53 protein-coding genes and 4 pseudogenes (1 of these 57 cut by a window edge) are annotated in these 57,436 nt (G+C 61.4%); 43 read left to right on the top strand and 14 right to left on the bottom strand.

What is annotated here, in order from left to right:
• The 9 genes and pseudogenes from NKI25_RS27960 to NKI25_RS28000 all read left to right on the top strand — a co-directional run.
• Positions 1-736: pseudogene (locus NKI25_RS27960) on the top strand (hypothetical protein); the annotation flags it as partial.
• Positions 737-777: 41 nt separating this feature from the next.
• Positions 778-1,053: pseudogene (locus NKI25_RS27965) on the top strand (chromate transporter); the annotation flags it as partial.
• Positions 1,054-1,158: 105 nt separating this feature from the next.
• Positions 1,159-2,376: an MFS transporter gene (locus NKI25_RS27970; protein ID WP_031256274.1), complete on the top strand. Its 1,218-nt coding sequence runs from the start codon at positions 1,159-1,161 to the stop codon at positions 2,374-2,376.
• 195 nt (positions 2,377-2,571) lie between these two features.
• Positions 2,572-3,915, top strand: coding sequence for a hemolysin family protein (locus NKI25_RS27975; protein ID WP_031256272.1), 1,344 nt, complete (start codon positions 2,572-2,574; stop codon positions 3,913-3,915).
• A 353-nt stretch (positions 3,916-4,268) separates the two neighbouring features.
• Entirely contained in the window at positions 4,269-5,621 is a 1,353-nt protein-coding gene (locus tag NKI25_RS27980) for an IS5 family transposase (protein WP_352999966.1), read from the top strand.
• A 1,031-nt stretch (positions 5,622-6,652) separates the two neighbouring features.
• Positions 6,653-7,174 (top strand): hypothetical protein, encoded by a 522-nt coding sequence (locus NKI25_RS27985; RefSeq protein ID WP_156942688.1) that lies wholly within the window; start codon positions 6,653-6,655, stop codon positions 7,172-7,174.
• A 90-nt stretch (positions 7,175-7,264) separates the two neighbouring features.
• Positions 7,265-7,396, top strand: a complete 132-nt coding sequence (locus NKI25_RS27990; RefSeq protein WP_023802379.1) for a hypothetical protein — start codon at positions 7,265-7,267, stop codon at positions 7,394-7,396.
• Positions 7,397-7,541: 145 nt separating this feature from the next.
• Positions 7,542-8,186 (top strand): DUF1007 family protein, encoded by a 645-nt coding sequence (locus NKI25_RS27995; protein ID WP_031256269.1) that lies wholly within the window; start codon positions 7,542-7,544, stop codon positions 8,184-8,186.
• A 21-nt stretch (positions 8,187-8,207) separates the two neighbouring features.
• Complete coding sequence (locus tag NKI25_RS28000) at positions 8,208-8,921, top strand: nickel/cobalt transporter (RefSeq protein ID WP_023802377.1); 714 nt, start codon at positions 8,208-8,210, stop codon at positions 8,919-8,921.
• An 80-nt stretch (positions 8,922-9,001) separates the two neighbouring features.
• Here the strand turns inward: NKI25_RS28000 and NKI25_RS28005 are convergent, their stop codons facing one another.
• From NKI25_RS28005 to NKI25_RS28015, 3 genes are read right to left on the bottom strand one after another with little or no spacing between them, the layout of a single operon-like run.
• Positions 9,002-9,790: a hypothetical protein gene (locus tag NKI25_RS28005; protein WP_023802376.1), complete on the bottom strand. Its 789-nt coding sequence runs from the start codon at positions 9,788-9,790 to the stop codon at positions 9,002-9,004.
• 11 nt (positions 9,791-9,801) lie between these two features.
• A complete protein-coding gene (locus tag NKI25_RS28010) occupies positions 9,802-10,539 on the bottom strand; it encodes a HupE/UreJ family protein (protein ID WP_352999968.1) in 738 nt (245 codons plus the stop codon).
• 48 nt (positions 10,540-10,587) lie between these two features.
• A complete protein-coding gene (locus NKI25_RS28015; RefSeq protein WP_023802374.1) occupies positions 10,588-10,929 on the bottom strand; it encodes a hypothetical protein in 342 nt (113 codons plus the stop codon).
• Between the two features lie 150 nt (positions 10,930-11,079).
• Here NKI25_RS28015 and NKI25_RS28020 point away from each other — a divergent pair, with 150 nt between their 5' ends.
• Genes NKI25_RS28020 through NKI25_RS28035 form a run of 4 tightly spaced genes read left to right on the top strand, consistent with a single transcriptional unit; the run spans position 11,080 to position 14,321 of the window.
• Positions 11,080-11,361 (top strand): metal-sensing transcriptional repressor, encoded by a 282-nt coding sequence (locus NKI25_RS28020; RefSeq protein WP_352999970.1) that lies wholly within the window; start codon positions 11,080-11,082, stop codon positions 11,359-11,361.
• Positions 11,362-11,372: 11 nt separating this feature from the next.
• Positions 11,373-12,704 carry a cation diffusion facilitator family transporter gene (locus NKI25_RS28025; protein ID WP_352999972.1) on the top strand — a complete coding sequence of 444 codons (1,332 nt, stop codon included), beginning with the start codon at positions 11,373-11,375 and terminating at the stop codon, positions 12,702-12,704.
• A gap of 42 nt (positions 12,705-12,746) precedes the next feature.
• Positions 12,747-14,069: an MFS transporter gene (locus NKI25_RS28030; protein WP_352999974.1), complete on the top strand. Its 1,323-nt coding sequence runs from the start codon at positions 12,747-12,749 to the stop codon at positions 14,067-14,069.
• A gap of 9 nt (positions 14,070-14,078) precedes the next feature.
• Entirely contained in the window at positions 14,079-14,321 is a 243-nt protein-coding gene (locus NKI25_RS28035) for a hypothetical protein (RefSeq protein WP_352999976.1), read from the top strand.
• A 225-nt stretch (positions 14,322-14,546) separates the two neighbouring features.
• Here NKI25_RS28035 and ftrA read toward each other — a convergent pair whose 3' ends face one another.
• Positions 14,547-15,527 carry a transcriptional regulator FtrA gene (ftrA, locus tag NKI25_RS28040; RefSeq protein WP_036270211.1) on the bottom strand — a complete coding sequence of 327 codons (981 nt, stop codon included), beginning with the start codon at positions 15,525-15,527 and terminating at the stop codon, positions 14,547-14,549.
• Between the two features lie 127 nt (positions 15,528-15,654).
• On the opposite strand from ftrA, the gene NKI25_RS28045 reads away from it, so the two are divergent.
• From NKI25_RS28045 to NKI25_RS28085, 9 genes are all read left to right on the top strand, one after another.
• Positions 15,655-16,599, top strand: coding sequence for a PDR/VanB family oxidoreductase (locus NKI25_RS28045; RefSeq protein ID WP_352999978.1), 945 nt, complete (start codon positions 15,655-15,657; stop codon positions 16,597-16,599).
• Positions 16,600-16,713: 114 nt separating this feature from the next.
• Entirely contained in the window at positions 16,714-18,219 is a 1,506-nt protein-coding gene (locus NKI25_RS28050) for a PepSY-associated transmembrane domain-containing protein (protein WP_023802366.1), read from the top strand.
• A 31-nt stretch (positions 18,220-18,250) separates the two neighbouring features.
• A complete protein-coding gene (locus NKI25_RS28055) occupies positions 18,251-18,595 on the top strand; it encodes a DUF3088 domain-containing protein (protein ID WP_023802365.1) in 345 nt (114 codons plus the stop codon).
• 173 nt (positions 18,596-18,768) lie between these two features.
• The gene (locus NKI25_RS28060; protein WP_441295558.1) at positions 18,769-18,987 is read left to right on the top strand and encodes a YqaA family protein; all 219 of its coding nucleotides are present in this window, start codon (positions 18,769-18,771) and stop codon (positions 18,985-18,987) included.
• A gap of 99 nt (positions 18,988-19,086) precedes the next feature.
• Positions 19,087-20,649: an ABC transporter substrate-binding protein gene (locus NKI25_RS28065; RefSeq protein ID WP_352999980.1), complete on the top strand. Its 1,563-nt coding sequence runs from the start codon at positions 19,087-19,089 to the stop codon at positions 20,647-20,649.
• Between the two features lie 25 nt (positions 20,650-20,674).
• Positions 20,675-21,616: an ABC transporter permease gene (locus NKI25_RS28070; protein WP_031256253.1), complete on the top strand. Its 942-nt coding sequence runs from the start codon at positions 20,675-20,677 to the stop codon at positions 21,614-21,616.
• Between the two features lie 10 nt (positions 21,617-21,626).
• A complete protein-coding gene (locus tag NKI25_RS28075; protein WP_352999982.1) occupies positions 21,627-22,529 on the top strand; it encodes an ABC transporter permease in 903 nt (300 codons plus the stop codon).
• Positions 22,526-23,539, top strand: a complete 1,014-nt coding sequence (locus NKI25_RS28080) for an ABC transporter ATP-binding protein (RefSeq protein ID WP_352999985.1) — start codon at positions 22,526-22,528, stop codon at positions 23,537-23,539. Before NKI25_RS28075 ends, NKI25_RS28080 begins: the two co-directional genes overlap by 4 nt.
• A complete protein-coding gene (locus NKI25_RS28085; RefSeq protein ID WP_023802359.1) occupies positions 23,532-24,515 on the top strand; it encodes an ABC transporter ATP-binding protein in 984 nt (327 codons plus the stop codon). Before NKI25_RS28080 ends, NKI25_RS28085 begins: the two co-directional genes overlap by 8 nt.
• A 212-nt stretch (positions 24,516-24,727) precedes the next feature.
• Here NKI25_RS28085 and NKI25_RS28090 read toward each other — a convergent pair whose 3' ends face one another.
• The 3 genes from NKI25_RS28090 to NKI25_RS28100 form a co-directional block, all read right to left on the bottom strand.
• Positions 24,728-25,231: a hypothetical protein gene (locus NKI25_RS28090; protein ID WP_023802358.1), complete on the bottom strand. Its 504-nt coding sequence runs from the start codon at positions 25,229-25,231 to the stop codon at positions 24,728-24,730.
• Between the two features lie 344 nt (positions 25,232-25,575).
• On the bottom strand, positions 25,576-26,985 hold the full coding sequence (gene chrA, locus NKI25_RS28095) for a chromate efflux transporter (RefSeq protein ID WP_352999987.1): 1,410 nt from the start codon (positions 26,983-26,985) through the stop codon (positions 25,576-25,578).
• 9 nt (positions 26,986-26,994) lie between these two features.
• The gene (locus tag NKI25_RS28100; protein WP_023802356.1) at positions 26,995-27,975 is read right to left on the bottom strand and encodes a chromate resistance protein ChrB domain-containing protein; all 981 of its coding nucleotides are present in this window, start codon (positions 27,973-27,975) and stop codon (positions 26,995-26,997) included.
• A gap of 188 nt (positions 27,976-28,163) precedes the next feature.
• On the opposite strand from NKI25_RS28100, the gene NKI25_RS28105 reads away from it, so the two are divergent.
• The 15 genes and pseudogenes from NKI25_RS28105 (at position 28,164) to NKI25_RS28170 (ending at position 41,567) form a co-directional block, all read left to right on the top strand.
• Positions 28,164-28,556: a hypothetical protein gene (locus NKI25_RS28105; RefSeq protein ID WP_352999989.1), complete on the top strand. Its 393-nt coding sequence runs from the start codon at positions 28,164-28,166 to the stop codon at positions 28,554-28,556.
• A gap of 194 nt (positions 28,557-28,750) precedes the next feature.
• Positions 28,751-29,569: a DUF1259 domain-containing protein gene (locus tag NKI25_RS28110; RefSeq protein WP_023802354.1), complete on the top strand. Its 819-nt coding sequence runs from the start codon at positions 28,751-28,753 to the stop codon at positions 29,567-29,569.
• 633 nt (positions 29,570-30,202) lie between these two features.
• Entirely contained in the window at positions 30,203-30,676 is a 474-nt protein-coding gene (locus NKI25_RS28115) for a chromate resistance protein ChrB domain-containing protein (RefSeq protein WP_023802352.1), read from the top strand.
• A gap of 3 nt (positions 30,677-30,679) precedes the next feature.
• Positions 30,680-31,087, top strand: a complete 408-nt coding sequence (locus NKI25_RS28120; RefSeq protein ID WP_352999991.1) for a hypothetical protein — start codon at positions 30,680-30,682, stop codon at positions 31,085-31,087.
• A gap of 54 nt (positions 31,088-31,141) precedes the next feature.
• Positions 31,142-32,035: a DUF1259 domain-containing protein gene (locus tag NKI25_RS28125; protein WP_023802350.1), complete on the top strand. Its 894-nt coding sequence runs from the start codon at positions 31,142-31,144 to the stop codon at positions 32,033-32,035.
• Positions 32,036-32,194: 159 nt separating this feature from the next.
• Positions 32,195-32,875, top strand: a complete 681-nt coding sequence (locus NKI25_RS28130) for an ABC transporter ATP-binding protein (RefSeq protein ID WP_352999993.1) — start codon at positions 32,195-32,197, stop codon at positions 32,873-32,875.
• Positions 32,862-34,259 (top strand): ABC transporter permease subunit, encoded by a 1,398-nt coding sequence (locus tag NKI25_RS28135; RefSeq protein ID WP_352999994.1) that lies wholly within the window; start codon positions 32,862-32,864, stop codon positions 34,257-34,259. Before NKI25_RS28130 ends, NKI25_RS28135 begins: the two co-directional genes overlap by 14 nt.
• A 34-nt stretch (positions 34,260-34,293) precedes the next feature.
• Positions 34,294-34,968: a LamG domain-containing protein gene (locus tag NKI25_RS28140; protein WP_245277795.1), complete on the top strand. Its 675-nt coding sequence runs from the start codon at positions 34,294-34,296 to the stop codon at positions 34,966-34,968.
• A gap of 217 nt (positions 34,969-35,185) precedes the next feature.
• On the top strand, positions 35,186-35,929 hold the full coding sequence (locus tag NKI25_RS28145; protein ID WP_245277794.1) for a sulfite exporter TauE/SafE family protein: 744 nt from the start codon (positions 35,186-35,188) through the stop codon (positions 35,927-35,929).
• Between the two features lie 174 nt (positions 35,930-36,103).
• Positions 36,104-37,135: a sulfate ABC transporter substrate-binding protein gene (locus NKI25_RS28150; RefSeq protein WP_352610368.1), complete on the top strand. Its 1,032-nt coding sequence runs from the start codon at positions 36,104-36,106 to the stop codon at positions 37,133-37,135.
• 86 nt (positions 37,136-37,221) lie between these two features.
• Positions 37,222-38,046: a sulfate ABC transporter permease subunit CysT gene (gene cysT / locus NKI25_RS28155; protein ID WP_023802342.1), complete on the top strand. Its 825-nt coding sequence runs from the start codon at positions 37,222-37,224 to the stop codon at positions 38,044-38,046.
• Positions 38,036-39,151 carry a sulfate ABC transporter permease gene (locus NKI25_RS28160; RefSeq protein WP_352999996.1) on the top strand — a complete coding sequence of 372 codons (1,116 nt, stop codon included), beginning with the start codon at positions 38,036-38,038 and terminating at the stop codon, positions 39,149-39,151. Before cysT ends, NKI25_RS28160 begins: the two co-directional genes overlap by 11 nt.
• On the top strand, positions 39,148-40,296 hold the full coding sequence (locus NKI25_RS28165; RefSeq protein WP_023802340.1) for a sulfate/molybdate ABC transporter ATP-binding protein: 1,149 nt from the start codon (positions 39,148-39,150) through the stop codon (positions 40,294-40,296). Before NKI25_RS28160 ends, NKI25_RS28165 begins: the two co-directional genes overlap by 4 nt.
• 16 nt (positions 40,297-40,312) lie before the next feature.
• Positions 40,313-40,437 (top strand): annotated as a pseudogene (locus NKI25_RS36565) (sulfate ABC transporter ATP-binding protein); the annotation flags it as partial.
• 350 nt (positions 40,438-40,787) lie between these two features.
• Positions 40,788-41,567 (top strand): phosphodiester glycosidase family protein, encoded by a 780-nt coding sequence (locus tag NKI25_RS28170; protein WP_502897454.1) that lies wholly within the window; start codon positions 40,788-40,790, stop codon positions 41,565-41,567.
• 139 nt (positions 41,568-41,706) lie between these two features.
• On the opposite strand, the gene NKI25_RS28175 is transcribed toward NKI25_RS28170, so the two are convergent.
• Together NKI25_RS28175 and NKI25_RS28180 are read right to left on the bottom strand one after the other, a co-directional pair.
• The gene (locus tag NKI25_RS28175; protein WP_353000000.1) at positions 41,707-42,534 is read right to left on the bottom strand and encodes a DUF3800 domain-containing protein; all 828 of its coding nucleotides are present in this window, start codon (positions 42,532-42,534) and stop codon (positions 41,707-41,709) included.
• Between the two features lie 75 nt (positions 42,535-42,609).
• Positions 42,610-43,707 carry an RHE_PE00001 family protein gene (locus tag NKI25_RS28180; RefSeq protein ID WP_353000002.1) on the bottom strand — a complete coding sequence of 366 codons (1,098 nt, stop codon included), beginning with the start codon at positions 43,705-43,707 and terminating at the stop codon, positions 42,610-42,612.
• 70 nt (positions 43,708-43,777) lie between these two features.
• On the opposite strand from NKI25_RS28180, the gene NKI25_RS28185 reads away from it, so the two are divergent.
• The 4 genes from NKI25_RS28185 to NKI25_RS28200 all read left to right on the top strand — a co-directional run bounded on the left by NKI25_RS28185 (position 43,778) and on the right by NKI25_RS28200 (position 49,862).
• Positions 43,778-45,430 (top strand): TnsB C-terminal domain-containing protein, encoded by a 1,653-nt coding sequence (locus tag NKI25_RS28185; RefSeq protein WP_502897453.1) that lies wholly within the window; start codon positions 43,778-43,780, stop codon positions 45,428-45,430.
• A 7-nt stretch (positions 45,431-45,437) separates the two neighbouring features.
• Positions 45,438-46,316, top strand: a complete 879-nt coding sequence (locus NKI25_RS28190; RefSeq protein WP_352623865.1) for a TniB family NTP-binding protein — start codon at positions 45,438-45,440, stop codon at positions 46,314-46,316.
• 5 nt (positions 46,317-46,321) lie between these two features.
• Complete coding sequence (locus NKI25_RS28195; protein WP_023722827.1) at positions 46,322-47,389, top strand: TniQ family protein; 1,068 nt, start codon at positions 46,322-46,324, stop codon at positions 47,387-47,389.
• 154 nt (positions 47,390-47,543) lie between these two features.
• On the top strand, positions 47,544-49,862 hold the full coding sequence (locus NKI25_RS28200; protein WP_353000004.1) for a TOTE conflict system archaeo-eukaryotic primase domain-containing protein: 2,319 nt from the start codon (positions 47,544-47,546) through the stop codon (positions 49,860-49,862).
• A gap of 82 nt (positions 49,863-49,944) precedes the next feature.
• Here the strand turns inward: NKI25_RS28200 and NKI25_RS28205 are convergent, their stop codons facing one another.
• From NKI25_RS28205 to NKI25_RS28215, 3 genes are read right to left on the bottom strand one after another with little or no spacing between them, the layout of a single operon-like run.
• Complete coding sequence (locus NKI25_RS28205; RefSeq protein WP_353000006.1) at positions 49,945-51,762, bottom strand: SWIM zinc finger family protein; 1,818 nt, start codon at positions 51,760-51,762, stop codon at positions 49,945-49,947.
• On the bottom strand, positions 51,759-52,460 hold the full coding sequence (scpB, locus tag NKI25_RS28210) for an SMC-Scp complex subunit ScpB (protein WP_051409785.1): 702 nt from the start codon (positions 52,458-52,460) through the stop codon (positions 51,759-51,761). Before scpB ends, NKI25_RS28205 begins: the two co-directional genes overlap by 4 nt.
• 2 nt (positions 52,461-52,462) lie before the next feature.
• Positions 52,463-53,416, bottom strand: a complete 954-nt coding sequence (locus NKI25_RS28215) for a DUF1403 family protein (protein WP_353000007.1) — start codon at positions 53,414-53,416, stop codon at positions 52,463-52,465.
• 126 nt (positions 53,417-53,542) lie between these two features.
• Between NKI25_RS28215 and NKI25_RS28220 the strand changes: the two genes are divergently transcribed.
• Positions 53,543-54,643, top strand: coding sequence for a tyrosine-type recombinase/integrase (locus tag NKI25_RS28220; protein ID WP_353000009.1), 1,101 nt, complete (start codon positions 53,543-53,545; stop codon positions 54,641-54,643).
• A 447-nt stretch (positions 54,644-55,090) separates the two neighbouring features.
• Positions 55,091-56,019 (top strand): annotated as a pseudogene (locus NKI25_RS28225) (recombinase family protein).
• Positions 56,020-56,057: 38 nt separating this feature from the next.
• On the opposite strand, the gene NKI25_RS28230 reads toward NKI25_RS28225, so the two are convergent.
• Positions 56,058-56,336, bottom strand: coding sequence for a hypothetical protein (locus tag NKI25_RS28230; protein ID WP_353000011.1), 279 nt, complete (start codon positions 56,334-56,336; stop codon positions 56,058-56,060).
• Positions 56,333-57,436: the 3' portion of a plasmid replication protein RepC gene (gene repC / locus NKI25_RS28235; protein WP_352820622.1), read on the bottom strand. 246 nt of this gene lie beyond the right edge of the window; only the last 1,104 of its 1,350 coding nucleotides appear in the window; its start codon lies beyond the right edge, outside the window — the gene reads right to left on this strand; the stop codon is at positions 56,333-56,335. Before repC ends, NKI25_RS28230 begins: the two co-directional genes overlap by 4 nt.

Here is a 57,436-nt window from a genome sequence, read left to right on the forward strand (position 1 = left end):
CTCATGGCTGTTCGACACCCTGGATCGGACGATGCGGATGGAGCAGACCACCTTCGAGAATAGCGACGGTGACGCAATCGTCTTCCACGATGTGCGCTTTCCGTTGGCATCCGGGATCACCCAGAAAGAAATTATCGCCCAGCTGAAGACAGTCCCGGCTCTGCGCCAGGAGAACGCGAAATTCTGGAACTGGCTTGGCGACACTCCGAAGGGAAGGCTCAAGGCCGGCAGATCTGGGAACCTCGCATGGGACATTACGATGGAGGACGGCGCACGGGTTCTCGGAAATGTTGAAATGAAAGGTCGCACCTTGCATCTGTCGACGAATTCCGCCGCCCGAGCCGCAAAAGGAACGACGCTGATGCAGGGGGCGCTGAACGATCTGGTTGGAAGGCCGCTCACCGAAATCCGTACCGTCGAGCAAATGATGGCCGAAAGGCCCGTCCGTGACAAGGATACGGCTGGTCCGGAGCTGCCACCCGAGATCGCCACAAAAGTCGTTCATGAGTTTTTGGAAAAGCAGTACCGCGAAACCCTCGATCAGCCCGTCGGAATGCTGGGTAATATTTCCCCGCGCGAGGCCATCAAAACCGCCAAGGGTCGCGAGAAGGCCGCCGAATGGCTCAAATATCTTGAAAACCGTTCTTCAAGCCAGCCTGACCCCAACGATCCCATGGCGACCTATGATTTCCGGTGGATCTGGGCCGAACTCGGTATCAAAAATCTTCGCCGATAATCGCTACCGTATATCTGTGTCCCTATAATGTACTGGAGCCAGCAGCGCTGTCTGCCATCACAGCAGCAGTGGTCGGTGTGGTCTTGAACCTGGCCGTGTGGTTCGCGCTTCACGTGCTGTTCCGCGAACTGGGTGAGGTCAGCTGGCTGGGCATGACGCTGGATGTTCCCGTGTTCAACTCCGTCAATATTCCGTCCTTGGTTCTGACGCTCGGTGCGCTGGTCGCGGTGTTCCGTTTCAAGATCGGCATGATCCAGGTGCTCGCAGCCTGTTCGGTCCTCGGCGTGCTTTATGGTGTCGTGACGGGGTCAGTCTGATCTGCTCGATCGGCGCAACCATTCTCTGGTCAGGAGGCATCCTTGACGGCTCAAAGGTCGACGAATGCTGTGCGCGATCCGGTGGCGAAACAGAGATTTGCGCTCATTCCTTCCGGTGCCGGGCCGGCAGCCACTTATCTACTGGCTTCGAGAGGATTACGGGCGTTCGGCGATGGACTCGTCAGTCTCCTGCTTCCAGCCTATCTGGCCGCGCTCGGCTTCAATCCTTTCGAGATTGGTATCCTCACCACGGCGACGCTGGCGGGTTCAGCGGCGCTCACGCTGTCTGTCGGGTTCGTCGCGCACCATTTTTCCCACCGCTCTCTGCTGATCGCAGCTGCCGTCCTGATGATCGCCACGGGGATCGCCTTTGCGCTGGTCAACGATTTCTGGCCACTGCTCCTTATCGCATTCGTCGGAACGTTGAACCCATCATCCGGCGACGTAAGTGTGTTTCTGCCGCTGGAGCATGCGGAACTTGCCCATAACGTCACCGATCACGACCGCACCGCCCTCTTTGCCCGCTACAGCGTGGTCGGTTCACTTGTTGGCGCTGTCGGCGCTCTGGCGGCCGGAGCCCCCGACTTGCTTCGACTGCTTGTCGGACTGGAGATCAGGCAAGCGCTTCAGCTCGCCTTCCTCCTCTATGCAGCCTTGGGGTTGGGATCGCTGCTTCTTTATCGGCGGCTGCCGAATGAACCGCTCGATCCTGGGGCGACACCGGCTGAGCCATTGCGCAAGTCGCGAGCAATCGTCCTGACGCTCGCTGCCCTTTTCAGTCTCGACGCCTTTGCGGGTGGCTTCGTGGTCCAGTCATTGTTGGCTCTTTGGCTTTATCAACAATTTAGCCTATCGCTCGCCGCCACTGGCGCGATCTTCTTCTTCACAGGTGTCCTCTCGGCAGCGTCTTATCTGGTGGCGGTGCAAATCGCCAAACGGATCGGGCTGGTGAACACCATGGTGTTCACGCATCTGCCGTCCAGTCTTTGCCTTGTGCTCATCCCTTTCATGCCGACCCTTGGTCCGGTCATCGTGCTCCTGCTGATCCGGAGCGCCTTGTCGCAGATGGATGTGCCGACCCGCACCTCCTACGTCATGGCGGTGGTGACGCCTGATGAACGGGCTGCAGCAGCGAGTGTTACCGCCGTCCCGCGCAGCCTCGCGGCAGCCGCCAGCCCGATGCTTGCCGGCTCGCTGCTGGCTGTTTCCGGCTTCGGTTGGCCGCTACTCATCGCCGGCGCCTTGAAGATTGTCTACGACATCCTCTTACTTGCAATGTTCCGCAAGGTTCGTCCGCCAGAGGAAAGACGGGACGGTCTATAGCAGCCGCTCTGTTCGCGCGATCTCCCGATCGTTCCGTTGAGAGGTTATGACCGATCGGTATCAAAGGCGGGAGGCAGAGTAATAACTCGCCCCGCGACGCGCGAGCAAGCTACACGTCCGTAGCATCGCAAAGGTGCCGTGCTATAGGTGAATTCCCATCAATAACTAGTGGCGATTGCCGCCCAAAAGGAGACCATGCCTAGTTCCGATGGCAGTATGTACGATCTGTTCGGGATACTCGCCGTACTTGTTCTCGTTGCCGCGAACGGCTTTTTCGTCGCGGCGGAATTTTCTCTCGTTGCCGTCCGACGCAGCCGGGTGGTCGAACTGGTCAATGCCGGCAGGACCAATGCCAATGCCTTGAAGCGGGCGGTGGACAATCTCGACGCCAACCTAGCCGCGACGCAGCTCGGCATCACAATATCATCGCTTGCGCTCGGATGGATCGGCGAACCGGCGCTTGCCCATCTGATCGAGCCGCTGCTGAACGCACTGCCCGGGTCGCTCGCCACGGCCGGCTCTCATGCGATTGCGGTCGCGATCTCCTTCATCATCATCACCGCGCTGCATATCGTGCTTGGCGAACTCGCGCCGAAAAGCCTTGCCCTGCAGCGCAGCGAGAGCACGGCGCTCTGGGTCGTGCGCCCGCTCGGGCTCTTCCTGTTTCTGCTGCGGCCGGCGATCATCTCGCTCAACGGCCTCGGCAATCTGGTGCTGCGCCTCTGCGGGCTGCGCCCCGGTACGGGAGAAGAATCCCTGCACTCGCCGGAGGAGCTCAAGCTGCTCATCGCCGCGAGCCAGGAGGCGGGGCTGCTCCACCAAACCCAACAGGAGGTCGTCGAGCGTGTCTTCAGCATTGGCGATCGGCGCATCGCCGATATCATGACGCCACGCCGCGACGTCGACTGGATCGACACCGACGATAGCCCGGACGAGATCCTGCGCACCATTCGCGCATGCCACCATGAACAGCTCCTGGTCGGCCGCGGCGGCATCGACGAGCCGCTGGGCATGATTTTGAAGAAGGACCTTCTCGATCAGGCACTGGACGGGAAGGCTCTCGATCCGATGGCGGTCATCCGCGAACCGGTGGTCGTTCACGAAGGAACGACGATCTTCCGCGTGCTCGACCGGTTCAAGAAGGCGCCGGTGCGTCTGGCGATCGTCATCGACGAATACGGCAGCCTGGAAGGGATCGTCACGCAGACCGATCTGCTCGAAGCGATCGCCGGTGACCTGCCGGATGCGGATGACGACGAACCGTATGTCATCGAGCGCGAGGATGGCTCACTGCTGATCGACGGGCTGATGCCGGCTCACGACGCTTTCGCGCGCCTTGGCTTCCGGTCAGGCTCGGCGGAAGGTGATTTTCACACAATCGCCGGCTTCGCGCTGTCCCGGCTTGGACACCTTCCAGAGGCCGGCGAGCATTTCGACTATGAAGTCTGGCGGTTCGAGATCGTCGATATGGACGGAAAGCGGATCGACAAGCTGCTCGCTCGCCGGGTGTCGCTTGAATCTACACCTGCAACCATTTGAGACCGAACACGCCAGGAACCAGAATACCGGTGGGCCATACAAGGACAGAGGCGATACTGGCCATTTGAAACGTCAGCGCGGGCATCTCGCAGATGCCCGCCGCCCGCGGCCCGGATGCGCGCAATGGACCTAAGAAGCGCCCTAAGAAGCGCCCGAAGATACGCCCGCAACGCCCCACAACTCGATAGTCGTCCGTGAAGAACTCGGAATGCTTTGATTCCGTTTAACAATTTCCCCTGATTTCGGTTTTCAGATTGCCGAATTTCGTGGCTTTGGGCTGCGGTTTCCGGCAAATTGGATGCGCTTGTTCTGCGTGATTCGAGGCGATGACGAAGCAGCGAGGGAAGCGAGCGATGCGACCGAAGGAACGGCGCGAGAGCGGCGAGACGGACCTGTTGCGATCCCGGCTCGACCACATCCTCAATATGGATCATGCGCTGGTGAAGCTGGCCAAGACGATCGACTGGCGTTTCCTCGAAGAACGGCTGGGCGAGGTCTATGACGACGATCCTGGCCGGCCGCCTTTGCCGACCCGGCTGATGGCGGGATTGGCCATCCTCAAGTCGATGCACAACCTGTCCGACGAAAGCCTGTGCGAACGCTGGCTGGAAAACCCCTATTACCAGCTGTTCTGCGGCGAGGAGTTCTTCCAGCACCGCTTGCCTTTCGACCGCACGTCATTGACGCGCTGGCGCCTGCGCATGGGCGAAGAGCGGCTCACGGCTCTGCTCCAGGAGAGCCTTGCGGCGGCGACCAGGTTGGGGGCGGCCAAGCCGTCGGACTTCCGCGCGGTAATCGTCGACACCACCGTGCAGGAAAAGGCCATCACCTTCCCGACCGACGCCAAGCTGATGCGCGCCCGCGAGCGGCTGGTCAAGCTGGCCAAGAGGCATGGCATTGCCTTGCGCCAATCCTATGCGCGGGTCGGCAAGATCGCGCTGATCAAGCATCAGCGCTATGCCCATGCCAAGCAGTTCAAGCGGGCCAACCGGCAGCTCAAGCGGCTGCGCACCATGTTGGGCGCGGTGATCCGCGACATCACCCGCAAGCTCGCCACGCGGCCAGAGCTGATGCAGGCCTTCGCTCTGCCGCTGTCGCTTGCCCGGCGCGTCAGGGACCAGCGCCAGCGCGAGCGGGGCAAGAAGGTGTATTCCCTGCACGCTCCGGAGGTCGAGTGCATTGGCAAGGGCAAGGCCTACAAGCCCTACGAATTCGGCGTCAAGGTCTCCGTCGCCACCCCGCTGCAGCGCAGCCGTGGCGGCCAGTTCGTCGCCCATGTCAAGGCGCTGCCCGGCAATCCGTATGACGGCCACACGCTGGCCACCATTCTTCCGGCGATCGAGACTTCGATCGGCGTCAGCCTCGGCAAGATCGTCGCCGATGCCGGCTATCGCGGCCACAACGCGCCAAAGGACAAGATGTTCAAGGTCCATGTCGCCGGCTACAAGCGCGGCCTCACCAAGGCCGTCAAACGGGCGCTGCGACGCCGGGCCGCCGTCGAACCCGTCATCGGCCATCTCAAGAACGACCACCGGATGGGCCGCAACTTCCTGGCCTTCTCCGAGGGCGATGCCAACAACGCCGTGCTTGCCGCCGTCGGCTACAACTTCAGTCTCCTGCTCAACTGGCTGAGGCTTTTGTGTGCCTTCTTCCTGGTGCTGCTCACGTCCGCTGCAGTGCCACCACTCCGGCCGCGATCAGCCTGACGCCATATCAGCTCTGACATGGCGGGTGAGAAATGCTTCCCGCTTCGCCTCCGATCCCGAAATCAACCTTCTTCACAGACGACTCGATAAGGTGAGGGATGACACAACACAGCTCCCTAAACCGCTTGATCGGTCGGTTTCTCACTGCTCAAAGCGCGTACAAGCAGTGCCCGTCAAATCTAGGCGCAGGCCAACCTGATAGTTCTTCTTTATTGCGGTGCAACTGGTCGTGATCACCTCAGAATGGCGGCAGCGCCTCTGGCCTCCTGCTATTCCCCATCTGAACGCGGACTCCAGCCGGGACAGCCGGTATGTGCCTCAAACGCTTTGGTGGCCGCGATTGAAGCCGGAACGTGGTTGAGGTCGGGATTTTTCAACAAATAGACGCGGTAAATGTCCGGTAGATCGCGCTTGTTGACCGCTGGCAATTCGCAACGGGTCTGCGTGGCGTAAAGTTGGGACCACACCGCTGCCAGGAACCCAACGCAAAAGTCAGCAGATGGGTCATTGCACATCGAGCCCACCACCTCCGCGCTATAGATTGGACCGCCCGTGTCAGCCGTGGCCGGACTCGCAGCAACTAATGCCGAAAACCCCGAAGCTACAATAGCGGGTGCGCGCATAGCCCACCTCCAGTTTTGGCAGAGCATAAGAGGGACAGCCGTTCGCACGCAAGCTTCACCAGGTAGAAGTTTTCCCGCAACACCTCCTTGACTGGATGCTGCGCTCCGATACTCGCGCTCCCTCGCTTTTCTCGCGGACTTCGTTGAGGGTCGGTGCGCGAAAATGCCAACCCAAGGAGTGCAATTTTCGTCAACCAGGTGCTGGAGCAGGTCGGCAGCCATCCGGGAGCGGGAGCAGAGCCGCAGCTCGGTGAACGAGCTGTAGCATCCTGACGAATTCATCGAGATTAAGCAGTTCGCGCGATGGCACATCTCCTCGATCGCCCGCCCGTCCACTTGACGAGCTTGCTTGAGGCTCCATTTCGGATCAATCAGCTACCTCGCTCCGTAGCCCGAGGTGTGATCGACATGCCGAAAACCCTCTTGGCCCTGCTACTCACAAGTGTGCATATGACATCGCCAGTGCACGCCGACAATGTCGATCTGGCGTTGGAGGCTTTTCACGGGACTTGTCTTGCCCATGGACCTGACTTCGAACGAACCGTCGCCGCAGCCGGGAAGCTTGGATGGACTCCGCGCCCTGGCGATGATTTCGCATCGGTGGGTAGTGTAAACGCTATCCAGGGATGGGTAGCGTCCGGCAACGACATGCCGGCCAAAACCATGATTGCGGTGGCAAAAGCCACGTTGAACGGCAAGGCCGTGCAGATATGCTCGATCACGCTGTTCGACATCGACAGCGCGGCATTTGAAGCGCGTTTCTTCGCACGAACCGACGCCGTGAAGATCGGCGAGGAGAGAAATCCAACGCAAGTTTCCAAACTTTTCATATTGATTGCTGGTAATCGCAAGCAGCTCGTCCATTTGACGCGGCCGAGGTCCCGGATCACATCGAACATGATCATTGCAAGCTCCATAGCCGATGACTAATCAGCGTGAACAGGCGGCCGAGAGAAGTGATACGCTTGAAACGAACTCGCCTCAGGAAACCGTTCCTCGGCATCGAGCCGGAGCAAGAAATTGAGCGATCGGCAAAAGGTCATCTGGATGATAGTGCTGGCGATCCTCGCCGGCGCCGCGGTAATCCTCGTCGATCACTGGATAAAGGGCGACTTTGCGGTTGCTTCCTTGTATGAAGCGACACACCCCTGATCGATCGAATCTAACGACCGCGGTCCTGATGGCTTTTTGCCCGCTGCCATCATTTGGTCCTCATACGTTGCCGTCCAATTTCGGCCTGCTTGCAGTGGCAGGTCTCCTGCCTGACCCGGAACGACGAGCGAAGTGTGAACGAAAAATGCGACTGGCAGGCATAGTATTGGGCGCGGCTCTGCTGCTCGCGTCAATGGCACCGGCAGGCGCCCATCCGCATGTTTTCGCCGAGGCGAGGCTGGATCTGACTGTCGGTCCTGACCGGACCATCAAATCGCTTCGACATCTCTGGCGTTTCGACGATCTCTTTTCCAGCACGGTACTGATGGAATTCGACAAGAATTCCGATCTCGCCCTTGACGCCAAGGAGCTCGATGAGGTGGCTCTCACCATCCATGCGTCTCTGGCCGAGTACAACTATTTCCAGCTTGTGACCTTGAACGGGAAGGACGTGGAAATGGCGCCGCCGCCAAGGCTTGTCATCAACTATGAAAACGATCAGCTCGTCGTCCTGTTCGAGACGCAGCCGAAAGACACATTGGCCCTTTCAGGAAAAGTCGGCATCGGCGTCTACGACCCGACCTTCTACACGGCGATTGATTTTACCGACGACGACAAGATCGCAGTCGCCGGCCTGCCGCAGGGATGCGCTCGCTCGGTCGTGCGTCCCGACCCGGAGACCGCGATCGCACAGAACCAGACAAAGCTGACAGACGCGTTCTTCAGTGATCCGACCGGGACCGATCTCGGCAAGATTTTCGCGACACGCCTCGAATTGACGTGCGGCTGAAGCGGAGTCGGTTCGAACGCAATGTTCCAAGTCCTTGTTGAATTCCAGCGCCCGATTTACCTGGCTCTGGCCGAGCAGATCAAACTGCTTTCGGCCGGGGGCGGCTGGCTGGCATTCACGGCCTTCCTGCCGATGGGCGTCCTATTCGGCGCGGCACACGCCCTGACGCCGGGCCATAGCAAGGCGGTGCTGGCGACCTATCTGGCAGGATCGGATTCCAGCGTCCGGCGTGGCCTTCTGGTGTCACTGACACTCTCCTTCACGCATGTGACCATCGCTGTCCTTATCGCGGCTCTCTCGTTGCCCCTGGTATCCATTGCGTTGGGCAGCGTGGGCCGTGCTCCGCTGCTGGAAGATGTCAGCCGTGGCCTGCTCGGGCTGATCGGTGTCTGGATGCTTTGGCGCGCCCTAAGCCATGGCCGTCACCACAAGCATGAAGGCGAGGCCGTGGGTGTCATGGCCGGCCTGATCCCATGTCCGCTCACACTTTTCGCGATGACCTTTGCGATATCCAGAGGCGTTCCAGTCGCCGGCATCCTCTTTGCCATTACCATGATGGTCGGGGTAGCACTGACACTGTCTTGCGTCGCGGTGCTGTCGATCCTGTTTCGCGAACGTCTGGTGCATTTTTTCGACAGCCGGCCACGCCTGTTCGATATCATTTCCCGAACCATCGAGGGCGTTGCAGGGCTGGTGCTTGCCGGCGTTGCCGTTTGGCAGATCGCATTGGCCTGAAATGCCATTCGCTCCACGATGGAGCAAACGGATGAGGGACGTCCGGCGTCGCTAGCGGCGCCGGACCAACTCGTAGCCCGCTAGATCATTCGCTTGATGTCAATGTAGTCGCCTTCGGTCTGGATCGTCAGTGTCACGTCGCTGTCGCCGCGATTGCGCCAGAACCAGCCATGGTTTCCGTCAAAAGCGGCTTCAAGAATACCTTCGCCGGAAGGAACGCTGCGGCCCTTTTCGTAGCTGACATTCTGGCCGCCACCGTCGCCATGCGTGTCGAAATTGACGACGCCCCCGTCGACGGTCCAGGCAAAGTTCGCCTTGGCGCCCTGCCGCATCACAAGCTTGACTTCGATGCCCTGGCCGGGTGTCAGCGTGAAGGACATTTCATCTCGCCGCCCGGTGCTCTGGGCCGGCGCTACCGCAGGGGTTTCGGCGACCTGCGGCGCGGTCTCCGGCACGGCCTGAACTGGCTGCGCAGGAATGATTTCCCCGGCCGTCACATCGTTCTGGGCAACGGGCTCCGCCGCTTGCGACGGCAGAGCTGGTTGCCCCACTGTCATCGTGACGAGGAGATTTTCGATCCGTTCCATACGAGCCAAAAGGTCGGCGGATACGGTATTTTGCGGGGGCCATGGCGCTGTTGCACCCGTTGTCTCGTCTGCAGCCGCCTCGGCCGCCAATTGCGTTTTGATTTCGCCCATCTCGGTAAGGCCGAGAAGCCGCCCGGCGCCGGTCGGGTCGATGGCATATTCCGATGGCATGACGACTGTGACCAGGAGGGTCAGTGCGGTCAGGGCAGCAATCAGGGTGGAGCGTTTGAGTTGTGCCGACGTCGGCAAGTCGGCACGGCTTGGCAGATCGGTGTTGTACATGATTTCGTTCCTTAAGCTGCGACGAACAAGCCGGTGAGCTGATACCCGATCAGCAGAAAACCGGCAGCCATCATGACGACGTTTGCGGTGTAGGCGTAACGCCAGAAGCTTCGCCTCCGGCGCCAGTAACCCATGACAATCAGGATCGCGCCAAGAGCCAGCAACTGGCCAATCTCGACGCCGACATTGAAGGCGAGGAGGTTGGGCACCAGACCGTCCGGCGAGATGTTGTATTCGATGATCTTGGTCGACAGGCCAAAGCCGTGAAAGAAGCCGAAGACGAGAGTCGCGCCCTGGGTGTTAGGCTGGAAGCCGAGCCACCTTTGGAAGGCGCCCATATTGTCGAGCGCTTTGTAGACGACCGAAACGCCGATAATCGCGTCGATGATGTAGCTGTTAATCCCGACGTTGAAATAGACGCCGAGCAGCATGGTTGTGGAATGGCCGAGCGCGAACAGGCTGACATAGATGCCGATGTGCTTCATCCGGTAGAGGAAGAAGATCACGCCGAACAGGAACAGGATGTGGTCATATCCCGTCACCATGTGCTTGGCGCCGAGATAGATGAAAGGCAGCAGATTGATGCCTGTGATCTCTTGAATGTAGCCCTTGTCGCCCTCGGCGACGCCGTGGGCGAAGGCTGCTCCTGCCAGGAGCGGCAGAGTCGGGAGAGCGACCAGCAGGAGAAGAGCGGGCCGCCAGCACGCATCGGGCGAGCGTGGCGGACCCTGGTAGAAGGGTTCTTGCATGGGAATTCCAGTCTTCGTCGTTGAGGGTGGCCGCGCGAGCGGCCGCGATCAGGCGGCGAGGAACGGTCTCGGCGGGCGGTCAAGCCGAAATGTCGCCTCCAGATCGGCGAAGCACGGCGGGTAAATCAGCCAGTCCTTACCGACCGGCGGAACGATCGGTACCAAGGGCACAAGCGCGCTCGCCGTGTCGTGCGAATGGTCGGCTGCATTGTGCCCGTGAAGAGAGCCGGATCCTCTCTCATCGGCAGCGCCCTCGTGATCATGGGCATAGCCATGATCTTCGGTCGGCCCAGTCTGTGCGACCTGGCGCTCGATTGCGACGGCGGCACGGGCGACCGGATCGTGCGAGGCCGAATATCCGAAAGGGCGCAGCAGCGTGCCAAGCATCATAGCGAACGCGACGACGAGACATAACCCCTTGCTGTGAGCCCGATTCTGCATAAGCAGCGATTATTCTCTAAAATCTTAACGAAGTGTGTTCGATGGAATCGGTACCGGTTCGAGGCTTGTATATCCCCTCCAGGAGGATAGTATCAAGACATGAACGATCAACCTCACGTCCACGCAACTCACCCAGACATCATCAAGCGCCTCAAGCGGGCCGACGGGCACCTCAAGGGCGTCATCGAAATGATCGAGGCAGGCAGGCCCTGCCTCGACATCGCCCAGCAACTCCACGCGGTCGAGAAAGCCATCTGCCAGGCCAAGAAAACCTTGATCCAGGACCATCTCAACCATTGCCTTGAAGAGGTTGTCGGGCCGCTGGCGCGGGAGCAACGCCGCTCGATCGACGAGTTCAAGGACATCACCAAATACCTGTGAGAAATATCACGATGGACAAGATACGAGTCTGGTTCGGCTTCGGCCCGATGACGCAGGGCTTCGGCGGCCATGGGCACGATCATGGCGATGGTGGTGGCCATGGCCACACCCACGGCGTCATCGACCCGACGATCGCGACGACGACGCGAGGCATCTGGGCGATCAAATGGTCTTTCGTCGTTCTGGCAATAACCGCAGCGCTCCAGCTCGTGATCGTGTTCCTTTCCGGAAGCGTGGCGCTGCTGGCCGATACGATCCACAATGTCGGCGACGCGGTCACCGCCATTCCGCTGTGGATCGCCTTCGTGCTGGCCCGCCGCAAACCGAGCAAGACGTTCACCTATGGCCTGGGTCGCGTCGAGGATCTTGCTGGCATAGTGATCGTTCTCATCATCCTCTTCAGCGCCATCGTCGCCGGCTACGAGGCGATCGACAGGTTGATCAATCCGCAACCCATTGCATTTCTCGGCTGGGTTGCGGCCGCGGGCATTATCGGTTTTATAGGAAACGAAGCCGTCGCGGTGTTCCGCATCCGTGTCGGCCGGGAGATAAATAGTGCAGCGTTGATCGCCGACGGCTATCATGCCCGCACCGATGGCTTCACGAGCCTTGCCGTGGTCCTCGGTGCCATCGGCGTCTGGCTGGGTTTTCCGCTGGCCGATCCGATCGTCGGGCTGCTCATCACGATCGCGATTTTCGGCATCGTCTGGCAGTCGGCCCGCTCGGTGCTGACCAGGATGCTGGATGGCGTGGAGCCGGGGGTGATCGAGGAAGTCCGTCATGCCGCCGAGCATGTTCCCGGCGTGACGATCGCCAATGTCAGAGCGCGGTGGATCGGCCATCAGCTCCACGCGGATGTCGGGGCTACGGTCAACGACGAGATGACCGTCGCTGACGCCAACGGCATTGCCAGCACGCTCAGGCAGGTACTGTACGCGCATCTGCCGGCACTCCGCACCGTCAACATCACGTTCGAACCTGCCGATGGGGGGAGCACACCGGCGGCGCCAGCACACAGGCATCACCACGCTCCGGAGCCTTTCAAGGTTGCGTGCGATCTGGCTACGGGAGCGTTGGAGATCGTCGATACGCCCGGCGGGGAACGGATGCGGCTTACCGTCGATCGGCACGCCGATGATCTGACAGCCACGGTGATTATCGACCGGCCCGGCGGCCCGGAGACGCTGCCTCTGCAGCCTGTCGCCGGCAACCATCATCGTCTTGAGAGTACCGTCGCTCCCGCCGAACCTCACGAGTTCGATGCGAGGCTGGTCCTGAGCTCGAAGGATCGGCGGCAGGAACTGCCGTTCAAGATGGTCGAGCCTGAAGGCCACCATCACTGAGATAGCAACCTGCTTCAGCGCGCTGCAAGAAGACAAACATATATGCTTCAAGTCCTCGCTAACCGTACCTACCGACATCTGTTCCTCGCGCAGGTCATTGCTCTTGTCGGCACAGGCCTTGCCACGGTTGCGCTTGGCCTGCTGGCCTTCGACCTGGCCGGGCCAAATGCCGGCGCTGTGCTTGGAACGGCGCTGGCCATCAAGATGATCGCCTATGTCGGCGTCTCGCCGATAGCCGCCGCCTTCGCCGAACGCCTGCCACGACGTACGATGCTCGTCTCGCTTGACCTCGTCCGGGCTGCGGTTGCGCTGCTTCTGCCTTTCGTTACCGAGATATGGCAGATTTACGCTCTGATTTTTGTCCTTCAGTCGGCATCTGCCGGATTTACCCCGACGTTCCAGGCGACGATTCCGGACGTGCTGCCGGAAGAAAAGGACTATACGCGGGCGCTGTCGCTTTCGCGGCTGGCCTACGATCTGGAAAGCGTCGTTAGTCCAATGCTGGCCGCAGCGTTGCTGTCGGTCATCAGCTTCCACAGCCTGTTCGCCGGCACTGTCGTCGGCTTCCTCGCCTCGGCGGCGCTGGTCGTTTCCGTGATCCTGCCAAGCCCGCAGCCGTCAGAACCTTGCGGCATCTACGAGCGTACGACCCGGGGCATCCGCATCTATCTGGCAACCCCGCGTTTGCGCGGGCTGCTGGCGCTCAACCTTGCGGTTGCTGCCGCAAGCGCCATGGTGATCGTCAACACTGTCGTTCTCGTCCAGGCGGAATTCGGCCTTTCGGCGCGTCAGACGGCACTGGCGCTCGCCGCATTCGGCGGCGGATCGATGGTCGCCGCACTCGCGCTGCCGAGGCTGCTCGAAAATGTGCCGGACCGGCTTGCCATGCTCTGCGGCGCCGCGATTCTGGTCGCCGGAATGCTGGCCGGTTCCTTGGTGAGCAGCTACCAGCTGCTGCTGTCGCTGTGGTTCGTGCTTGGGCTCGGCTATTCGCTGGCGCAGACGCCGTCGGGCAGGCTGATCCGCCGTTCTGCCAATCCTGTCGACCGGCCGGCCCTGTTCGCAGCGCAATTCGCGCTTTCGCACGCCTGCTGGCTGATCACCTATCCGATCGCCGGACGGGTCGGGGCGGCGATGGGTCTGCCCTTCACCTTCGTCCTGCTTGGCATCATTGGCGTCGGCGCCCTTGCAGCGTCGATGCTGTTGTGGCCGAAGCATGACCCCGACGTGCTTGCGCACACGCATACCGGTCTGGCCGATGGCGACCGCCACGTTGCAGACGCCGTGTGGTCGGAAACGGGCTTCGAACATTCGCATGGCTACGTCGTCGACGATCGGCATCCAAAATGGCCAAAAGCAGGTTAGGCCCTCCCAATGCTCGGCGACTTCGCCATTTTTGGCGGTCTGTTTCTGACCGCCTTCGCCGCGGCGATCATGCTGCCGATGCAGTCGGAAGCGGCTGTGGCGGGACTGTTGCTGACGACCACCTATGCTCCGCTCCTGCTGATCCTGACTGCAACCGCAGGCAACGTTCTGGAGTCGGTCGTCAATCCCCATGCGCGATTCAATCACGCCGATCGTGGCTGCTGCTGGTCTTTCCGGCTCAATTCGCTATGATCGCGTTCCAGGCGACGATGACCAGGACAAGTCCCGCCAGAATTTGAATAGCCCTTGTGGTCGCATCCACGACGCCTGGCCGCGTTTCCAGGACGAAACGTGCCGAACGCCGCTGAATGTGCATCGAGACATGTAAGCGAATCTGCGAGGTAATTATGGGCATCACACCCATTGCCTAGCTTTCTTCCAAAACTCCATTCCACGCGGCTCCAACGCGACTAACTCTCACTCTGTGCGTACAGCTTGAAATCGCCGCCTGTAGTCGGCCGGGCTGGTGCCAAGCTTTGCTTTAAAATGATTGCGTAGAGTGGCCGCTGCGCCGAAACCCACCATGAATGCGACTTCGTCTACCGATAAGTCGGTTTCTTCCAGTAGTTGCTTGGCCCGCCGTATCCGTTCCAGCAGTAGCCATTCTCCCGCTGGCGCTCCCATCGCGCCAACAAAGTGGCGTTGAAAAGTGCGGCTACCCATCGCCACTTGCGCAGCCATGTTTTCTATGGACCATTCTGCATCCAATGCGCCTCTGATTGCGTCGATCAGTGGCGCCAAGGTCGAGCTTGGTCGCTTCGAGATAGGTTCTTCAATATATTGAGCTTGGCCGCCTTCTCGATGAGGAGGCATCACCAGCCGACGCGCTACATGGTTTGCCGCACGGGGTCCCAAATCACGCCGGATCAGATGAAGGCATAGGTCGATCCCAGCGGCGCTACCAGCTGACGTCAGCACATTGCCTGCATCGATGTAGAGTACATCTGCCTCCACCTTAATCTGCGGATATCTGGCAGCTAAAGTTTCAGCATGCCGCCAATGTGTTGTGGCACGCTTTCCGTCGAGCAATCCGGCGGCCGCCAATACAAAAGCGCCTGTGCAGATTGATAGTATCCGTGCGCCTCGCTCGTTCGCATTTTTCAACGCAGCGCACAATTCTGAGGGCACGGGATCATCAATCCCACGCCAGCCAGGAACGATAATCGTTCGGGCATTTGCGAGTAGCTCCACTCCGCCGTCGGCGGAAACGTGGATGCCTGCAGGACCTCGAATACGACCGGGTTCTCCCGCACAGATGGCAAAACGGTACCAGCTGTCGCCCATCTCTGGCCGCGGAAGGCCAAAAACCTCCACCGCGCAGCCATATTCAAAAAGGCTCAGGCCATCATAAACGACGACTGCAACTAGCCCTGCACCCTCCGTGGATCCTGATTTCATTTTTGTCATGATCCGGACGCAAATAGGCATTCATGCCGCTGGCGCGGGACACTGACACATTTACCTTGCTGCCATCAAGGCTTTGAAGTACCGGGCCCGTCCCGGCCTCGCCATCGGAGTGGAGTCGGTGAAAGTAACGGTCACTCGAAAACTGGAGATCGCAGCAGACATCTGCGAGTTCCACCTGACACTTCCGGGCAATCAATCGTTGCCGCCCTTTGCTCCTGGCGCGCATATCGATGTGCATCTTGGCGCGCTGGTTCGGCAGTATTCATTGTGCAACGACCCCATCGAAAGAGATCGGTATGTGCTTGGTGTGCTCAAGGAGCCGTCCTCAAGGGGAGGAGCAAAGACAATGCACGCTCTTTCAGAGGGCGATGAACTTGAGGTAAGCGAGCCTAAGAATAATTTTTCTCTAGATTGCAGCGCACGGCATTCAATACTTTTCGCGGGAGGCATTGGCGTGACGCCAATTCTCTCAATGTTCCATTTTATGGCGCGCCGCAGCATTTCGTTTGAAATGCACTATTGCATCCGCGCGCGTTCACGCGCAGCCTTCGTCGACCGTCTCTCCGGTTCTGAGCTTTCTGCGCGCGCGAACGTCTATTGTGATTCCGAGCCCTCAGTTGGCCAGTTGGATCTGTCAAAGGTTCTTCGGGATCCAGACCCACGAAAACACCTCTACGTATGCGGTCCGGGCGGATTTATCGAAGCATGTCTGTCTGCCGCCGACGCGGCAGGCTGGAGTGAGGCAAACCTGCATCGAGAGTCTTTTGCAGTCGCGGCAAATTCTTCAGGGCCGAAAGAAGCGTTTGACCTCAAACTCGCCCGCTCAAATCGGACCGTTCGCGTAGCTCCCGGACAGAGAGTGATCGACGCACTAACGGCCGCAGGAGTCTGTGTTCCATCCTCATGCCTGGAGGGCACGTGTGGAACCTGCCTGACAACCGTACTGGATGGGGAGCCGGACCATCGAGATGCATACTTGACGAAGAAAGAACGGACAAGAAACGATCGGTTTCTCCCTTGCTGCTCGCGGTCAAAGACTTCGGTGCTGGTGCTGGATCTTTAAATCTCGCGCCCAATCTCTAGCGCTTCACAACCTCATTCACGAAAAAAGAAACGAAACCGATCGTTAAGCAAAATCTTACACAACTAAAACCAAGATAAAAAGGGTAACATAGAGATGGTAACTTACCAGGAAGGCGCTGAAAGCAACCGAAAATCGCGGATAAATATCCTTAAAGCAATTGTCATATTTCACCGGTGGCTTGGAATTGCTTTCTGTCTGCTCTTCGCGATGTGGTTTTTCTCCGGCGTCGTTATGATGTACGTCCCCTATCCATTCCTTGGAGATGGCGCCCGTATCAACAAAGGGACCACGATCGACGGCAGCCAAGTTGAGTTGTCTCCTTCAGCTGCAATCACTGCATCGGGCATCAGTTCACCTGCCCGCCTCCGCATATTGGAAGTGAATGGTCAGGCCATGTACGTCATCCACCCACCGAAAGGTCCGCAAGTGATCGTTTCGGCAAAAACTGGTGAGGTCGTGGCAGGCATTTCCGGCGAAGCCGCCACGTTGATTGGACAGTCTTTTTCCGGACAAACGGTCAAGGCGGTCTCAGAACCGCTAACCTATGATCAGTGGATGGTGCACCATCGGTTCGATAGGTATCGACCATTCTACAAAGTCTCGCTGGCCGATGAGGCTGGAACAGACCTCTACGTATCCCAACGCTCTGGCGAGGTGATGCAGCGGACGACGAACTTCGAGCGATCCTGGAACTATGTAGGAGCCGTGCTCCACTGGATCTACCCAACCGTCCTACGCCAAAGCTGGGTTGCATGGGACCGTACCGTTTGGTGGATGTCACTCGTTGGCATCAGCCTGACAATCGCTGGCATCTGGCTGGGCATCGTTCGCTCGTACAAAAGCGCCAAATTCAACCAAGGAGCAATTTCTCCCTACAGAGGATGGATGAAGTGGCACCACGTCGGGGGGCTGGTCATGGCCACCTTTATCTTCACGTGGATACTGAGCGGCTGGCTCTCGATGGACCACGGAAGGCTCTTCTCGACCGGCGAAATGACCGACGCGCAGGCTGAAGCGTATGTCGGGTTGACGGTGGCCGAAGCGGCCAAGTCGGTATCGCCTGGCGCAATCCAAGCCATTCTTCCTGCCACCGAGGTGGAAGTGTCTGCCGTAGCGGGCAGGCCGTACCTGCTTGCCCGTGGCCCCGAGGCCGACCCCAAGATCGCGGAATTTCGGGATGGTAAGGTGAATGCCCATTCTAACGCCTTTCCTAATGATGCCATCTGGCAGGCTGCTTCCTTTGCGTACCCTGGGAAAACTGTGGAACGACCGACCCCAATCCCAGCCGACGACGTCTACGCGAACCTGCGATCGAGCGACGGCATTGGCGGAGAAGGACTGCGCATCATTGTAAAGGACGAGGCGAACACAGCCGTCTACGTCAATCCCGTAACCAGCCGCGTGATTGAGGTCATGGACGGCAGCCGACGCACTTACCGATGGCTATACTTCGGTCTGCACACTCTGGATTTTCCGTTCCTCTCCAACAACGCGATCTGGAAGCCGCTAATGCTGACGCTCCTCGCCGGCGGGTTCGCTTTCAGCGTGACAGGCGTTTTGATCGGATGGAGACGCTTGCGTCGCAAATTTGCCAAGTAGAAACAACTACTAATCTATGTTGGAGACCGAAATGAAAGATCAACTTTTCATGCTTGCGCCTGGCTTCTTCAACGGGAAGGACGGCCCATTCTACTGCGGCGGCGCTGTCTCCGTTGAAGGGCTTCTGAGCTTCTTTCCGGCGCTGCGAAACAAGATCGACGTGCACTATATCGATGCCCCGCGCCCCCGCCCTGCGATCATTGAGTTGATAGGAGAGGAAAATCAGTCTGCGCCCGTCCTGATCCTTGGCGACGACCGTATTCCTTTGGATCGGAGCATAGAGCTTCAGTCGCATTGCCAGACGAGGTTCATCAACTCACCGGACGATATCCGCCGATACCTTTCGTCACAGTACGGTGTTGCCCACCCCTCCTGAGAGCCAGACGAACCGTCCGATCCGCGGACCACAGCGACGTTCGCCTTGGATCACCCGCGGCTGCCTTGCAAACGGTTGAGCCCGCCTTCTCCGGCGCCGATGCGTGACCAAAAGCAGAAGCAGATAATGACCAGACAATAACGTGCGCCAAACAAACACAATGGGGAACACAAGTGTCAATCGGCATGGAATGGGGACCCTGGATCGGCGCGCAAAAAGGGCGCTACGGGAAATGGAGCCTGCTCTTGAGCTGGCTTCCGATCATCGGAGATCCTCTGACCCTGGTAGCCGGCGTTCTGCGGGAATCGTTCTGGAGCTTCCTGGCTATCGTCACGATCGCCAAGGCTGGTCGTTATCTGGTGATCGCTGCCGCCACTCTCAGCTGGATGTAGCGGGTCACAGCTGGCTGGATTGGCGCCAATTATGTCTATACAAATAGAAAGCCAGCATGTAAAATAGTTGTCAAATCAAACAAAAAATGGGGAACTGAAATGATCACTCTCGACCGTCGTAATTTCCTTGCCGGCACGGCCGGCCTGGCCTTTGTCGCCACGCTTCCGCATGCGGCCTTTTCCGAGACACATGAAACGCTGAAAATCGCCATCGCCGCCGAGACCGGCGATCTCGACCTGCTGCAGAACGTTTCGACGCTAAGCACCTACACCATCGTGTTCGACGCGCTGATCCACTACGGGCAGAACGGTTCGTTCGAGCCCGGGCTCGCCACCAAATGGACCGTCGCGGACGATCAGCTTTCGATCGCCTTCGACCTGCGTGAAGGCGTCAGCTTCAGCGACGGCACGCCCTTTGATTCCGCAGCCGCCGAGTGGAACCTCAAGCGCTGGATGGGTGTGCCAGATTTTTCGTGGATCGGTGTCGCCGATGCGTTCGACGGCATCGTCACCGATGGCCCGAACAAGCTGACCATCAAGCTGAAGCGGCCGGTGCCGGCAGCCCTTCTTGAGCTCACCATTGTCCGGCCGGTGCGTTTCCTCTCTCCCAAGGCGGTCGACGCGAACGGCAAACAGACGGCACCGATCGGGACCGGGCCGTGGATCATCGAGACCTACGACTCGTCCGGCACCAATCTTGTGCGCAACGACAAATATTGGGGCGAAAAGCCGCTTTTCAGCCGCATGGAACTGAAGGTGGTTCCGGATGAGCTCGCCCGCGCCAACGGCCTGCGCTCGGGTGACCTCGACGTGATCGGTGGCGACTGGGTGGCGACGCTGTCGCCGCGCCGCGCCCGCGCGCTCGAAAGCGACGGCATGAAGGTGGTGGCCGAAGCGGGTACGGCAACGATGCTGCTCGGCTATTCGCCGAAATCCAAAATCATCGCCGACAAGGCCGTCCGCGATGCCATCTACGCTTCGGTCGACCGCGCGGCGATCGCCAAGGTTCTGTTCGAAGGTTTTGCCGATCCCGCAGCGGATCTTTTCCCGGCAAACGTGCCTTCGTCCGGAAAGCGGCATGGCGTGCCTGTGCGCGATGTCGCGGCGGTCAAGAAGATACTCGTCGACGGCGGCTGGGCTGACGGTGGCGGCTCCTGGACAAAGGACGGCGCACCGCTCGCGATCGATTTCCTGGTCTCGGAGGAATCGCTGCCGGGGTCGCGGCGCATCGCGGAGATGATCCAGGGCCAGTTGTCCGAGGTCGGCTTCCAGGTGCAGGTCGCCTCTGTGGACAACGCGACGATGCATGAACGCCGCCCGGCTTTCGACTACGACCTCGCCTTCTTCACCACCTATGGCGCGCCCTACGATCCGCACGGGACGCTCGGCAACGCCTTCGTCTCCACCGCCGACAGCGGACCGGACGGCAAGATCTACGTCTCGGATGCGCTTGACGGCGTGGTCAAGGCCGCGCTCGAAGCGAGCGGCGAGGAACGCGCACTGAAGATGCAGGCGCTCTACGACTGGCTGTACGACAACACCGCCATCTGCCCGCTTGTCGTGAGCCAGCGGCTGTGGGCGCACAACCCGAGGGTGGAGAATTTCTCGCTTCCGGCGACCGACTACGATCTGCCGTTCAAGGCGATCACGCTAAAGGCCTGAAATCGAACCCAAGCGAGGCCTGTCGATGAGACGCATTGTTCTGCGACGGATGCTGCTTGCCTGCCTGTTGATCATGGCGGCATCCGCGCTGACATTTGCCCTGGTTGCAGCCGCTCCGGGCAATGTCGCGGCGCTTATCGCCGAGCGTGCCGCAGGACCCGGCGCCGACGCGGAAATGATCAAAAGAATCGGCGAGGAGCTTGGCCTCAACGACCCGCTGCCGATACGCTACGGACGCTGGCTGGCGGGTGCGCTAGGCGGCGATTTCGGCATATCGCTACGAACCGGGAAACCGATCTCCGACGAATTCGCCGCCCGTGTTCCGCTCACGGCGGCGCTGCTCGCCGGTGGCGGAATTCTGGCATTCTTTCTCTCGCTGACGCTCGGTCTGGCCGGGGCGGTCAGCAACGGTGGCACGATGGACAGGTTTCTCCATGCCTTTTCGCTGATCGGCGCCTCGACGCCAAATTTTTTCGTTGCCGCGCTGCTGGTCATCGTGTTCTCGGTGATGCTGGGCTGGGTTCCGACCTTCGGCACCAGCGGCTTCACCTCCTGGCTGCTGCCGTGGGTGACGATCGCGCTGTTTCCGGCCTCCGTGCTCAGCCGCGTCGTCCGGGTCAATCTTCAGGAGGCAATGTCGCGCCCGTTTGCGACGACCGGCTTCGCCAAGGGCTACACCAGAACCCAGGTCCTGCTGCGCGAGGCGCTGCCCAATATCGCCATACCGTTCCTGACGACGTTCGGCGCACAGTTCACCTTGATGATCATCGGATCGATCGTCGTCGAAACCGTTTTCGCGCTGCGCGGCGTCGGCGCCTTCTTCATCGAGGCGATCCGCTTTCGCGACTTCATCGGCATGCAGTCGGTGTTGCTGCTGTTCGTCGTCTTCTTCGTCATGGTCAATTTCCTTGTCGACATGGTGTGTCTCGTAGCAGACCCGCGCCTGCGCCGGGCGCGGGGGGCATGAGGCGATGACCATGCCGTCGATCAATGAGATGAAAGACTGGCCCTGGCTGGTGCTCTTTCCCGTCATCGTCTTCGTGCTGATCGGTATATTCGCCCCGGCGATCATGCCTTACGATCCCGGCGCGCAGGACTATGCCGCAACGCTCGAGGGTCCAGGCTGGAGCCATTGGCTCGGCACCGATTACCTCGGCCGCGACGTTTTCAGCCGCATCATCGGCGGGGCGCGCATTTCGCTGGTGGCGATGGTGATCGTGCTGGTGGCGGCGCTCGCCATCGGGGTGACCATTGGCTCGTTCGCCGGTTATGTCGGCGGCCGCGTCGAGCTTGTGCTGATCAGCCTCATCGACATTGCATTGGCGCTGCCGAGCCTGGTCATCGCGCTGGCGCTGATCGGCATCCTGGGCACCGGCTACTGGTCGATGATCACTGCGCTCACGCTGGCATGGTGGGCAAACTATGCCCGCATGAGCCGTGCCGTCGTCACCGCCGAATTGCAGCAGCCCTATTTCGAGGCGGCGCGGGTGATGGGCGCCGGCCACCTCTGGATATTTGTACGGCACATCCTGCCGCATGTGCTGGCGCTTGTCGTCGTCTATGCCAGCGCCGATGCCGGCGCCTTGGTGCTTGCCATCGCGACGCTGAGCTTTCTCGGCTTGGGCGTTGCGCCGCCGACGCCGGAATGGGGCCAGATGCTTGTCGACGGCATGAGCTACATCGAGGAGTTTCCGCGCCTCGTCGTGCTTCCCGGTCTCGCCCTGACGCTGGTCGTGGTCAGTTTCAACCTGCTCGGCGAAACCTATGCGCTGCAAAAAGTGCCGCGGCCGGTTCGCGGGCGAATGCTGCGCAAGCGCAAGCTGGCGCGGGCTCGCGAAGAGGCCGAGCGCGATGCCGTCGAAAGGACGGGTTCGACATGAACGACGACAAGCCAATTTACGCGATCGAGAATTTGATCATCGATCTCTATGCAACTTCCGTATCCGTCCGGGCGGTCGATGGCGTCTCATTCAGCGTTCGGCCCGGCGAAACGGTGGCGGTCGTCGGGGAAAGCGGCTCGGGAAAAACGGTCATGACGCTCGGCCCTCTCGGCCTGCTGCCCGAAGGCGTGACTGTAGCGATGCGCGGGACGGCTCAGGCCGACGGGAGCGACCTGATCGGCATGGGCTCCAGGCAACTGTCCGAGCTTCGCGGCCGCTACTTTGGGGTGATCTTTCAGGATCCGATGAGCGCGCTCAATCCGATGCTGAAGATCGGCCCGCAACTGGCCCGCCAAGCGCGCCGCTTCGCCGGCCTGTCGCACGAGCCTGCCCGCAAGGAAGCGGTGTCGCTGTTGGCGCGCTTAGGCATTCCCGACCCCGAGGACCGCTACCATCGCTATCCGCACGAAATGTCGGGTGGCATGCTGCAGCGCGCGATGATCGCGCTGGCGCTGGCGGCCCGACCGCGCGTGCTGATCGCCGACGAGCCGACCACAGCCCTGGACGCCACCGTCCAGGCGCAAATCCTGGAACTCATCCGCCAGATCCAGCGCGAGGAAGGCATCGCCGTGGTGCTGATCACCCACGACATCGGCGTGGTCGCCTCCGTCGCCGACCGGGTCATCGTGCTGTACGCCGGGCAGGTGGCCGAGGACGGGACCGCCATGGACGTCCTGACGCGGCCCGTTCACCCCTATACGCGCGGGCTGCTCGCATCGGTGCCGGACTTTCGGTCCGACGAAAGGGCGACGACCCGCGAGATACCGGGCCTGCCGCCAAGCCAGATCAGGCTGGAACCGGGTTGCCGTTTCGCCGACCGCTGCGAACTGGTCGAACCAGGTTGCCGAAAACACAGGCCGCAGCTTCAGACTATATCGGTCTCGGCAAATCAGCATCGCGTGGCCTGCCCGGTCGTGATCAGGCGAGAGGGGATTGCCCTTCATGTCTGATGCCGCTGCAATCGAGGTCAGGGGGTTGAAGGTTCATTTCCAGAACCGCGATGGGACAGGCGCGGTCCGGGCGGTCGACGGCATCGATTTGAGCATCCCGCGTGGAGCCTTCCACGGTATCGTCGGCGAGTCCGGCTGCGGAAAGACCACCTTGGCGCGCACCATCGTCGGCCTGCAGAAGGAGAGCGAAGGCACGGTCCTGATCGCCGGCAGAAATCGCGCCGAATGGTTGAAATCAGACAGGAAATCGTTCAGCCGTGAGGTCCAGTTCGTCTTCCAGGATCCGCTGGGATCGATGAGTCGACGGCAGACTGTTTACCAGACACTGGAAGAGCCGCTGCAAATCCACCGCCTCGGCTCTTCGGCGGAACGAAGCCGACGCATCACCGAGCTTCTCGATCTGGTTGCGCTGCCGCAAACGGTGCTCGACCGTCTTCCACGCTCCCTTTCGGGCGGCCAACGCCAGCGCGTTTCGATAGCCCGCGCGCTTGCCCTCAAACCTTCGATCCTGGTGTGCGACGAGCCGCTGAGTGCCCTCGATGTCTCGATCCGGGCGCAGATCGTCAATCTGTTCACATCTCTGCAAAAACAACTTGGCCTTACCATCGTCATTGTCGCACATGACCTGGCGATCGTGCGCGAGGTCTGTTCGGACGTAACGGTGATGTATCTCGGCCGCATCGCCGAAGCCGGTGTGACACAGCCGCTGTTTCGCGAGCCGGCCCACCCCTACAGCCAGGCGTTGCTATCCGCGGTTCCTTCGCCCGACCCGCGCATCGAAGCCGACCGTCGCCGCATCATCCTCGCCGGCGATCCGCCGAGCCCGAGCAACCCACCGCCAGGCTGCCGGTTCAACACACGCTGTCCCGTGGCGATCGATATCTGCCGGTTGGACGAGCCCCAACTGCGTCCCGTTCCTCATGGCGGCGTCGCCGCCTGTCATCTGGCTGAGAGTGATCACCGCCCGGTGATCTGACAACGAATGGCAGTTGGTCTTCCGAGAATAACGTTAAGCGCCGTCTGCCGGCGTCTGATCTCGCTGCGACGGGATTAGATTGGCTTTCCATCACCCTCGCGCCGCGGGGAGGCCGGAGCGGACGCGCGATTCGCGTCCGGGTGTGAAAAAGGTGAACTCCTCCGTGTCCAACAAGCCGTAGCGAGGCGCGGATGTCGTAACAGCAAGCGGCCTCAACGCTGGCGGCGGCCTCTGCTCCACCGATGCAGGCCACCGAGCAATCCGATCTTGAAGATTACGAAAAGGGCCACGAGTGCAATCACTGTGTAAGAGATCGGATTTGAGGTGTCGCTTAGACCTCGCCACGATAGCCACCAGGGCGCGCCTGCGTGCATGGCGATCAGCGCGACGATGCCTAGCACTAGGCCTATGGTGTGCAGGTGGCTCATGGCTGCAGGCCGTGCCGGGCCTGAGGGTTCTTCCGTGCCGAGAGCGACAAACCTATCGCGAATACGGGAGACGTCGGCGGCCGCCGTGGCTAGTACGAACTGCAGGTTCTTCGTGCCAACCGCGCCGTTAGCGACGATGTTGAGACCCGAGTCCCGGAATTCCGTTATGATGTCGTCGACTGTGCTGACGCCGTGACGGTGGAAACGATCGATGAAGAGGAGATCGCGTTGAAAGCCCGCTAAACAACGCCAAGCCGAAAACCTAATGAAAGCATATGGTTCGCGCAATCCGTATGGTTCCTGAGCAGGACCAGGCGGTGTCACGCTGATTGCGATGGACGCTCCAGCGGCGTCAACGAGAGTGCCCCGTTCCGTGTTCGTTCGAGCTTATCGTTGCTGAGCGTACTCTCAACGCTATGCCCTCAGATAGGCGGGAAGCAGGATGCTGACCAGACCGTCACCGAACGCCCGCAGTCCCCTCGATGTCAGCAGGTTCGCGGCCGTCGGCTCAGCACCCGCAGGAAGCAGCCTGAACCGTTGCTTCGGAAATAGCTTTGCGCAAACCGTGCGCGAGCGACTGTAACGTCAACGATGCCTCCTCACCCCACAGGTCAGGGCGCTGGCTGCACGGGTTAAATCGCTCCCGTCGCCATCCCGTAGAGCAGCCCGAGGATCGAACAGCCGGCGAGCACCGGGAGCATGCCGATCTTGAAACGGAACACCGCCAGCAGCGCACCCAATGTCAGGACGAGCGACGGGATGTTGACGGAGCTGAATGTGGGCACATCGACCGTCATGCCGAACCCTTTGACCTCGCGCAGTGCTCCAAACAGAACGTGAAGCGCGAACCACACCGCCAGGTTCAGGATCACGCCCACCACGGCCGCCGTGATGGTCGCCAGCGCGGCGGACAAGGCCTTGTTCCTGCGCAGCGTTTCCACAAACGGCGCACCAACAAAGATCCACAGGAAGCAAGGTGTGAAGGTGACCCAGGTGGTGAGCAGGCCGCCTAACGTTCCAGCGAGCAGCGGATTAAGCGATCCCGGCGCTCGATACGCGCCCATGAAGCCGACGAACTGGGTCACCATGATCAAGGGGCCAGGCGTCGTCTCCGCCATGCCAAGGCCGTCCAGCATCTCGCCGGGCTTCAGCCAGCCATAGGTATCGACAGCCTGCTGCGCCACATAAGCGAGGACGGCATAGGCGCCGCCAAAGGTCACGACCGCCATCTTCGAGAAAAAGACGGCGATATCGGCGAAGACATTGCCGGACCCGAACAGCACGAAAAGGCCGAGGACAGGTGCCAGCCATAGCACCAGAAACACACCGCCAATCTTCAACGACCAGCTGACCGGCGGGCGAGCATGAGCAGGAATGCCTTCGCCGAGCGCCGATTCCGCATCGGCGACCTGCTTGCCGCCGACCTTGCCATGGCCGTTGCCCGCCATGAAAGGTGCCAGCCCGGCCCGCCCGCCGACATACCCGATCACTGCAGCTGTCAGGACAATGAGCGGGAACGGGACACGGAAGAGGAAAAGCCCAATGAAAGCGGCGGCAGCGAGCGCTACCATGACGTTGTTCTTGAGCGCCCGCTTGCCGACGCGGATAACCGCCTCAAGCACGATGGCGAGGACGGCGGCCTTCAGGCCGAAGAAAAGCGCCTGCACCGCGCCGACATTGCCGAAAATCGCATAAATCCAGCTCAGCGCCATGATGGCGATGACGCCCGGCAATACGAACAGCGTGCCGGCCACGAGCCCGCCTCGGGTTTTATGCAGGAGCCACCCGATGTAGACGGCGAGCTGCTGGGCCTCCGGTCCTGGCAACAGCATGCAGTAGTTCAGCGCATGCAGGAACCGCGTCTCGCCGATCCAGCGCTTCTCCTCAACGAGGATGCGATGCATTACCGCGATCTGGCCGGCCGGGCCACCAAAACTCAACGCTGCCACACGCGCCCAGACCCGCACTGCTTCGCGGAAGGGGATGCCATGCGAAGGTTCATCCCCCAGCGCATTCGGATGGACGGCATGGACGCTGGTCATGGGTTCCCCTCACCCGCGCTTCTGGCGGAAATACTGGTAGAGATTGTCGAAGACCGGGCCGCCCTGCGCGATCCGCTGCTCGTCGCCCTTATTCGTCATGGCGATGCCCGCGATTAGGCTGGCTATGCCCGTCGTCTCGTCGCGACTGAACTTGCCGTCCTTGAGGTCAATGTCGTGGACAATCTCGGCGATGGCCTGCAGCGCCGGGTCGACTATGCCACTACGATTGAGCAGTACCTCGAAGCTGCAGCGGTCCCCTTCATGGGTGATTTCGCCTTCGAACATGTCGAAGCGCAATTCGCCCTCCTTTGGCACGTGTCCCTTGCCCGCCACGAAGCGGATCGTTGCATCGGCATCGATGAAGCGATGGATCAGCCAACTGCAGGCGATGCGGTCAACATGCACGTCCCGCCGCGTGACCCAGGTCCGGCCCTTGACCTCACCCAGCTCGGCCGCCTTCTTCGGTTCCTTGGTCATGGCCTTGTCCTCTATAAGCTGAGCCTCGAGCTCGGCGATCAGTCCCTCGGCGGCGAGCCGCCCGCTGGCGCCGAAGAAGTCGATCGCCACGACTTCGGCAAGCCGCTTGCGCATTCGACCGAGTTGCGCGCGGGCATCCGCGCGCCGATCCTCGGTCTTGTCGGAGTCGATAGCCGCCGTTAGATCGCGCGCTGCCTTGGCGATCTCTGCATAGTCGGTGTCCCGCGCGGCATCGAACAGCGCCCGAACCTGTGCGTCCGTCAGGCCGTCGATCAGACGCGCCTCACACACCATCGCCTCACCGCCACCGTCGATAATTTCCTTCAGGAGCCATTCGAAATCCTCCTGCGTTTCTGCATCGGCGGGCAGCGCATAGACTGTGCTTTTGACCGCAACTGCGCCGATACCTTGCAGCCGCCGCCAGATCTTTACCCGGAAATAGGCTGGTTTGGTCGGCAGCTGATGGATCAAGAGCAGCCAGCGCTGCTCGGTCCCAAGTTCCCCTTCGCTCATCAGCTCACCGTATCACTGAGAAAGGCAAATGCAACACTTGTATCATATTAAATTCAGGCGTAGCGTTGACGTCTCGCAGACTGTCCCGCTGATGCCTGACAGGAGGTGCCGAAATGACAGCCTCGGGTGGGGCTAGCCAGTCAGGATCATCCGCGACTCGGGCCGTCGGACGCACCGCAGCTACGCTCATGACTGCCGGCGTGATCATCGGAACGGGTATTTTCGGTGCCCTTGGTGCGACCGCCGAGCGGGCCGGTCCCGCCCTTCTGCTGGCAATGATCCCAGGTGGGCTGGTATGCTTGGCGACAGGCATCAGCGGCGCGCAACTCGGCGTCAATTTCCCCAGACATGGCGGTGCGTTCGCGTGTGGCGCTCGCGATGGGCGAGGCGCACGAATTGCCGAAGTGGTTCGGCAAGGTCTATCCGCGCTTGAAGGTGCCGCGTCACGCAGTACTTGCCGTCGGGGTGCTCGTCTTTGCAGTGGTGCTGGTGTTCGACCTGCGTCAGGTCTTGCCGCTCGCCAGCTTTTACCTGCTGGTTTGGTTTGCCATTACCCACTACGCGGCTCTGCACTTAAGTAAGGGGCAGCGCCTATTCTCGCGCTTCTTCGCTTGGTTCGGCCTGGCTGGCTGCTTCGTACTGCTCTTTTTCATACCACCCCTGCACCTTATAATTGGAATGGTGACGCTCGCGTTGGCGTTCGGCACTCGATTCATTGTGTGGCGCCAACGGAAATCTGGTTCGGTTAGTGCTCGATGAAACGAGGAGGTCTAAGATGCTCGATACCCAAGCTATTGAATCCCTTACCGGACTGAAGGGACAGACAACGGGTGACGTGCTCAAGTTATCGGTCCCGCGCAGTGAAGTGAGAGTGACCCTGGACGGCTTTGAGATCATTCCGTTTATGGGCCTCACCTCCTGGGTTAGTTTTAAACAGGGGGCGCATCATGCCACGCTGATGGGTGACATCGTCGTGCTCGAAGATGAAATCGAGGACGCGATGGCCGCAGCGATCCAGGCGAACCTGTACGTAACAGCCCTACACAATCATTTCGTCCGCGAGCAGCCGCGCGTGATGTTTATGCATGTCGAGGGTACGGCTGATGAAACTGCGTTGGCGACAGGAGCGCATAGGATTTTTGAAGCGATAAAGATCGTGCGCCAGAAGCATCCTGTCGAACCCGCCATCAAGAAAGTGAATAGTAGCTTGGACGCGCCGCCGCTTGAGGCGATTGTCGAGCACAAGGGCGAGAGCAAGGACGGCGTGCTCAAGTTTGTCCTGGCGCGCCCATCCGTGCCCGTCGTCTGCACACGCTGTGGTGAGCTCAATATTGATGCCGCAATGGGTTACAACACATGGGCAGCCTTTCAGGGCACGGACGAGCGCGCCGCGGTCTGCGGCGACTTTGCGATGCTGGAAAATGAAGTCCGTTCGGTCATCCGTGAACTGCAAGCTGGAGCGATTGGAGTAATCGCGGTGCACAATCACATGTTCTTTGAAGACCCGCGGATCATCTTCTTGCACTACTGGGGCATCGGCAATGCTCAGGCGTTGGCGCAGAGCTTGAGGCGGGCGCTCAACACGCAGCAATAGTTTGTCGCTGTCGCCACAGGAGTCATGCGACCGCCGCGCGCTCGCGATATAATGGCAGCGGAAATGTATCGAAAGCCAAGAACTTCGGCGCAGCGCGCTCGGGTTGGCGGCGCGACGGCGGTGGGAAGGTCGGCCTGGATGGCGGTTCCGTCGAGGCTGCCATACTCGTCGATGGCAGCGGGGCCGACCAGAAGTTGCTGGTGCCGGCATTCGCGAATAGTCCGGCGCATCTCTTCGGGACTGCCGTTGGCATCGATCCGGTCGATGTCACGGCGGACCCCAAACACACGGCGGGTCGGCCAAGATCGAAAACATATCTCCGGATCAGCGGCCAAACGCCGAGCAGGATAACCGCCAGCGCTGCGCCGATGTCCAGAACATGTCCCGTCTTGGCCCGCAAGATTTCGGTGCGCGCCATCAGATCTTCACCCGGAAAGGCCGGCTTGCTCGGCAGCTGATGGGCTGATGGATAAGGAGCAGCCAGCGCTGTTCCATTCGGTTCGCCATCACTCATAAATGAACCGTATCACGGGAAAAATAATATGTAACACTTGTATCATTCCTCATCCAGGCGTAGCGTTGTTGGTCTCGCAGCAGTAGGCCGCGCTGAGCAACCAAAAGGGAGACAAGGCCATGAGATGGGTTACCCGCGAACGTCCGGTCATCGACCGTATTGCTTGTCCCTGGCTGATCGCCCGCTTCATCGACAAGGAGCCAGAATTCCTGTTCGTGCCGCCGGATCGGGTGATCCCGGTTGCCCAGGAGACGGGCGCTACACCCTTTGACGTGCCCGGTGTCGAGTTCACGCATGTGGGTGACGGCTGCAGCTTCGATACCTTCGTCTCGAAATACGGCCTCGAGCGCGATCCGGCGATCGTGACGATCGCCTCGATCGTGCGCGGCGCCGACACCGATCGGCACGATTTGACGCCACAGTCGGCGGGGCTGCTTGCGATCTCGATGGGGCTCAGGGACGTCACGCCCGACGACCAGGAAGTGCTGAAACACGGCTTCGTCATCTATGACGCGCTCTATGCCTGGGCTTCGCGCCGCAAGGCGGAGACGCATAGCTGGCCACCTGCCATGAAACCTACGGCGGCGGCCTGAAAGATGATTACCCTCGAAAAAAACAGCCCGGGAACTGCTACGGTTGGTCGGCGGCTGATGGCCGCCATCGCCTTTGGCTTCAGCCTGATTGCTGTGAATGCCGCGGACGCGGCGGACACGTTCCGGCACCTCAAGGGCAAGGAGATCAAGGCCAAGTTCGCCGGCATGGATTTCACGGACGACGTTCATTGGGCGGATGCGTTCGGCCGCGACGGACGGATCGTGCGCTACGACATGGGCAAGAAGAACGCCGGCAAGTGGCGCGTCGAGAAGGGGCAGCTCTGCATTTCCGTTGAAGGCGAAGAGACCTGCTATCAGGTATGGATCTCAGATACCGCAGTACAGCTTCGTGACCTGGATGGGACGTTCTTCCTGGAGGGCGTGCTGCAGAAGCCCTCTGCACGCGACTAGCGTCTCGGATTGAAAGTCATTGGGCATATTGGGGCAGACCACAAGGAGAAATCCATGCGTGCAAAACTCATCACCGGCGCAATGCTGATAGCGATGTCGGCGCTTCTCCAACCGGCGTCAGCGGAACCCGATTGGCAAAGTGTCGCGCAGACACTTGGCAAATCCGGAACGGAAATGCCTGGCGGCGTTTACAGGGTGGGCTTGCCACGAACCGACCTGAAAGTATCGCTCGATGGGATATCCCTGAAGCCAGGCTTTGCGCTCGGAGGCTGGATCGCGTTCGAGCCAATGGTGAACCAGGCCATGGTCATGGGCGACATCGTTCTGACCCAGGACGAGGTGAACCCGGTCATGAAGAAGCTTGAAGAAGGCGGGATCGAGATCACTGCGGTTCACAACCACTTGCTGCGCGCAGAGCCGATGACGCTCTACATGCACCTCTTCGGCCAGGGTGATCCCGTAGCACTCGCCACAGCGCTTCATGCCGGCTTGGCTCTGACGAAGACGCCGATGGCTGCATCCGCCGGTTCGCAGGCGGCGGCCGCTTCGAAGATCGAGTTCGACACGGCGGGTGTCGACCAAGCTATTGGCTACAAAGGCAAGGCCAACGGCGCGGTCTACCAGTTCACTATACCGCGCGCAGAACCGGTCGAAGAAAATGGCATGGAGGTGCCGGCCGCCCTGGGCTCCGCCATAGCGATCAACTTCCAGTCGACTGGCGGCGGCAAAACGGCGATCACAGGTGACTTTGTGCTGACTGCCAAGGAGGTCAATCCGGTTATCAGGGCGTTGCAAGGCAACGGCATCGAGATCACGGCATTGCATAGCCACATGCTCGATGAGCAGCCGCGGCTCTTCTTCATGCATTTCTGGGCGAACGACGATGTGCAGAAGCTGGCGAAAGGACTGCGCGCAGCCCTCGACAAGGTCGCCGTCAAAAAGAGCTAGATTGGGCGTCCGCGCGCGCGTCCAACGGCGGAGTTCGGCCGGGCAATGCCCAATCGCACGCCGGGAGGGAATCAGCCGATGTTGATGCGAAGCCGGAAGCCTGACAAGGCGCAAATCGCAACATCGCCAGCGAGCGGAGTCGCCCTTCGGGTCGACGCCTTGACAAAGCGCTACGGCCCGCAAACAGCGTTGGCGGACGTTGCCTTCACGGTCGAAGCCGGCGAAGTTCTCGGTCTCATCGGACCGAACGGAGCCGGCAAAACCACGTTGTTCGAAGCAGTTGCCGGCGTTCTTCCCGCCGACTCGGGGACGATTTTCTGGCACGGCGCCCCTCTGCCACCCGCATTGCGCCGGAGATCGATCTTCTACCTCCCCGACGGCCTCCGGCCGTGGCGCGACCAGTATGTCGAACGGGTGCTCGCGTTCTTCGCCGGTGTTTACCGGACATCGGACCTCGACGTCGCGGACACAGTTAGGGCGGTCGGACTTGCACCGGTGCTGAACAAGCGGGTGCTTGCATTGTCCAAAGGGTATGCCCGTCGACTGATGTTGGCGCTTGCCCTGATTACGCCGCATCCCCTGCTGCTGATGGACGAGCCCTTCGACGGCTTCGACTTGCGACAGACCCGCGAGATCATGGACGTGCTGCGCAAAGTTGCGGCGCAGGGGCGGAGCCTCGTCCTCGCCATACACCAGCTGCTCGATGCCGAGCGCATATGCGACCGTTTCGTCTTGCTCGCAGAAGGCCACGTGCGCGGCGTCGGGACCTTGGGCGACTTGCGGGAGCGTGCGGGGATCCTCTCCGGTGGGTTGGAGGAGGTTTTCCTTGCGCTCACCTGAGGCAGCGGTACCGCTCGACGCTCCCTTCGGCCCCTTGCTGGCCAAGGAGCTGCGGGAAATGGCGAGCGGCCGGCCGCTCTGGACAATGCTGCTGATGCTCTGCCCTCTCATCGGCTTCAGCTTCTTTCAGGCCGTGTCGCTCTACGGCGAAACGAGCGCTACTGCGCTCACCTCGCCTGGGCTCGCGAGCGCACTATCCCCGCTGGACGGCGTACTGGTTCCGACGTTCGGCGGCTTCTACGTCGCCGTTACGCTGCTGTTTCCCTTTGTTGCCATACCCGTGCTCGGCAACGAAAAGGAGTCCGGCGCCTTGCGGCTCCTGATCCAGCTGCCCTATCGACCGCCGACTTTGATTGGCGCCAAGCTGGTCGCCGTCTTCGCAGCTTGGCTCACTGCCAGTATCCCTGCGCTCTCAGCGCTCGCGATTTGGGAGTTCATGGGCGGACATCTGTTCGTCGCCGAGACCCTGAACCTTGTTCTCGGACATCTGCTCTATGGCCTGTTGGTCGGCGCCATCGCGTTATTCGCAGCTGCGCTTACCGAGAGCGCGGCAACCGCGGCGATTGTCACACTCGGCTTCACACTCGGATCGTGGGTCATCGACTTCGCGGCGGCCAGCCAACCCGACCTCCTTGGCTGGTCGTCGCGGCTATCGCTCACGCAAACGCTGCATACCTTTGAGCTCGGATTGTTATCGCTCAGTCTCGTCGTCGGGGTGCTTGCGGCGATTCTTGGATTTGCCGCACTCGCTGCCATCTGGCTCCCCATGGGTGCTACCGTGCGCATCAAGCTTGTCGGTTCGCTCATCTGCCTCGTGGCGACCTGTCTTGTGATGGTCGCGGCTACCCAGATCAGATGGTCGGCCGATGCGACCGAGGACCGACGGAACTCTTTCTCGCTTGCCGACCAACAGGCCCTGACGCAACTCAGCGAGCAGCTGACCGTCACCGTTCACCTGGCGCCCGAAGACCCCCGGTACGCCGATTTGCGAACAAGCGTCCTATCGAAGCTCGAGCGGGTCATTCCACGGATTGTCATCCGTTTTGCAGGCGACCAGCAGAGTGTTGTCGACAGCGCAAGCGATGAGTCGTATGGCGAAGTCGAGTACAGCTATGGCGGCCGGTCGGCCGTCAGTCGATCGACCGGCACCGAGGAGGTACTGCCGCTCCTTTATGGGCTCGCAAATGTACCCCTGCCCGTGCCGGCGACCGGGGCCGGCGATTATCCCGGCTATCCGCTCGTCGCGGCTCCGTGGATCGCGCTTCCCTGGTTCCTTGGCGGCCTGCCGCTACTCATTGGGGTCGCCTGGTGGCGGAGCCGCAGGGCACCGGCCATCGCATACGCCTCAAGCCAGAAGGAGATCAGCCGTGAACATCTTACATAGCCTCAAGACAGTCGCCGCGGCAGGTGCCGGCTTGGTGGCCTTGCTGCTGCCAGCCTCGGCGGGCTCGCCGGACATCGTCAATTTTTCGGACGAGGAAGTTGGCGCAGATTCGAAGGCGATGCCCGGCGTGGTGGGCGTTTGGCGGATCGAAACAGAAGGCGACAATAAGGTGTTGGCCGTCGACGGGCGCCAATGGAAGGAGGGACAGACCTCCGCCGGTCTCGCCGACAAGGCACGGGCGCTCTATGGGGAGCGGTATGCCGAGTTTCTCGACCGCGTCCAAGCCTATGCATACTTCCCCTACGCAGTCTTTGAACGCATGCCAGATTTCCGCGACGGAGAGATCACCGTCCGGTTCGAGGGCATTTCCGGCCGCATTGATCAAGGTGCCGGGATATTGTTCAACCTGAAGCCTAACGGCGACTATCTCACGATTCGCGCCAACCCTCTGGAGAACAACCTTGTCTTGTGGAAGTTCGAAAAGGGGAAACGCTCGTCGGTGACCTGGGTCAAGAACACCCCAACCTCAACCCATGAATGGCACGACCTGAAGGTGCGCATCGCCGGCACCAAGGTCGAAGGCTATGTCGACGGCAAGCTCTACCTGCAGGACACGCTGCCTGAGCCGGTGACCGGGCGTGTTGGCTTGTGGTCGAAGGCCGACAGTCACGTGTATTTTGATGACTTCACCGTAACTCCGGCTGGTTAAGCGGTCCGCTTTCAACCAGCTTTCAAAGCTATCGGCGGTACGGTGCGCCGGAGTCCGGTCTTCCGGGCGCCCGCGTTTGGCCCGGTAACGGTGATTATTTCCATCGCAGACGAGACTCAAGGGGCGGGCCGGGCTTTTGCTAACCGACGCGTTCGGAACGATCAAAGGCCCGCTTCGTTCTGATCGGATGGACTGGATTAGACTAGGCCTCCTGGCGTTGGCGGGGTTCCTCACCTGGACGCTGAACACCCTCTCGGCCGGAGGCGGCGGTCTATTGCTGATCCCCGCCGTGACTTTCATCACAGGGAGCGCCGCAGTTGCGCCGGTCATCACCTTGACCGAGCTCATCGGCAATCCCATCCGCGCCCTGGCCTTTCGGCGCGACATCGATTGGAGCCTGGTCCGTTGGTATCTGCCGGGCGCCATCGCCGGTGCCGCGGCGGGCTCCTGGCTGTTCGCCAACAGTCGGGCGGAATGGCTCCAGATACTAATAGGGATCTATCTGATCAGTGCAGTCTGGGAATTTCGCGGCGGGGCGCGCGAGCGGAGCTACCGAGTCCGCCGCTGGTGGTTCCTCCCGGCCGGCCTGATCGTCGCGCTGTTGTCGGCGCTGATGGGCACGGTGGGACCCGTCCTGAATTCGCTCTATCTGAACTACGGTTCGGAGAAGGAGACGTTGGTCGCCACGAAATCCGTGAACTCGTTTGTGATCGATGTCGTCAAGGTCGCGGTTTTCACTGGACTCGGTGCGCTCGGTGGTCAGGCGGCCATGTACGGCGCAGCCGCGGGTTTGGGCGCTGCGCTTGCCAATCTGCTGGCCAAGCGCTGGCTCGAACGCCTGAGTGGACGACAGTTCCGCGGCCTTGTGGTCGCGCTCATGGCTGTGAGTGGAGCGCTGATGATCTGGAACCAGCACAGCGTCATTGTGCAGGCCTGGCGCGCGGCCACAGGAATGTCTTGACAATGTCGCTGTTGGCTGGAGCGTTGCGCATTACACCATGATGAGGCAAAAAAATTCCCTGAAATGTCCGCAGGAGGCGTAAATTTGCGCGCCGCCCGCGAAAAACGCAAAGGCCATTGCATCAATATTCTACAAAATTACTAGATTAAGATGGAATTCCAACGGAGGCAGACAATGACCCGACTTCGAACCAACGCAATTCTTGCCGGCCTCCTGGTCGGCGCTGTCCAGCTCGGCGTCCCAGGCTTTTCAGTACCGGCTTCCGCCGCCGAGATCGAACTCCTGAACGTGTCCTATGATCCGACTAGGGAACTCTGGCGCGACATCAACGAGCATTTCATACCAATCTACGAGAAGTCGACTGGAGACACGCTGAGCATCAAGCAGTCGCACGGCGGTTCGAGCACTCAGGCCCGCGCTGTCATCGACGGCCTTGAAGCCGACGTGGTGACGCTGGCGTCCTTCCTCGACACGGATGCCGTCGCCAAAAGCGGGCTGATTAAGGAGGGATGGGTCGATCGCCTGCCCAATCGCTCTCTGCCCTACACCTCGACCATCGTCTTTGTCGTTCGCAAGGGAAATCCGAAAGGCATCAAGGACTGGCCGGACCTGGTGAAGCCCGGCATCGAGATCGTCACCCCGAATCCGAAGACCTCCGGAAACGGTTATCTGAGCTTCTTTAGTGCGTGGGGTTCGGTGGTCGTGCGCGGCGGCTCGCGCGATGATGCCGTGAAGTTTGTCACCCAGCTCTACCAGCAGGTTCCCGTTCTGGATTCGGGTGCCCGCGGCGCGACGACAACGTTCGTCCAGAAGGGAATCGGCGACGTGCACCTTGCGTGGGAAAACGAGGCGCATCTCGAGGTGGAGGAGGCGAAAGGCGCGTTGGAAATCATCAACCCGCCTGTCAGCATTCTGGCCGAGCCTTACGTCGCCGTGGTCGATGACGTTGTTGACCGGGCACCCGGTCACCGGGAAGCAGCGGAAGCGTACTTGAAGTACACCTACACTGACGAGGGTCAGGAAATCCTTGCAAAACATTTTTATCGGCCGACCAACGAGGCCATCCACAAAAAGTATATTGGAACGACCTTTGGCGAGATTAAGCGGTTTCCGATAACCGACATCGCGAAGGACTGGCCGGATGCCCACAAGCAGTTCATCGGCGAGGGCGGCGTATTCGACAACATCTACAAGCCGAAGTCCTGAAGACGACGAACTTGAATGTCATTGTACGCCCCGCGCCGGAAAACAGGCGCGGGGCCGAACTTTGAGAGAGATGGGTTGGCAAGGTCATGGCAAGTGCAAACAGGAAAGTCTTGCCCGGGTACTCGCTGACGCTGGGTTACACGGTTTTCTACCTCAGCGTCCTGGTGCTCATTCCGATTACGGCGGTCTTTTTCAAGGCCGGGTCGCTGTCGTTCGAGGAGTTCTGGGGAGCGGTGTGGACGGAGCGGGCACGCGCGGCATATCTGTTGACGTTCGGCGCGGCCTTTGTCGCGGCGCTGATCAATCTGGTTCTCGGCCTTCTTATCGCATGGGTGCTGGTCCGCTACGATTTTCCGGGCAAGAAAATCGTGGATTCGCTCGTCGACCTGCCCCTGGCGCTGCCGACGGCGGTGGCCGGATTGGTCTACTCGGCGCTCTATGTCGAGAATGGCTGGCTCGGGCAGTACCTGGTTCCCTGGGGAATTGAGGGGGCCTATTCGCGCTTCGCGATCGTCCTGGTTCTGGTCTTCGTAGGGCTTCCCTTCGTTGTGAGAACGGTGCAGCCGATCCTCGAAGACATCGATCCGGAATCGGAGGAAGCCTCGGCCTCCCTGGGCGCCACGCGCCTGCAGAGTTTCCTGGATGTCATTCTCCCCAGCCTTTATCCCGCGCTCATCACGGGTTTTGCGCTGGCTTTCGCGCGCGGCGTGGGGGAATACGGCTCCGTCGTATTCGTGTCGGGCAACAAGCCGTATGAAACGGAAATCGCTGCGATCCTGATCGTGGCGCGCCTGGAGGAATTCGCCTATGGCGAAGCCACGGCGATTGCCGTCGTGCTGCTGGTCATTTCGTTCGCCATGCTGGTGATCATCAACATGCTGGAGCGTTGGAGCATGCGCCATGAGCGCTGAGGCCATATTGGAAAAACCGAGGGCAACTGCGCCTGCCCGCAGCATTAGGCGCGCGCAGCAGGACCCGGCCTGGGTCAGGTGGCTTCTAACGGGAGCCGCCCTTGCCATCGTCATCGTTCTGATCGTCATTCCGGTCACAAACATTTTCGTGCAAGCCCTCAGCGAGGGGGTGATGACCTACTGGCGCAATCTGTTCGACGATCCGGACACGCGGCACTCGATCGTTCTGACGTTGATCGTGGCCCCGATTGCGCTGGTCGCCAACACGGTGTTTGGCGTCGCGGCGGCCTGGGCAATCGCCAAGTTCAATTTCCGCGGCCGCACGCTGCTGACCGCCCTCATCGACTTGCCCTTTGCGGTGTCGCCGGTCGTGGCGGGGCTGATGTTCGTGCTGATCTTCGGGCGTCAGGGATATCTTGGGCCGTTCCTGAGGGCGGACGGCTACTCGATAATGCCGTATCTGATTTCGGCCCTCGCCGTCGGCATCTTCATTCTGCTGTTTTACATCTTGAGGCCGCTGAGCCCCAAGGCGCGTCGCGGACTGTGGAACCATCCCTATCTGGTGCTGCTGCTCGGCAGCGCCATCATCTTTGGCGTGCTGTTCTACCTTCAGGTCTATTTCGAGGTTTGGCCGCGCAATCAGAGCCTCAAGATCATCTTCGCCCTCCCCGGACTGGTTCTGGCCACGGCGTTCATCACCTTCCCGTTCGTCGCGCGCGAGCTGATCCCCGTGATGGAGGCCGTGGGCGTCGAGGAGGAACTGGCGGCGGTCAGTCTGGGAGCCAGCGGATGGCAGCTTTTCTGGCACATCACGGTGCCCAACATTAAGTGGGGACTGATCTACGGCGTCATCCTGTGCAATGCTCGCGCTATGGGAGAGTTCGGAGCCGTCTATGTGGTCTCTGGCCACATAGCGGGACAGACGGATACAATGCCGCTCCGTATCGAGAAGCTGTTTCAGGAGTATAATCTCCCCGGATCGTTCGCGGTTGCATCCTTGCTCACCCTCGTCGCGATCATCACACTGATCGCCAAGGTTCAGCTTGACCGGAGGGCTCCGAATGCAGCCAGTGTCCCGGCCCGGACAAATGGAGTTAAACCATGAGCATCTTGATCAAGGACGTTTCGAAGACGTTCGGGAACTACCGCGCGCTGGACAACGTCAGCCTTGAGGTGCCCGACGGGAACCTGGTCGCCTTGCTCGGCCCGTCCGGTTCGGGAAAGACTACCCTGCTGCGGATCATCGCCGGCCTCGAAGTCGCCGACTCTGGCACCGTGCTGCAACAGGACGAAGACATCACCAACTATTCCGCCCGTGATCGCAAGGTTGGTTTCGTCTTCCAGCACTACGCGCTGTTTCGCCATATGACGGTGGCGCAGAATGTCGGCTATGGCCTGAGGGTCCGCAAGACGCCCAAGCCGCAGATCCGCGAGCGCGTCGATGAGCTCATGAAGCTGATCCGCCTGGAAGGGTTGCAGGATCGCTACCCCAGCCAGTTGTCCGGCGGTCAACGCCAGCGTGTCGCCTTGGCGCGGGCACTTGCGGCCCAGCCCAAGGTTCTGTTGCTGGACGAGCCCTTCGGTGCGCTCGACGCCAAGGTACGTCAGGAACTTCGAAAGTGGCTGCGCAAGCTGCACGAAGAAATCCATGTGACGAGCCTCTTCGTCACACACGATCAGGAGGAAGCCTTCGAGCTTGCCGATCGTGTCGTGGTGATGAATCAGGCGCGCATCGAGCAGATCGGTACGCCGGACGAGATCTATGAGAACCCGGCCACCCCGTTCGTCTACAGTTTCCTTGGCAATGTGAACCTGTTCCATGGCCGAATTCGTCGTGGACGTTTGCGCCTGGGCGAGACCGAACTCTTTGTTCCTGAGCATGTCGCCGTGAAGGATGCGCCGGCGGTTGCATATGTCAGGCCTCACGAGGTCAAGGTGCGCGAGCAAGCCGGCGAAGGTGCCAATATCGCCGCGACTATTCAGCGCGTGAATTCCGCGGGACCGTTGGTGCAACTCGAACTGACTCGTAACGACGATGGCAGCCCATTAACTGCCCAGTTGAGCAAGGAGGAAAGCACCCAGCTTTCCCTGGAGCCGGGGGTGCAGGTGTATGTCGAACTGAAGAACGTGCGCGTCTTCCCAGAGGACAAGTCGAATCAGGGTGGCGGCCACGAGATTGCTCCCGACGTTTCGGACGCCGGAGACGCCCCACCGCTTTGTGCCGTGAAGGATTTGGCGGCTGCGTCCTGACCGAGTGACGCTCCGGCGAACGGGTGCGACACGGCCGCCTGCGGCCGAAATCAGGAAGCAGGCGATCGAGTTGCTCGATCTCGTCGATCTGGACTGGAGAAACGCTACCCGGCGCAGTTTTCCAGCGCGCAGCGCTGGCGCGCGCCATAGCGATCAAGCCCACGGGAGCGATTTCAGGTCCTCTGCAGCGTCAGCGAACGCGTGGTACCAGGTGCGGAGATGACGGTGTCGTTCCCGCCAGACGCTGTATAGATATTTCCCGCGCAGGACGAGTATATCGCTGGCATCGCTTAGGGTAGGATTTCGCCCTCTCCCGCAAACGACCCCAGCCTTGAGCGCCACGAATGGTTACGGCGCAGCACCGACCAACGTATTGAAGGCGTGTCAACGCTGTCGAGGATAGCCTGTTGCCATCGAAGGATTCGCCGATCATTTTTGGCGGAGATCATTTCACGTACTGTCTTTCTCGCTGCCTCCGAGACTTGTTGACGATGGTATTCTATCCCAAACACCTCGCTCCGATCCCGCTTCTCTTACTCGTCACCTCCTTCGCAGCCGCGCAACCTGTCTTGGCCCAACCGTGCGAGGAGCAAACGTTCGAAGAGGCAAAATTCATCGTATGCACCGCGACACCGGGGCATGACGACCTTCGATTGTTTTGGAAAGATGCCCATGGCGACCCCTATCGTCGTTTCCCGGCCATAGCCAAGACGGTCGCCAACGAAGGACGAACGCTGGTATTCGCGATGAACGCCGGCATGTATCTAACCGACTTCTCGCCGATTGGACTCTATGTCGAGAACGGCCAGGAACTGCGGCCCGCCAGCACGAAGACAATGGATGGCCCGCCTGGAAAGATGCCCAACTTCTACAAGAAGCCGAATGGCGTGTTCTTTCTGAATGACGCCGATGCCGGGATCCTGCCGACGACCGACTATCTGAAGCGTCGACCAAAGGCGCGGTTTGCCACCCAGTCCGGCCCGATGCTCGTGATCAAAAACAAGCTGAATCCCATCTTCATTGCCGGATCGAGCGATCGAACGCGTCGAAGCGGCGTCGGAGTCTGCGACGGTGGGCTAGTCAACTTCGCGATAAGCGAGGACGCCGTGAACTTTCATAACTTCGCGCGCCTGTTTCGCGACCACCTCAGTTGTCCCAATGCGCTGTTTCTGGATGGCGGCAATGGCGTGGGCATCTACGAGCCTCACTTGGGCCGTAGCGACATGTCATGGCACGGCGGATTTGGCCCCGTCTTCGGTCTTGTAGAATAATGGCGATGGGCGCGACGCCAGCCTCGCCTACGCTGAGCCAGCATCTCAACAGCAAGTCTTGAAAACAGAGGTCAACCACACCATAATACCAGTGTGAGCAACGCTCCGGGGTTGGCGCCAAGCGCCAGCCGACACTTTCTCAAAGGCTCGGTTCGTCCGGGCCTTTGTCGTTTATGCGCTCGAAGCAGCTGTACTTAATGCCAAGGCTCGCGCGCTCGTTCGGATCGAGCAAGGCGTCGATCAACCGCTTGTTCTCCATCAGGGATACGTAGGGTCGGTAGGTCGGATCGTAGCCACCTTTGGCCATAGGATACAGAACCAGGTCCGCAATCTGAATCATCGGGGTGGCCTTGGTCCTGCCTCGCGGCTCGCCTCTGACAATGTCCCGGAACTCTGCCGCGCTCAGCGACTGATAGGACGCGGAATTGTTTTCGTCGAAAGGCATCCCGTCCTTCTTCAGCGAGCGAGCAAAGGCGATCAGTTCGTTGTCCTCGACCCTGCCAGCGCGTTCGAAAAATACGCGCAGCTTTCGGCCGCGGCTTCGCGCGAATTTGGCGGCACGCTCGATCAGGATGCAGTAGGCAGTCTTGCTCATCAACCAGAGCCGGTCCCTGTACCGGGAAACATAGCCCGGCCGGTCGATTACTGCCGCTATGCCGACGATCGGCAGGTCCACGAGGAACCGCTCCAGATCGGAGAGAAATGCGAATGCCGCTTCGGGACGTTTCAACCAGCCGAAATCGCCGCGCCCGCCCCGGATTGCCCAAGAATGCAGCGGATAGTTGATATGGTGGCTATTGCAGAAGGCCTTGTATCTGGCGAAAAGCTCGTCGACGTCTTCCTCATTGATGAGGATTCCGCCGAACGCGAAACAATCCATCTCGTCACGACGCTTCACCAGCGGCTCCCTGTCTGGGTCGCGGCTTCCAGTGTCATCGATGTAAAGATGGATTTCGGGATCTGCCATTTGGGATGTTCGCTGATGTCGAATCGGAATGCGCCAGACGCAGCGCCTCTGTATAGCCGACGATGCGCTGCGCGCCTAAACGATCCCCCAGGCCCGGAAACTTCCCCGGCCTGTCAGCTCGCGCAAGCTGAATGCGCCGATAAGATCGAGCGCGCCCTGCCGGGACACTTTCAACGCCGCCTGTACCATGCTGGTGGAAACCATCGGCCGGGAAAGCACAAGATCCATCAGGACGGGCAGCTTCGAGCTGGAGCGGCGGCCGCGCAGCACGCGCTCCATCCGCTCTCTGGCGAGCAGCAGGCGATCATGCTCCTTCAGCCCGGCGACGGCCGCCTCGCGGATCGCATCGATGAATGCGGCCACCCGCTCGGTGCGGGCGCGCGACCGCCGGCGCTCACGTGGAATCTTCTGGGCGCCGAGATGCAGGCAAGCGAGATGGTTGGCGGTGACGCCCTCTTCTCGAAGCATCGCGCCAACCAGCAACCCGCCGATCCAGGCGCCGCGCTGCAGCACCTCGATGTCGGCCCAAGCTTCAAGCGCAAGTGCAGCCCGCAGCACCGCCGGCAACTCCGACGTACGATCGAGGACCTGCCGCCATTCGGCAAGGCGGGCGTCCTCGTTCCAGTCGAGATCGTAGAGGACGGAAAGGCGCTCGTCCCCTTGCGGAGCGGTCTTCGGCGGAACAACTTCGCCGGCGAGCAGCCGTGAAGATCGCGCCAGCACCGCGTCGATCTCAGCGAACTCCTCGGCGAGCTGATCGGCCTCCGTCTCATCCCAGGGGTCCGCAGGATCAGCCGCAGCCTCCCCCTCCCCTTCCCGGTCGCTTTCCGCCGGCGCCGCCGACGCGCTGCCCCGGCCGGTCAGCTCGCGCAGTCCCTCTAGGCCAAGCGCCCAGTCGCGGGCCTGCGACAGGATACGACGACGCTTGCGCACGACGGTGTGAGCGAGGGTCAACTCGTGCGTTGGCGTGCGTTGGTCCATCTCGGCGTCGCGGCAGACGAGGTCCTCCAGATGCACCAGCTCGCCTTCGATCCACATCGCAGCGACCGCATCATGGAAATTCATCCGCTCGATCCAGCCGTCGCGCACCGGCGATTGGGCAAGGCGCTCATCGAGGCGCACCAAACTCTCGGTGTGGCTTTTACTTGCGGATTTCAATCCTGCGAATGTCATATCCGCGTTGGCTTTGGGTGGTATTGCGCGACTGATTTCTCGCTAAGAATTTCAATCATGGGGTGCCGCCTTGCAGAAGCTGGTGCAAAAGGGGCCTTCGGCCGCGTCCCGAACTGCGACCGACGACCACTGGTCGCAGGCGCGGCGGATAGCGAGCGAACTCGACAAGGTCCTCGATGGTTCCGCGCCGCGCCGATCGGCGATTGCTCGCGTAGCGGCTGAGCTGCAGTTGTCGACCCGTCAGATCTACAATCTCCTGGCGCGCTATCGTGACGACCGAACAGTAACGGTGCTCTTGCCGAAAACGGGCAACACACGCCGGAAGCGGTTGCCGTCGAAGATCGAGGAAATCATTGCTGCGACATTGCGCGAGCAGTGGCTTGTTCTGGAAGCGCCGCCGCTTGCCCCTGTCGTCGCCGAAATCCGCGCGCGTTGCGAGGAGGCCGGCCTTCGACCGCCGTCCTACATTGCCGCCGCGCGCCGCATCCCGGCTTTGTTCACGCCGGAAGAGATTGCCAAGGGGCGGTCAGCCAACCGGAAGCACCTTCGTCGCCTCAAGCCGCGGCCGGGCTATATCCATGCCCCGCGCCCGCTCGACGTCTGTCAGATCGATCACACGCCGACCGACATCAACTTCGTCGAGGTGGTCGACGGTGCCGGCATTTTCGTCGGCCGCGCCTACCTGACCATCCTCACCGACGTGTTCTCGCGCTGCATTCTGGGTTTCTGCCTGTCCCTGGAAAAGCCGTCTTCCCTCTCCGTCGCACTCTGTCTTGCGCACGCAATGTGCCCGAAGGAGCAGTGGATGGCCGCACGCGGCCTTGACCATGACTGGCCAATGCTCGGCCGACCACGCCGACTCGTCACGGACTCGGCCAAGGAGTTCAAGGGGCGGGCGTTTCAGCGCGGCTGCGAGGAATACGGCATCGGCATCCGATATCGTGACCGCGGCCGCGTCCATCAGGGTGGTGTGGTCGAGCGTCTGCTGGGCAAGCTCAATGCCGTGCTTGCTACGCACCCGGGATCGACCGGACGATCGGTGGCCGACCGTGACGAATATCCGTCTGAGAAACGTGCTTGCCTGAGCTTTGCCGATCTCGAGCGTTGCGTCGCGCTTGCTGTCGTCGATCACAATCTCCAGGAGAACGCCAAGACGCTAAAAGTGCCGCTTACCGAGTGGCAGGCACACGCGGTGGATAATCCGCGCTTCAATGACGACGCGCATGACGTCCTGCTGACGTTTCTGCCGGGTGCCGAACGGCGCCTGACGCCGCAAGGCATCAGCATGTTTGCCCTGTTCTATTACGCGCCATGGCTCGGTTCGTTCGTTCCCGAACGCGACCGGTTGGGCAAGCTGGAGATTCGTTACGATCCGCGCGACATCAGTCATGTCTATGTCCGCGACCCCGCAGGTGTCGCCTTTCGCTCGGTCCGGCGCCGTGACGGGATTTTGACGCCGGTCACCCTGTGGGAGCACGAAAGCGACCGCGCCAACCGCCGGATGGCGAATGCCCCGTCGAATGTCGAGAAGGTCCAGCTCCGCCGTGAGATTGCGTCCGTTGCCGGAACCGCCAAGCACAAGAAGACGGAATTGCGCAACGCCGTTCGCGCTGGCCATGCGGCGGGAGCTTCCAAGCCTTATGAGGCAATGGCGCCGGTGCCGCCGGCCCCGGTGGAGCACCCGGTGCGTCAAAAGCGGCGGCTGCCGATCGAAGAATGGTAGCGCGTGAATGGCCGATCATCTTCTCGACCATGTACGGCCCTATCTCGATGGAAACATCGAGGAGCGGATCGCCTTCATCCGCTCGCCGCGCTGGATCGGCCATCACGCGGCGCTGGACGCTCATGAGCGGTTGGCCGACTTGCTTTCCCGTCCGGCTGCACTGCGCACCGGCGGCCTGATGCTGATTGGTCCTTACGCCAACGGCAAGACGATGGTCGCCGAGCGATTCGCAATCGAGCATTTGAGGATGTCTCCGACGCAACGGGTCTGGATCGTGCAAACCCACGAGGGCGCAGGGCTTGCCCATTTCTATGCCAGCGTCCTTCAGGCGCTGAAAGCGCCGATCGGCAACGTCCGCAATGTTGGTCGGAAGGCTGCGCAACTCGATCACTTGCTCGCCAGCCTCGCGCCCCGAATCCTGATCTTCGACGAATTCCACAACGCGTTACGCGGCCGCACCCGCGACGTCGAGGCGATCTTCGCCTTCCTGCGTCGGCTTGGCCGGATTCACGACATCTCGCCGGTGCTGATCGGTGAGGTCGCCGTCTATGACTTTATCAATGCGACCGATGAAATGGCGAGCCGGTTCGAGCTGTGCGCGGTCCCGCGGTGGCGCTATGGCGAAGAATATCTGGCGCTCCTCGACAGTCTCGAGGCGGCCCTGCCGCTCGCCAAAAGCTCCGACCTGTCGGAGGAAGAAATGGCGCGCAAGATCTTTTCGCTCTCGGAGGGCCTGATCGGCGAGGTCGTCGCCATCCTCACCAAGGCGGCGGTGGTCGCCGTCCGATCCGGCGCCGAGTGCATCTCGATGGCGATGATCGATCGGTTAGGCCACATTCCACTCTCGGCCCGTCGTCAGGCGCCGGTGCGCGAAGCCCTGCTATAGCGGCTATGACCGGCACGGCCGAGTTCGCGATCGAAGTGCAGTCGCACTACCGGGAGATTCATTCCGACCGCTGGCCAGTCGTGGTCGTGCCGCAAGCGGATGAGCTGCTATCGAGCTGGCTCAATCGCCTGGCGTTCGCCAATGGCATCGCACCGCGCCATTTTGCCGACGTTTTCGGGATAGACGGCGGCATGTGGTCGGCGCGGCTCGATCTTGCGCTGCCGGATGGCGCGGCGCGCCTGCTTCATCACTATTCCGGAGTTGCGCGAGACACTTTGGCTGCAATGACCCTTGCGCAGGATGAGCGCACGCGCCTCCTGCTACCACTGCGCCAGACCGGCCACCGAGGGCGCTCGACCTGGCTGCAATTCTGCCCTCAGTGCCTCACCTCCGATTTGGCGCCTTACTTCCGCCGGCGGTGGCGGATGGCGAGCAGTATCTCCTGCCCGATGCACGGCTGCGGGCTGCGTGACCGGTGTCCGTCTTGCGGCAGCGGCACTGCAGCATTTAATCAATCGGGCCTTATTCCGCAGCATCATTGCGCCACTTGCCATTTCGACCTGAGAACAGCCGCGAAAGTCAGCGTGAAAGCGGCAACGCGGCGTTTCGAGCGCTGCCTTCATGACATGCTCCGCATGGAGGCCGCCAAGGGCTTTCTCGCAAAGAGTTCGCTGATCGCGCGACTCCTCAGCCTTCCGACGGCCGTTGATCCCGGCTCGGCCAGGACGCTGATCAACCTATCTTCAGCCGCGCGCATCCGCTGTTTCGACCAAATAGCAGAAGAATGTCACGATCATCTGACGGCCGGGACGGAGGCTTTCGAAATCATCTTCTGGCGTCAGCGCATTCTCGCCGCCGGTAGCCTTGCTGCAGCCTTGCAACCGCTCTGCCAGTGGATGCGCAAGCGTGTCATGATCGAGGACGAAGCTCCCCAAAGGACGATTGATATCCAGGGCGTCGATCTTTCTGCCCTGATTGGCGCTTATCGACGTGTTAGAGAACGGCAGTTAGGTGGTCATGGTACCAGAGCATATCGGCCTGTTGGAGGCCGAGCTGACATATCTGGCGTTTGATTGACAGACAGTGGTTCAGGCTGTGTCGAAATGCGATTTTGAAAGAGACGATGAGATTGACCGTATCCGTGCCCGCCTGGAATCGCTGGCTGCGGAGCGACGAGCCCTTGAAGCAAGACTTGTCGAGCTTGATCAGCCACAGGCACTGCTCCCCTTGGCGGACCTGTCCGCGCCTTTCGCCGAAGCCGCGCCGGTCACCAATGCGTCAACGGCGGTAGACAAAATTGCTCTGTTCCGCCGCCTATTTGCTGGCCGATCGGACGTGCATCCGGTCCGCTGGGAAAACAGGAAGGCGGGGCGGTCGGGCTATGCGCCGGCCTGCGCCAATGAGTGGGTGAAGGGAATCTGCGGCAAGCCGCGGGTAAAATGTGGCGAATGTCCACGTCAGGCCTTCATTCCGGTCTCCGACGACGTAATTGAAAACCATCTGCGTGGCGCGACCGGGTCGCGACGCGGCTCCGAGAACTTCGTTGCCGGGGTCTACCCGCTGCTGCTCGACGAAACCTGCTGGTTCCTGGCGGCTGATTTCGACGGCGAGAGTTGGTCCGCGGATGCAATCGCCATGATGGAAACTTGCGATGCCAAGGGCATTGATTCCGCGCTCGAGCGGTCGCGGTCCGGCAATGGCGGGCATCTCTGGATTTTCTTCTCCGAACCGATCCCGGCGCGCTCCGCGCGACAGCTCGGCTCCCTCCTCGTGACCGAGACCATGGAGCGACGCCCGGAAATCGGCTTTGCTTCTTACGACCGCTTCTTTCCAAGCCAGGACACCATGCGTATTGGCGGATTCGGGAACCTCATCGCCCTTCCGCTGCAGCGGCGCGCGCGGGAACAGGGCAACAGCGTCTTTGTCGATCGAGATCTGCGTCCCTATGCCGACCAGTGGGCGTTCCTGTCGTCATTGCCGCTTCTGCCCGCCGACGCGGTGAGCCGCTTGGTAGACGAGGCGGAGATGCGGGGCCGCGTGCTCGGCGTGCGATTGCCGGTCGAGGACGAAGCAGCGGATGAGCCCTGGCGGATGACGCCTTCCAGGCGTGCTCCGATCGTAGTCACCGAGCCGCTGCCAGACCGAATCAAGATCGTGCTCGCGGATCAGGCCTATGTCGAACGCACCGGCCTGCCCGCCACCATGGTGGCGCGGCTCATTCGGTTGGCTGCTTTCCAGAATCCGGAGTTCTATCGCGCCCAGGCCATGCGCCTGTCGACCTTCGGCAAACCCCGGATCATTTCCTGCGCGGAGGTGCATCCGAGTCATGCCGGCCTGCCACGCGGCTGTCTGGACGAGGTGATCGGCCTGATCCGGAATCACGGCGGTGACGTCGACCTGGAGGATCGCCGGGAATCGGGAGCTTCGCTTCCCGAAGGCACACGGTTTCTCGGCGCGCTGAGGGGCAGGCAGGTCGAAGCCAATGAAGCGCTGGCGGCGCACGACTTTGGCGTGCTAGCTGCCGCCACGGCATTCGGCAAGACGGTCGTCACCGCGGCACTGATCGCGCAGCGCGCCCGCAACACGCTGATCCTCGTGCACCGCCGAGAACTGCTCGCCCAGTGGGTCGAACGTCTGAAAGCCTTCCTCGCAATTGACCCGCAGCATATCGGCGTCATTGGCGGCGGGCGCCGCAAACCGACAGGCATTATCGACATCGCGCTTATCCAGAGCCTTGTCCGGCGCGGCGAAGTTTCGGATCTGGTGGCCGACTACGGCCATCTCGTCGTAGACGAGTGCCATCATCTGTCCGCAGCAAGCTTCGAGCTGGTGGCGCGGCGCGCCAAGGCGAAATACGTCCTCGGCCTGTCGGCGACTGTCGCGCGCAAGGACGGGCACCATCCGATCATCTTCATGCAATGCGGACCGGTCCGGTATCGCGCGAGTGCGCGCCACCAGGCAATCGAAAGCACATTGAGCCACCGTGTCCTGGAACGACCGACCACATTCCAGCTTCCGCTTTCCCTTGCGAACATGGAACGCCCCTCGATGCCAGCAATCTATGCCGCGCTTGCTGTGGACGAGCCCCGCAACGATCTGATCTTCGACGACGTGCTGAAGGCGCTGGAAGCGGGGCGGTCGCCGGTCGTGCTGACCGAACGGCGGGATCATCTCGAACGCTTGCAGGCGCGATTTGCCAAGTTTGCTCGCAATCTCGTGGTCCTGCGCGGCGGCATGAAGGCTGCGGACCGCAATGCGGCCGAGGCTGCCCTTCGCGTATCGGACGATCAGGAACGGCTCATTCTGGCGACAGGCCGCTATCTCGGAGAAGGCTTTGACGACCATCGGCTCGACACGCTGTTCCTGACCATGCCGATCTCGTGGAAGGGGACGCTCGCCCAGTATGTCGGGCGCCTGCATCGCGAACATCAGGGCAAGTCCGACGTTCTCGTCTATGATTATGTCGACAGGGCCGTGCAGGTTCTGGCGCGTATGGCCGCGAAGCGGCGGACCGGATATCGGACCCTTGGCTACCGTCTGGAATAGCGTCGGTCAGGGTCTATCGACGATGTTGCCGCGTTCGTGCGACGATATGGCGGTTTGGCTCTCCAAGGCCGTCCGGCCATGCCTATGCGCCCGGGCGCAACGCTTGGAGCAGCGGCTTGAGCTTGTGCTTGCGCCGGTGTTTTTCGATAAGCTTGTCGATCCTTTCGATCCTGTCGTCGAACCGGCCCGCCGCATCATAGGCGAGCACCGCCTTTTCCAGCCACTGCGCCGCCAGTTCGTAGAATCCGGCCTGGCCCGAATCCATGACGTTGACGGCCATGCGCTCGCAGACATCGATGACCCAGTCGGGATGGCTGGCGTGCGCCGCCTCGGCGAGGCGCATAAGAACCGTATTGGACGGATTGCGCAAAACGTTCTCGACGTCGACGGACCGCACCGCCTCGTCGATCCTGCCTTCGTTCAGGAAAATCTCGGTCCGGTCGTGAGCGTGTTTCGCCGCCGCCAACTTCGCGAGAAGGCGGGCGCGCATCGCCGTCCATTCCGGTCCGGCCAGGGTCTCGGCCGCCCGAAAATCATCGAGCGACAGACTGTGCTCGAAAGCGGCGCCCGCCGCCGTCAATGCGGGTTCTCTCCTGGCCAGCGCGGCGGCGCAATCGCGCAGCCAGCGCGCGAGACCGACAATCCCATAGGAGCGGTCCTCTTCCGCCTTCAGCGTCAGACCCCATTCGGCCAGTTCCAGCGCCTCGTCGATCTGTCCCGCCTCCTTCAAGACCTGTGAGAGCAGCAGAACCTCTTCGGCGGAGCGAAACTGTTTCCGGGCATAAGCGGCAGCTTCCGCGACACGTGCCAGCCGCACGAGCATCGCGGCATGATCGCCATGCCGTCCCGCCGCTCTGGCGAGGTTGAGAAATTCCTCCGCCCGCCCGCCGATATCGAGCACCCGCAGCCGGGCTTCCGTCAGCCGCTCCATGATCCAGTCGCCCTGGCCCGAGAGCGGCCAGGTTCGTCCCCGGCCGGCCATCACGTCCGCAAGACCGATCTCATCCCAGCCCTGTTCGAGCGCATCGATCGCGACCTGCAGATGGTCGTCGAGGCCGTAGCCGTCGAGTTCGCCCTGCCAGACATCGAGCCGCGCCATCAGGTCGTCGCGTTCGCCAGGTGCGAGATCGCTCATCAGGACCGCCTCGGCGATCAGTTGGCCGAGCACGGGAAAAAACTCGTGCAGCGTTTCGTCCCAGTCGGCCTGTTCGAGCCATGCGGGCACCAGGGCCTCGGTGACCGGCTCCAAAATGGCGAGGGCGTTGCGACCGTCACCCGCCTCGAGGAAAGGCCTCGCCTTGTCGATCAGCGCCGCGACGCCGTCCTCGTCGATCGCGGGGACATCGTCGCTCCAGCCGCGTCTTCGGGAATTGCGCCCCGACAGCAGCGCCTCAGCCTGCCGTCTGATCGGTTTCGGATCGACGGCGGTGCGGCGCGCACCCGCCAAAAATCCGTCCGGCGCGCCGACGGCCAGTTCCGCCTCGAGCCAGAGCACCAAGCCCGGATCCTCCTCGGCCCGGCTGATCAGCAGCGCCGCCAGCGCCGCCCGATCGAGGTCCCGGAGCATGTCCGCGAGCGGAAGCCTTTCCACGACCTCGCCCGGCTTGGCAACAAACTTCAGGAGCACGGCGACGACATGCTTGCAGGCGCCGCCCCAGTCGTAGGGGCAGGAGCAGCGTGTCTCGATCACGCCGCGCGTGTCGGCGACGCCGCCATCGCGGAGCCTGACCGACACGACGTAAGGCGCGAATTCGCTGCCTTCGACCTGCGCGGTCAGGACATCGCCGCGGCGCACGAGTTCGGAAACAGCCCCGCTGCGAAAGTAGCTTTTGCCGCGCGCGAAGGATTCCTCGATGGCGAGGGCACGGATCGTGTCTTCCCCGAATGGCGGTGGCGTCATGGCAGCCCCTGCTCCTCCGCCTCTGCGTCTTCGCTGACAATGCCGAGCGCGCCGGACAAGTCGGCGAGCAGTTTTGCCTTGTCGAGCAGGCCGGCGTCCTCGAGCTTCTCCATGTCGGGGAGATCGCGCAGCGTCTCGAAGCTGAAGTGGGACAGGAAGGTCTTCGTCGTCACATAGGTGTAGGGCGCCCCCGGCTGCGGCGCGCGCGGTCCGGAAGCAATGAAGCCGGCGCCGCGCAGATTGCCAATGAGGTCGCGGCTGATCTCGCGGCCGAAAAACCCGGACAGCTCGGCGCGGGTGATCGGCTGGAAATACGCCACCGTCATCAGCACCAGCGCTTCCGATTGCGACAGGTCGACGGTCTGTTCGCTGACGCCCGAAGCGGCGCGGATAGCGTCTGAAAAAGCCGGCCGGGTGCGGTGCTGCCAGCCGTCGGCGACCGCCACCAGATCGTAGGGTCGGCCGCGCAGTTCGGCGCGGATGTCGTCGATCAGAAGATCGAGATTGCAGTCGCGGCCCACCATCCGCGCAAGAACCTCCCGCGACACCGGCTGGTGGGAAGCGAAAATGACGGCCTCGACCCGCCCCATCCATTCACGCCACCGAACCTCCGGCGGCAGGTGGTCGAGATCTCGGTCAAGCAACAGTCGTTGCCCATCCCCATTTCCTCGGCGAGCCTTCGTCGGACGCGCCGCCATCATCACAGCCCGTAGATGCGAAAGGTGGCGCGGCCGGACAGTTCGCGCACCGCGCCGAGACCGGTCAGCCGCTCGAACAGGCGCCGCGCGCCCCATCGCGACAGATGGGGCGTCTGCAGCGAGCCGGGCACGGCGTCCTCGTCGAGAAGCAACCTGATCGCCTCCCCCGCCCCTTTCGCCCTGAGCTTGGGCGCCGCCGCGGCAAGCCGGGCGGCGTTCCGGGCGATGTCGGCGGCCAGCCGGCAGGCCTCCACCGAGGCTTGCGCGACCGCGAGGCAGACCGCCCGCTCGAACTTTTGCTCCCCCGGCCGTATTTTTGCGCCTCGTGCGCCCTCGGTGCGAAAGGCTGACGAATGCACCTGCGCCATCAGCAGCGGCACCGGCCGCGGCCAGCGCAATCTTTGCGCCAGCGCCAGGTCGGCGAGCCACCAGCCCAAAAACGCCGCCTCCGGCCGCGCGGCGTGGACGTGCCCGGCGATGGCGGCGGCCATGAACGGCGCCGGCGGCGCGGACCGCAGCAGATCGTCCATGCGTTCGGGGATGGTCGCCAGCGCGCCATCCCAGCGGACCCCGAGCAAGTCGCAGATTCCGCGCAGGCCGTCGGCGTCGACCGCCGGCGAGCGTGAGGCCAGTCGTTTCCATGCCGCAAAAATGGCGCCGGAGGGGCCGGGATCGTCGCCTGGGCTGCGCAGATGCCAGGCGTCGCGCAGCGCCGCCTCGTCCTCGGCGCGGCCGGCGAGGCGCACGGCGGCCGCGGCGCATTTCAACGCCTGGCGCTGGCGCCAGGCGCCGGCCCAGGGCGGTGCCGCGCGCACCAGAGTGTCGAGCGCATGCAACGCCGCGCCGGCCATGAACGCCGCCTCCGCATCGCTTGTCACCGACCCGCGCTGGGTCGCCCAGCCGGGCACGGTGGGCGGCTCGCAGGATGCAATCGGCGACATGGCGGGACGAATCATGGCGTGGACGATAACGCCATCGTGCGCTTTTCGCTAGCGATCCGGTGCAAAGCGCACAGCCTGTCGCAACGCTTTTATGTCCGATAAGGTTGCATTATCGGACGTATCGTGATAGGCTGCCAAACCATGCAAAATCCCCCGGCCAAAGCCACCGAAAACGATCTCTCGGACGCCAACGATCTTGACGGCGATCTGCCCGATATCGTCGATCTGGTGCTGGAAATGGGCTCATCGCCATCGCCGGCGCGGCTGGAAGCCCTCGTCGAGACCGCGACAGGCTATGCCAAGGCCGCCAGCTCCGAGAACACGCAGGAGGCCTACGCCAAGGACTGGCGGCATTTTGCCAGTTGGTGCCGCCGGGAAGGGTTTGAGCCGATGCCACCGTCGAGCCAGGTTATCGGCCTCTATATCGGCGCCTGTGCATCAGGCGAGCCGAAACGCGGCGCCCCTGCCCTCTCCGTCGCGACGATCGAGCGGCGCCTCTCGGGCCTCGCCTGGAACTTTACCCAGCGCGGCGTGCCAATGGATCGCGCCGATCGGCATATTGCCACCGTGCTCGCCGGGATTCGCCGCAAGCACGCAAAGCCGCCACGGCAGAAGGAGGCCGTGCTCGGCGAGGATCTGTTGGCCATGGTCGCAACGCTGGATCATGGTTTGAGAGGCCTCCGGGACCGCGCCATCCTGCTCCTGGGTTTTTCGGGCGGGTTGCGCCGTTCGGAAATCGTCGGCCTCGACGTCGCCCGCGACGACAAGAGCGACGGCGCCGGCTGGATCGAGATTTTTTCCGACAAGGGGGTTCTGGTGACGCTGCGCGGCAAGACCGGCTGGCGCGAGGTCGAGGTCGGCCGCGGCTCCAGCGACCTCTCCTGCCCCGTCGTCGCACTCGAAACCTGGATCAGGCTCGGGCGCATCGCGAGAGGCCCCCTCTTCCGCCGGATCTTCAAGGACAACAAGACCGTCGATGTCGAGCGGCTCTCCGACAAGCATGTGGCCCGTCTCGTGAAGCGGACGGCGCTCGCTGCTGGGGTGCGCGGAGATCTTCCCGAAGGCGAGCGAGAACTGCTGTTTTCAGGACACTCGCTGCGCGCGGGCCTTGCCTCCTCGGCCGATATCGAGGAGCGCTACGTCCAAAAGCTTCTCGGCCATGCCTCGGCCGAGATGACCCGCAAGTATCAGCGCCGACGCGATCGGTTCCGGACCAACCTTACAAAAGCTTCCGGCCTTTGAAAGCCCCCTCCCCTCCCCCGTCCGAAGCTGTAATGACGGTCGAGGGAGTACGGGATTTTCAGCTTAGCGCTTCAATTGAAATCGGGAAGTAAAACCGACAGTCGCGCGGGAAACCGGCCCGATCAGGGCTTTCAGGGACAAATCGCCGATGTGGTAAGCCATTGGTTTCATGATAGTTGATTCACCATAGTCAAGCTATATCGCCGTTAGGTTGACTTGTGCGGGATTTTTTCTGACGGCCTTTTCACTATCGATAATGACCTCATATCGGGACTGTACAGCACCACGCCCTGGGGCGGTCAGGAGGCTAGAAAACGTTGATTTTCAGGCTCATCGAAAGCCGCAGGAGCTACGCAAAGGGCCACTAGAGACGTTTACAAACGATCGTTTGTTGATATCTTCGGTGTTTGTACAAACGCCTCTTTCCCCTGCTGAGAGACGCCGCAAATGGCCCGTGAAGCGCAAGATCGACGCTCCGGACGACCAAGAGGCCGGCAAATCGGCTACGCGCGCGTGTCGACGGACGAACAAGCGACGGAAGCGCAGGAGATTGAGCTGCGATCGGCCGGTTGTGACATCGTCGTTCAGGAACATGGATCGGGCGCGTCGAGAGCTCGCCCGGCCCTACTGCGGTTGATGAGCGACATCGGCGCCGGCGATGTCTTGGTCGTCGTGCGTCTCGATCGCCTTGCGCGCTCGGTCAGCCACCTTCTTCAGGTGATCGAGGATCTGACTGAGAAGGGCGCGCATTTCCGATCTCTGCGAGATCCAATCGACACGTCGACGCCACAGGGCATGTTTTCGCTACAGGTACTCGGCGCCGTTGCCCAACTCGAGCGTGCGCTGATTTCGGAGCGGACCAAGGCCGGCATCATCGCCGCACGAGCGAAGGGGCGGCTGCCTGGCAATCCTGGTATCCGGGAGCGCAAGCCCGAAGCCCTGGCGAAGATGACTGCGGTGCAAAAGGCAGCCTATGGCCGATGGCTACAATCAACGATGAACCAGTGGCTTCCGACAGTCCGCCGGATGCGACCAGATCACAACTGGGACGATATCGCTCGGGTCCTGAAGCAGCGCGGCCTCGACTGGACGCCTGAACGACTGCGGCGGGCAGTGAGGTGGCTCGTCACCGAGCACCTGGCCGGATCCACCCTGCTAAAGAGGGCGTCTCCTCAGCCTCCCGAAGATCGCCTGATGACCCTTGTGGCAGGGATCAGTCCAACCCAGACCTATCGCTACGCGACATCGCTGGCCAGCTCGAGCGCCTGCATGAGCGAACCCCACGAGGGAGCGCTAAATGGTCGGCCTCATCAGTCAAGAACCTGCTTGATCGAGCCCGCCGGCTTGGTCTCGTCGCCGAACTACCCGCGAGCTGACCGAGGGACAAGGACGTCATCCCGTTACAGAATGGTCCTCAGTTTACGGTCCGTGGCTGACGCTCAAGATCCCCGAGCCGCTTGTACACGGCCCAGGCATCAGCTGGAACCGCGCTGTCAGCCCGCGCCAGCCAAGCCGCACGATCGGATTCCGCAAGTGAGTTCCACCACACCATTCCGGCGGTTTCATCGGGCGTCGGTTCCCGGTCTTGTTCGTTCTTCATGCCTTCGATGCTCTCATAAGACGCTCGTCCCGACAAGCGCTGCAGCGATCGTTCAAGCTCATAGAGCGGATCAAAACCCGCCCTCCTCATCATGATCCGCGCCCCGGTCTGTCGAGGCTGCGTCGCAAGGCATCGCTGATTTCCAACCGGGATTCGGTGCGCACAACCTTGCCTGCCGTCTCCAAATCGACGGCAGCGGCTTCAGTTCCTGAACCGGTTCCGACCGTCTTCGACGCGTCAAGCTTGGCCCGCAACAAAGCCATCACCATCGGCCAGACCGAGAACTTTCCGGTCTTTGCCCGGTCCGTCAAGCTGCGCAAATATCCGCCGGCGCTGTTGATCTGGTCCTGTCGCTGGTAGATCGCAGCAATGGTAATCGCCGCCTGCTGCTCACCCATTGCCGTTCGCGCTTCCTCCCAGGCGCTCGGGCTGATGCCCATGGTCGGCCGGGCAACCTCGGCCGCGGCCAGAAATTCACGCCAATTGCGGATGCCGCCGCCGCCCTTTACCAGCCAAAGCATGTTCGGGCAGGCATCCAGCACGATCCCTAGCGGCAGCTCGCGCTTCGGCAGGCTCCGTACGTTGTCGGTGTCCGCAACGTTGCCGCCCGCTTCATCTATATTTCCTAAGCCACTTTCAGATTCAAGTTTAGAGTCTGGTTTTGAATTCTGTATGTGGCGTCCATTTCGGGACTCATTGGCGTCCATTTTCTGTGTTTTTACAAATGATTCCAATGCTTCACGCACTTCAGCCCAAAGGCCTTCAAGCTCCTCGGCAATCGCTTCGAAGGTCTGTCTGGGTGCGGTGCGTGGTATCTGGCCGACAATCGCCTGGTAGGCCTGCTGGACCCTGCCCCAATTCGCCGGCACGCCCTCCTCAATCCCGGCGTCGATCATCTTGACGATGTCACGCCGGCATATGGTTAGCCGCTCCTTAACGAGACGAAAGGCCTTCTTCTCGTATCTGACCGCTTCCGCCAGCTCCTTGAATTCCTCGGCGCGCGCGACGATCGGCGAGATGTCGAAGCCATAGGCTTGCTCGATCTCGCCCCCCTGCCCTTTCCGGGCGAAGCGCTTGCCGTTTGGGCTGTCCCGACGGATGATCAATCCACACTCGACCAAGACGGCCAGGTGCCGCCGTAAGGTCGTTGGGGGCATTCCGTTGGCGCGGCGGATCAGCTGTTCGTTGGATGG

It is taken from the genome of Mesorhizobium sp. M0808, from assembly GCF_040320025.1.
Classification (GTDB): Bacteria; Pseudomonadota; Alphaproteobacteria; order Rhizobiales; family Rhizobiaceae; genus Mesorhizobium.

Coding starts and splice junctions, on each gene's coding strand:
- NKI25_RS28105 (WP_352999989.1), top strand. CDS start 28,164: ATGACTGCCGGCGTGATCATCGGAACGGGTATTTTCGGTGCCCTTGGT.
- NKI25_RS28170 (WP_502897454.1), top strand. CDS start 40,788: ATGGTATTCTATCCCAAACACCTCGCTCCGATCCCGCTTCTCTTACTC.
- NKI25_RS28230 (WP_353000011.1), bottom strand. CDS start 56,336: ATGATGAGGAGGGCGGGTTTTGATCCGCTCTATGAGCTTGAACGATCG.
- NKI25_RS28080 (WP_352999985.1), top strand. CDS start 22,526: ATGAACGACGACAAGCCAATTTACGCGATCGAGAATTTGATCATCGAT.
- NKI25_RS28180 (WP_353000002.1), bottom strand. CDS start 43,707: ATGACATTCGCAGGATTGAAATCCGCAAGTAAAAGCCACACCGAGAGT.
- NKI25_RS27975 (WP_031256272.1), top strand. CDS start 2,572: ATGCCTAGTTCCGATGGCAGTATGTACGATCTGTTCGGGATACTCGCC.
- NKI25_RS28005 (WP_023802376.1), bottom strand. CDS start 9,790: ATGTACAACACCGATCTGCCAAGCCGTGCCGACTTGCCGACGTCGGCA.
- NKI25_RS28065 (WP_352999980.1), top strand. CDS start 19,087: ATGATCACTCTCGACCGTCGTAATTTCCTTGCCGGCACGGCCGGCCTG.
- NKI25_RS28050 (WP_023802366.1), top strand. CDS start 16,714: ATGGTAACTTACCAGGAAGGCGCTGAAAGCAACCGAAAATCGCGGATA.
- NKI25_RS28215 (WP_353000007.1), bottom strand. CDS start 53,416: ATGATTCGTCCCGCCATGTCGCCGATTGCATCCTGCGAGCCGCCCACC.
- NKI25_RS28220 (WP_353000009.1), top strand. CDS start 53,543: ATGCAAAATCCCCCGGCCAAAGCCACCGAAAACGATCTCTCGGACGCC.
- NKI25_RS28195 (WP_023722827.1), top strand. CDS start 46,322: ATGACCGGCACGGCCGAGTTCGCGATCGAAGTGCAGTCGCACTACCGG.
- chrA (WP_352999987.1), bottom strand. CDS start 26,985: ATGACCAGCGTCCATGCCGTCCATCCGAATGCGCTGGGGGATGAACCT.
- NKI25_RS28035 (WP_352999976.1), top strand. CDS start 14,079: ATGCTCGGCGACTTCGCCATTTTTGGCGGTCTGTTTCTGACCGCCTTC.
- NKI25_RS28085 (WP_023802359.1), top strand. CDS start 23,532: ATGTCTGATGCCGCTGCAATCGAGGTCAGGGGGTTGAAGGTTCATTTC.
- NKI25_RS28125 (WP_023802350.1), top strand. CDS start 31,142: ATGCGTGCAAAACTCATCACCGGCGCAATGCTGATAGCGATGTCGGCG.
- NKI25_RS28100 (WP_023802356.1), bottom strand. CDS start 27,975: ATGAGCGAAGGGGAACTTGGGACCGAGCAGCGCTGGCTGCTCTTGATC.
- NKI25_RS27995 (WP_031256269.1), top strand. CDS start 7,542: ATGCGACTGGCAGGCATAGTATTGGGCGCGGCTCTGCTGCTCGCGTCA.
- scpB (WP_051409785.1), bottom strand. CDS start 52,460: ATGGCGGCGCGTCCGACGAAGGCTCGCCGAGGAAATGGGGATGGGCAA.
- NKI25_RS28055 (WP_023802365.1), top strand. CDS start 18,251: ATGAAAGATCAACTTTTCATGCTTGCGCCTGGCTTCTTCAACGGGAAG.
- NKI25_RS28120 (WP_352999991.1), top strand. CDS start 30,680: ATGATTACCCTCGAAAAAAACAGCCCGGGAACTGCTACGGTTGGTCGG.
- NKI25_RS28115 (WP_023802352.1), top strand. CDS start 30,203: ATGAGATGGGTTACCCGCGAACGTCCGGTCATCGACCGTATTGCTTGT.
- NKI25_RS28070 (WP_031256253.1), top strand. CDS start 20,675: ATGAGACGCATTGTTCTGCGACGGATGCTGCTTGCCTGCCTGTTGATC.
- NKI25_RS28000 (WP_023802377.1), top strand. CDS start 8,208: ATGTTCCAAGTCCTTGTTGAATTCCAGCGCCCGATTTACCTGGCTCTG.
- NKI25_RS28020 (WP_352999970.1), top strand. CDS start 11,080: ATGAACGATCAACCTCACGTCCACGCAACTCACCCAGACATCATCAAG.
- NKI25_RS28150 (WP_352610368.1), top strand. CDS start 36,104: ATGACCCGACTTCGAACCAACGCAATTCTTGCCGGCCTCCTGGTCGGC.
- NKI25_RS28165 (WP_023802340.1), top strand. CDS start 39,148: ATGAGCATCTTGATCAAGGACGTTTCGAAGACGTTCGGGAACTACCGC.
- NKI25_RS28160 (WP_352999996.1), top strand. CDS start 38,036: ATGAGCGCTGAGGCCATATTGGAAAAACCGAGGGCAACTGCGCCTGCC.
- NKI25_RS28205 (WP_353000006.1), bottom strand. CDS start 51,762: ATGACGCCACCGCCATTCGGGGAAGACACGATCCGTGCCCTCGCCATC.
- NKI25_RS28190 (WP_352623865.1), top strand. CDS start 45,438: ATGGCCGATCATCTTCTCGACCATGTACGGCCCTATCTCGATGGAAAC.
- NKI25_RS28075 (WP_352999982.1), top strand. CDS start 21,627: ATGCCGTCGATCAATGAGATGAAAGACTGGCCCTGGCTGGTGCTCTTT.
- NKI25_RS28110 (WP_023802354.1), top strand. CDS start 28,751: ATGCTCGATACCCAAGCTATTGAATCCCTTACCGGACTGAAGGGACAG.
- NKI25_RS27980 (WP_352999966.1), top strand. CDS start 4,269: ATGCGACCGAAGGAACGGCGCGAGAGCGGCGAGACGGACCTGTTGCGA.
- NKI25_RS27985 (WP_156942688.1), top strand. CDS start 6,653: ATGCCGAAAACCCTCTTGGCCCTGCTACTCACAAGTGTGCATATGACA.
- NKI25_RS28030 (WP_352999974.1), top strand. CDS start 12,747: ATGCTTCAAGTCCTCGCTAACCGTACCTACCGACATCTGTTCCTCGCG.
- NKI25_RS28175 (WP_353000000.1), bottom strand. CDS start 42,534: ATGGCAGATCCCGAAATCCATCTTTACATCGATGACACTGGAAGCCGC.
- ftrA (WP_036270211.1), bottom strand. CDS start 15,527: ATGAAATCAGGATCCACGGAGGGTGCAGGGCTAGTTGCAGTCGTCGTT.
- NKI25_RS28025 (WP_352999972.1), top strand. CDS start 11,373: ATGGACAAGATACGAGTCTGGTTCGGCTTCGGCCCGATGACGCAGGGC.
- cysT (WP_023802342.1), top strand. CDS start 37,222: ATGGCAAGTGCAAACAGGAAAGTCTTGCCCGGGTACTCGCTGACGCTG.
- NKI25_RS28010 (WP_352999968.1), bottom strand. CDS start 10,539: ATGCAAGAACCCTTCTACCAGGGTCCGCCACGCTCGCCCGATGCGTGC.
- NKI25_RS28015 (WP_023802374.1), bottom strand. CDS start 10,929: ATGATGCTTGGCACGCTGCTGCGCCCTTTCGGATATTCGGCCTCGCAC.